Consider the following 54,357-nt stretch of genomic DNA (forward strand, 5'->3'; position numbering starts at 1 on the left):
AACTCGTGCAGGACACCGTCGATCCGGATGCTGGTGACAGCGGCACCGGGGATCGAGGAGAGGAGCGTACGGCGGAGAGAGTTGCCGAGGGTGTAACCGAAGCCCGGCTCCAGCGGCTCGATGACGAACCGGGAGCGGAACTCGTCAACGACCTCTTCGGTCAGCGACGGACGCTGAGCGATAAGCATGTTGCGTTCCTTCAGTCGTGGGCGCCCACTATTTGACGCCCCCAGATACTGACAAGGGTACGGGCGGCACGACCCCGAAGGGGCCGTACCGCCCGGACCCACGAGCTACTGCCTGGAGCAGAGCCCGAGAAAATCAGACGCGGCGACGCTTGGGCGGGCGGCATCCGTTGTGCGGGGTGGGGGTGACGTCCTGGATCGAGCCGACCTCCAGGCCGGTGGCCTGGAGCGAACGGATCGCGGTCTCGCGGCCGGAGCCCGGACCCTTGACGAAGACGTCAACCTTGCGCATGCCGTGCTCCTGCGCGCGGCGGGCGGCCGACTCGGCGGCCATCTGCGCGGCGAAGGGGGTGGACTTGCGCGAGCCCTTGAAGCCGACGTGGCCGGCGGAGGCCCAGGAGATCACGTTGCCCGAGGGGTCCGTGATCGAGACGATCGTGTTGTTGAACGTGCTCTTGATGTGCGCGTGGCCGTGAGCGACGTTCTTCTTTTCCTTGCGACGCACCTTCTTGGCTGCGCCCTGACGACCCTTGGGGGGCATGTCTTGACTCCAGATGGAGAGGGGAGGTGATCGGTCCTACAGCGAAGACCGCTGGTTGCTGCGGATGACCGGTGGCCCGGACGTCCGCAGTGCGTCCGCTGAGGACTACTTCTTGCCCGGCTTCTTCTTGCCGGCGATCGCGCGACGCGGGCCCTTGCGGGTACGAGCGTTCGTGCTGGTGCGCTGGCCGTGGACCGGCAGGCCGCGGCGGTGACGCAGACCCTGGTAGCAGCCGATCTCGACCTTGCGGCGGATGTCGGCCTGGATCTCGCGACGGAGGTCACCCTCGGTGCGGAGGTTGGCGTCCACGTACTCGCGGATCTTGACCAGGTCCTCTTCGGCCAGGTCACGAACGCGGGTGTTGGGGTTCACGCCAGTGGTGGCGAGAATCTCCTTGGACCGGGTGCGCCCGATGCCGAAGACGTAGGTGAGGGCAACCTCCACGCGCTTTTCGCGCGGGATGTCAACACCTGAAACGCGTGCCATTCAATGGCTCCAGTTGTTAATTCGGGGGTCTTCCGCAGTGCCGCTCCCGATCGCCGACCTCTCGTGACGAGAGGTGGTACGCCCGGGTCCCCGGCCCCCACCGGAGGTGTCGTCAGCCGAAGCTTGGACGGACTCTGCGTATGTACGTTTTACGTGCGTCGCGCGAAGTGCTGCGAGATGCAGGGGGTCGTGCGTCAGCCCTGGCGCTGCTTGTGGCGCAGGTTGTCGCAGATGACCATGACCCGACCGTGACGGCGGATCACCTTGCACTTGTCGCAGATCTTCTTGACGCTCGGCTTGACCTTCATGGGATGTCAGGTTCTCCGGGTCAGTGCCGTCACCACGCGGAAGCGAGGTGGAGGCAAGATCTACTTGTAGCGGTAGACGATCCGGCCACGCGTCAGGTCGTACGGGGAGAGCTCCACGACGACCCGGTCATCCGGAAGGATTCGGATGTAGTGCATCCGCATCTTGCCGCTGATGTGCGCGAGGACCTTGTGACCGTTCTGGAGCTCCACCTTGAACATGGCGTTCGGGAGGGACTCGATCACGGTGCCCTCAATTTCGATGGCACCTTGCTTCTTGGCCACGCTTCGCCTTTCGAATCGGCTACCTTGATCGACTTTCGGCACAGCATGCGGACACACTGATGCACGAGAGCCGACGAGTCAGTCTACGTCAGCGGACCCCAAAAGACGAATCCGTCAAGTTTGCCCACCGAAGGAGATCCTTAGACCTCGACAAGCGGGTCAAATCCCCCGGGGGTCGTCAGCCGAGCGGGTCCGGCGCTACCTCGATCCCGTACTGCGCCAGCTTCGCCCGGCCGCAGTCGGGGGCGGTCAGGACCAGGGGGCCCTGCTCGGTGAGGGCGATCGAGTGCTCCCAGTGGGAGGACCAGGTGCCGTCCGTCGTGATGACCGTCCAGTCGTCCTGGAGCACCTCGGTCTGCGCGGTACCGAGCGAGACCATCGGCTCGATGGCCAGGCAGACGCCGGGGACGAGCTTGATGCCCTTGCCGCGCTTGCGGGCGACGTAGTTCAGCAGGTGCGGGTCCATGTGCATCTCGGTGCCGATGCCGTGGCCGCCGTAGTCCTCGATGATCCCGTACTTGCCGGTGGCGGGGCGGGGCTGGCGGCGGATGTAGGACTCGATCGCCTTCGAGATGTCGACGAGGCGGTTGTTCACCTTCATCGCGGCGATACCGGCCCACATGGACTCCTCCGTCACCCGGGAGAGCTCGACCAGCTCCGGAGCGTGACCGGTGCCCACGAAGGCCGTGTACGCGGCGTCGCCGTGCCAGCCGTCGACGATCGCGCCGGCGTCGATGGAGATGATGTCGCCGTCCTTGAGGACCGTCTTCTCGTCCGGGATGCCGTGGACGACGACCTCGTTGACCGAGGTGCAGATGGTCGCGGGGAAACCGCCGTAACCGAGGAAGTTCGACTTCGCACCGTGATCGGCGATCACCTTGCGGGCGACCTGGTCCAGGTCCAGCGTGGTGGCGCCGGGCACCGCCGCCTCGCGGGTGGCCGCGTGAATGGCAGCGACCACCAGTCCCGCCTCGCGCATCTTCGCGATCTGCTCGGGGGTCTTGATCTGCACCATTGCGCGGCGCCTCTCTGCATCGGACTGCATCGAACGGTGATGTCTGCGGCGTACGCACACAACGATACGGCGCAAACAGTCGGGCGCGGCGCCCATGGACGCCGCGGCCGACTGCACGAGTACTGCGGGTTCTGCGCTCAGCCCTTGTCGGACTTGAGAGCCTCCATCGCGCGCTCGGTCACATCGGTGACCTTGCCGAGCGCGGAGATGGTGACCACCAGGTTCTGGGCCCGGTAGTAGTCGATGATCGGCTCGGTCTGCGTGTGGTAGACCTCCAGCCGGGTGCGCACCGTCTCCTCGGTGTCGTCGTCGCGCTGGTACAGCTCGCCGCCGCAGACGTCGCAGACGCCCTCGGCCTTCGGCGGGTTGTACGTCACGTGGAAGACGTGCGAGCCGTCGTTCCGGCAGATACGGCGGCCGGCGATGCGCTTGACCACCTCGTCCTCGGGGACTTCGAGGTCCAGGACCGCGTCGAGCTTGGTGCCCTCGTCCTTGAGCATGGCGTCAAGTGCCTCGGCCTGACCCACGTTGCGCGGGAAGCCGTCCAGCAGGAAGCCGTTCTCGGCGTCCGGCTGGGACATGCGGTCCTTGGCCATCCCGATGGTGACCTCGTCCGGCACCAACTTGCCTGCGTCCATGAAGGAGCGGGCCTGCTTGCCAAGGTCGGTGCCCTGGCTGATGTTGGCACGGAAGAGATCGCCCGTGGAGATCTGCGGAATCGACAGGTTCTTGGCAAGGTACGCAGCCTGCGTTCCCTTGCCGGCACCGGGCGGCCCGACGAGGACGATTCGCATCAGCGGAGGAACCCTTCGTAATTGCGCTGCTGGAGCTGGCTCTCGATCTGCTTCACGGTCTCCAGCCCCACACCCACGATGATCAGGATGCTTGTCCCGCCGAACGGGAAGTTGGCGTTCGCACCACCGAAGCCTGCCAACGCCATCGTCGGCACAAGAGCGATCAGACCCAAGTACAGCGAGCCCGGCCAAGTGATCCTGTTGAGCACGTAGCTCAGGTACTCGGCAGTAGGTCGACCAGCCCGGATACCCGGGATGAACCCACCATACTTCTTCATGTTGTCGGCGACTTCCTCGGGGTTGAACGAAATCGCCACATAGAAGAAGGCGAAGAAAACGATCAACAGGAAGTACGCCGTGATGTAGTACGGGTGGTCGCCCTTGACGAAGTTGTCCTTGATCCATGTCGCCCAGCCCGCAGTGGAGTTGGAGAACTGGACGATCAGGGCAGGGATGTAGAGCAGCGAAGAAGCGAAGATGACGGGAATCACACCCGCCTGATTGACCTTCAGCGGAATGTACGTCGAGGTACCGCCGTACGACCTGCGGCCGATCATGCGCTTCGCGTACTGCACCGGGATGCGGCGCTGGGCCTGCTCGACGAAGACGACGAGGCCCACCATCACGAAGCCGATCAGGATGACGGTGCCGAACTCGATCCAGCCGTCGGCCAGCTTGCCGCTGGTCTTGATGGCCCACAGGGCACCGGGGAAGCTGGCGGCGATCGAGATGAACATCAGGATCGACATGCCATTGCCGATGCCGCGGTCGGTGATGAGCTCACCGAGCCACATGACGGCCGCGGTGCCCGCGGTCATCGTGATGACCATCACGATGGTCGTGAAGACCGACTGGTTCGGGACGATCTGGTCGGCGACCGGGCAGCCGCTGAAGAGGGCGCCGCTGGTGGCGGTGGCCACCAGGCCGGTGCCCTGGAGGATGGCGAGCGCGACGGTCAGATAACGCGTGTACTGCGTGATCTTCGCCTGGCCGGACTGCCCCTCCTTCTTGAGCGCCTCGAGTCGGGGAATGACCACGGTCAGCAGCTGAAGAATGATGCTGGCCGTGATGTACGGCATGATGCCGAGCGCGAAGATCGTGATCTGCAGCAGTGCACCACCGCTGAACATGTTCACCAGGCCGAAGAGGCTGTTGTTGCCCTTGCTGGCCTGATCAACACAGGTCTGGACGTTCTCGTAGCTCACTCCCGGTACCGGGATGTGCGCCCCGAGCCGGTAGAGCACGATGATGCCGAGCGTGAAGAGCAGCTTCTTGCGCAGGTCGGGCGTCTTGAACGCCCGGGCGAACGCGGTGAGCACGGTGCCTCCTGCGACCCCCGCGCAAAGCGTAGAGGTGACGGTCTTGAGGATCGACGAATACGTAAAAGTCAAAGTCCCCGGGGCGGGTGCCCAGAGGGATACCACACAACAACGCACGCCACCTTACCGGCGACCATGCCCCCCTAGGAACGACCAACCGGGGATGCCCCAAATGAGAGGCATCCCCGGTCGGATGTTCAGGCCATCGAGTTGTCTCAGACGAGCTCGGTGACGGTGCCGCCGGCGGCGGCAATCTTCTCCTTGGCGGAGCCGGAGACGGCGTCAACCGAAACCTGCAGCGCCACGGAGATCTCGCCCTGTCCGAGGACCTTGACGAGGTGGTTGTTGCGCACCGCACCCTTGGCGACCAGGTCGGCCACGGTGACCTCTCCACCCTCGGGGTAGAGCGTCGCGAGCTTGTCCAGGTTCACGACCTGGTACTCGGTGCGGAACGGGTTCTTGAAGCCCTTGAGCTTCGGGAGACGCATGTGGAGGGGCATCTGCCCACCCTCGAAGCGCTCCGGAACCTGGTAACGGGCCTTGGTGCCCTTGGTGCCACGACCGGCGGTCTTACCCTTGGACGCCTCACCACGACCCACACGGGTCTTGGCGGTCTTGGCGCCCGGGGCGGGCCGGAGGTCATGGGCCTTCAGCGGCTTGTTCTCCGCCATGTCAGTCGACCTCCTCAACCGTCACGAGGTGGCGCACGGTGTGAGCCATGCCGCGGAACTCGGGACGGTCCTCCTTGACGACCACGTCGTTCAGGCGCTTGAGCCCGAGCGAACGAAGGGTGTCGCGGTGGTTCTGCTTGCTGCCGATGTACGACTTCGTCTGCGTGATCTTGAGGCGAGCCATTACGCACCCGCTCCCGCACGTGCACGAAGCAGAGCCGCGGGGGCGACGTCCTCGAGGGGCAGACCGCGGCGGGCCGCGATCTCCTCGGGACGCTGCAGGCCCTTGAGGGCCGCCACGGTCGCGTGCACGATGTTGATCGCGTTGTCGGAGCCGAGCGACTTCGACAGGATGTCGTGAACGCCGGCGCACTCCAGAACGGCGCGCACCGGGCCACCGGCGATAACACCGGTACCGGGGGAAGCAGGCTTCAGCAGGACGACGCCCGCAGCCTTCTCGCCCTGGATCGGGTGAGGAATGGTGCCCTGGATGCGCGGAACCTTGAAGAAGTTCTTCTTGGCTTCCTCGACACCCTTGGCGATGGCCGCGGGAACTTCCTTGGCCTTGCCGTAACCGACACCGACGGTGCCGTCACCATCGCCCACCACGACCAGCGCGGTGAAGCTGAAGCGACGACCACCCTTCACAACCTTGGCGACGCGGTTGATCGCGACAACGCGCTCAACGTACGCGGTCTTTTCGGCGGCAGCTGCGCCGCCGTCACGGCCCTTCCGGTCCCGCCGCTCGCCGCCACCGGCACCGCTTCCGCGGCGCTGGGGTCCAGCCATTGGATTTACCTCTCTCTGTTACGTCCGCTGTGCGTAGGAACCGGGCTCAGAACTTCAGACCGGCTTCACGGGCGGCGTCAGCCAGAGCGGCAATCCGCCCGGCGTACTGGTTACCACCGCGGTCAAACACGACGGCCTCGACGCCTGCGGCCTTGGCGCGCTCAGCGACCAGGGCGCCGACCTGCTTGGCCTGGGTGCTCTTGTCGCCCTCGCCACCACGGATGGAGACGTCCAGGGTCGACGCCGACGCGAGCGTGTGGCCCGCGATGTCGTCGATGACCTGAGCCACCATGTGGCGGTTGGACCGCGTCACGACCAAGCGCGGACGCTCCGGCGAACCGGAGATGTGCTTGCGGACGCGGATGTGGCGACGCTTGAGGGCGGCACGCTTGTAGGCGTCGCCCTTGGCGATCTTCACGCCGTATGCCATGGCTACTTACCAGCCTTTCCGACCTTGCGGCGGATGACCTCGCCGGCGTACTTGACGCCCTTGGCCTTGTACGGGTCAGGCTTCCGCAGCTTGCGGATCTTGGCCGCGGTCTCGCCGACCTTCTGCTTGTCGATGCCCTCGACGGAGAACTTCGTGGGGGACTCCACCTTGAAGGTGATGCCCTCCGGGGCCTCGATCAGGATCGGGTGGCTGTAGCCCAGGGCGAACTCCAGGTTGGAGCCCTTCGCCTGGACGCGGTAACCGACACCACTGATCTCGAGCGCCTTGGTGTATCCCTGGGTCACACCGGTGATCATGTTCGCCACCAGCGTGCGGGACAGGCCGTGAAGGGCCTTGTTCTGACGCTCGTCGTTCGGGCGGGTGACGCTGAGGAAGCCGTCCTCACCCTTGGTGACCTCGATCGGCGACGCGACGGTGTGCGTGAGGGTGCCCTTGGGCCCCTTCACCGCGACCGTGCGGCCATCGATGGTGACGTCCACACCGGCGGGAACCTGGATGGGGAGCTTGCCGATTCGCGACATGAGCTATTCCTCCGTTCCCGACTACCAGACGTAGGCGAGGACTTCCCCACCTACGCCCTTCTTGCTGGCCTGCTGGCCGGTCAGGAGACCGTGGGACGTGGAGATGATCGCCACGCCCAGGCCGCCGAGGACCTTCGGCAGGTTGGTGGACTTTGCGTATACACGCAGACCCGGCTTCGAGATTCGCTTGATGCCGGCGATCGAGCGCTCGCGGTTCGGGCCGAACTTCAGCTCGAGGACGAGGTTCTTGCCGACCTCGGCGTCCTCGACCTTCCAGCCGGTGATGAAGCCCTCCTGCTGGAGGATCTCCGCGATGTGCGACTTGATCTTGCTGTGCGGCATCACGACGGAGTCGTGGTACGCCGAGTTCGCGTTGCGCAGACGCGTGAGCATGTCTGCGATGGGATCAGTCATGGTCATGAATTGGCCTTCGGCCTCTCTCGCCGGGGTTTCCTGTATGCGCCATCCCTCTCCCCACTCAGAGGCAGGACGGGTGCGGTGCGGGGACCTACGGCGTAGTAAGTCGGTCTTGGGCGGCAGGCGCCCAACCCCACAAGCCTACGGCATGTGAGGGCGGGCTCCTGCCGACCAGATGCTTACCGAGAGCTTCCGTCAATTCCCAACGCCCGGAGGGCGAAGGAGAATTACCAGGAGCTCTTGGTCACGCCCGGCAGCTCGCCACGGTGAGCCATCTCACGAAGGCACACGCGGCACAGGCCGAACTTGCGGTAGACGGAGTGGGGCCGGCCGCAGCGCTGGCAGCGGGTGTACCCGCGAACGCCGAACTTCGGCTTACGGGCGGCCTTAGCGATCAGAGCCTTCTTCGCCACGGTCAGTTCTCCTTGAACGGGAAGCCGAGGTGACGAAGGAGGGCACGACCCTCGTCGTCGTTGGTCGCCGTGGTGACCACGGTGATGTCCATGCCCCGGACCCGGTCGATCTTGTCCTGGTCGATCTCGTGGAACATGACCTGCTCCGTGAGACCGAAGGTGTAGTTGCCACGGCCGTCGAACTGCTTCGGCGACAGACCACGGAAGTCACGGATACGCGGCAGCGCGAGCGACAGCGTACGGTCCAGGAACTCCCACATGCGGTCACCACGGAGGGTGACGTGGCAGCCGATCGGCTGACCCTCGCGCAGCTTGAACTGCGCGATGGACTTGCGGGCCTTGGTCACGGCCGGCTTCTGACCGGTGATCGTGGTGAGGTCGCGCACGGCGCCGTCGATCAGCTTGGAGTCGCGGGCGGCGTCGCCCACACCCATGTTGACCACGATCTTGACCAGACCGGGGATCTGCATGACGTTCTCGTACGAGAACTCCTCACGCAGCTTGCCGGAGATTTCCTCGCGGTACTTCGTCTTCAGACGCGGAGTGGTGGTGGTAGCCATCAGATGTCCTCACCCGTCCGCTTGGCAACGCGGATCTTGTTGCCTTCGTCGTCGAAGCGGTAACCGACGCGCGTGACGACCTTGTTGCCGTCCTTCTCCACGACGAGCTGAACGTTGCTCACGTGGATGGGGGCCTCGGTCGTGACGATGCCACCGGTCTGCGAACCGCGAGCGGTCTGACCGGCCTTGGTGTGCTTCTTGACCCGGTTGACACCCTCGACGAGGACGCGGTCCTGAGCGGGGTAGGCCACGATGACCTTGCCCTGCTTGCCCTTGTCCTTACCGGTGATGACCTGAACCAGGTCGCCCTTCTTGATCTTCATGCTTACAGCACCTCCGGCGCGAGCGAGATGATCTTCATGAACTTCTTCTCGCGCAGTTCCCGGCCCACCGGGCCGAAGATGCGGGTGCCGCGGGGGTCACCGTCGTTCTTCAGAATGACGGCGGCGTTCTCGTCGAAGCGGATGTACGAGCCATCCTGACGGCGACGCTCCTTGACGGTGCGAACGATGACGGCCTTGACGACGTCACCCTTCTTCACGTTGCCACCGGGGATCGCGTCCTTGACGGTGGCGACGATGACGTCACCGATGCCCGCGTAGCGGCGACCCGAACCACCGAGAACACGGATGGTGAGGATTTCCTTCGCACCCGTGTTGTCGGCGACGCGAAGTCGCGACTCCTGCTGGATCACGTCTATCTCCTGATCGTCTGCCGGTTCCCGGCGGGGGCCGCTCCGTCACCGGAACGAGCCCCCGCCGAGCCTGGCGGAACTTGCCTGAGGGGAATGCCCCTCAGGAATTACTTGGCCTTCTCGAGGATCTCGACGACGCGCCACCGCTTCGTGGCGGACAGCGGCCGGGTCTCCATCAGGAGGACGCGGTCGCCGACGCCGGCGGCGTTCTGCTCGTCGTGCGCCTTGAGCTTGTTCGTACGGCGGATGACCTTGCCGTACAGCGCGTGCTTGACACGGTCCTCGACAGCGACGACGACGGTCTTGTCCATCTTGTCGCTGACGACCAGACCCTCACGGGTCTTGCGGAAACCGCGGTCGGTGTTCGTCTCAGTCACAGTCTTCTCGCTCATCAGACGCTCTCCACCGTCTCGATGCCCAGCTCGCGCTCGCGCATCAGGGTGTAGATCCGGGCGATGTCCTTACGGACGGACTTGAGCCGGCCGTGGTTCTCGAGCTGCCCGGTCGCCGCCTGGAAGCGGAGGTTGAACAGCTCTTCCTTGGCCTCGCGGAGCTTGTTGAGCAGCTCCTCGTTGCCCAGCTCGCGCAGCTCGGACGCCTTGGTTCCGGCCGACATCACGCCTCACCTGCCTCGCGCCGAACGATGCGGCACTTCATCGGAAGCTTGTGAGCAGCGCGGGTGAGCGCCTCACGAGCAATCTTCTCGTTCGGGTAGGACAGCTCGAACATCACGCGACCCGGCTTGACGTTCGCGATCCACCACTCGGGAGAACCCTTACCGGAACCCATGCGGGTCTCGGCCGGCTTCTTCGTCAGGGGACGGTCCGGGTAGATGTTGATCCAGACCTTGCCGCCACGCTTGATGTGGCGGGTCATCGCGATACGAGCTGCCTCGATCTGGCGGTTCGTCACGTACGCCGGGGTCAGCGCCTGGATGCCGTACTCGCCGAACGCAACCTGCGTGCCACCCTTGGACATACCGCTGCGCTTCGGGTGGTGCTGCTTGCGGTGCTTGACCCTACGGGGGATCAGCATTTCGGTCAGGCCTCCGTTCCGGTGCTCTCGGCAGCCGGAGCGGCAGCGGCGGGAGCCTCGGCCTTGGGGGCCTCGGTCTGAGCCGACTGCTGCTGCGGCTTGCGACCGCGACCGCCACGCTCGCCACCGCGGCCACCACGGCCGGCCGGGCGGTCAGCGCCGCCACGGGCCGGGCGGTTGCCTGCGCGGGCAGCGGCGTTCTCGGCGCGGACCTCGGCGATGTTCTTGACGTCGCCCTTGTAGATCCAGACCTTCACGCCGATGCGGCCGAAGGTCGTCTTGGCCTCGAAGAAGCCGTAGTCGACGTTCGCGCGGAGCGTGTGCAGGGGCACACGGCCCTCGCGGTAGAACTCCGAGCGGGACATCTCGGCGCCGCCGAGGCGGCCACCGCACTGGATCTTGATGCCCTTGGCGCCGGCCTTCATCGAGCTCTGCATGCTCTTGCGCATGGCCCGACGGAAGGAGACGCGGGAGGAGAGCTGCTCGGCGACGGCCTGGGCCACCAGCTGAGCGTCCACCTCGGGGTTCTTGACCTCGAGGATGTTCAGCTGGACCTGCTTGCCGGTCAGCTTCTCCAGCTCGCCACGGATGCGGTCGGCCTCGGCGCCGCGGCGGCCGATGACGATGCCCGGGCGGGCGGTGTGGATGTCAACGCGGACGCGGTCGCGGGTGCGCTCGATCTCGACCTTCGAGATGCCGGCCCGCTCCATGCCCTTCGTCATCATGCGACGAATGGCGACGTCTTCCTTGACGTAGTCCTTGTACAGCTTGTCGGCGTACCAACGGGACTTGAAGTCCGTGGTGATGCCGAGCCGGAACCCGTGCGGGTTTACCTTCTGGCCCATTACCGGGTTCCTTCCTTGCTGCTGACGACCACGGTGATGTGGCTGGTCCGCTTACGGATCCGGTAGGCACGGCCCTGGGCACGCGGACGGAACCGCTTCAGGGTCGGGCCCTCGTCCACGTACGCCTCGCTGATGACCAGCGAAGAGGCGTCGGTGTGGTCGTAGTTGTGTGCAGCGTTGGCAATGGCGCTGTCAAGCACCTTGCCAACCGGCACGCTCGCGGCCTGCGGGGCGAAACGCAGGACCGCCTGAGCCTCCGTGGCATCCATGCCACGGATGAGGTCCACCACGCGGCGGGCCTTCATGGGCGTGACGCGGATGTACCGCGCCTGGGCCCTGGCTTCCATGGTTGTCCCTTCGGTGTAAGTCATAGTCAGTCACCCCGCGTTAGCGGCGCTTCGACTTCCGGTCGTCCTTGACGTGGCCGCGGAAGGTGCGAGTCGGCGAGAACTCGCCGAGCTTGTGGCCGACCATCGACTCGGTGACGAACACCGGGACGTGGATCTTGCCGTTGTGCACCGCGATGGTGTGACCCAGCATGGCCGGGACGATCATCGAGCGACGGGACCAGGTCTTGATGACGTTCTTGGTGCCTGCCTCGTTCTGTACGTCCACCTTCTTGATGAGGTGGCCGTCGACGAAGGGCCCCTTCTTGAGACTGCGCGGCATCTAAACCCGCTCCTAGCGCTTCTTGTTCGTCTTGCGGCGGCGGACGATGTACTTGCTCGATGCCTTCTTCGGCGAGCGAGTACGACCCTCCTTCTGACCCCACGGCGAGACCGGGTGGCGACCACCGGAGGTCTTGCCCTCACCACCACCGTGCGGGTGGTCAACCGGGTTCATCGCGACACCGCGGACGGTCGGGCGAACGCCCTTCCAGCGCATGCGGCCGGCCTTGCCCCAGTTGATGTTCGACTGCTCGGCGTTGCCGACCTCGCCGATCGTGGCGCGGCAGCGGGCGTCGACCAGGCGGATCTCACCCGACGGCATACGAAGGTGGGCCATGGTGCCCTCCTTCGCCAGCAGCTGCACGGAGGCACCCGCGGAACGGGCGAACTTCGCGCCGCCGCCGGGCCGCAGCTCGATGGCGTGGATGGTCGTACCGACCGGGATGTTGCGCAGCGCCAGGTTGTTGCCGGGCTTGATGTCGGCGGCCGGGCCGTTCTCGACACGGTCGCCCTGCGCCAGGCCACGCGGCGCGATGATGTAGCGCTTCTCGCCGTCCGCGTAGTGCAGGAGCGCGATGCGCGCGGTGCGGTTGGGGTCGTACTCGATGTGCGCGACCTTGGCCGGCACGCCGTCCTTGTCGTGACGACGGAAGTCGATCACTCGGTAGGCGCGCTTGTGGCCACCGCCCTGGTGGCGAACGGTCACACGACCGGCGTTGTTACGGCCGCCCTTGCTGTGCAGGGGGCGGACCAGCGACTTCTCCGGCGTGGACCGCGTGATCTCGACAAAGTCGGCGACGCTGGAGCCACGACGGCCCGGGGTCGTCGGCTTGTACTTGCGGATACCCATTTCTCAGTCCTCGTCCGATTCCGGACGACTCGACCTCCGTCAGGAGGTCGGGCCGCCGAAGATGTCGATACGGTCGCCCTCGGCGAGGGTCACGATGGCGCGCTTGGTGTCAGCGCGCTTGCCGAAACCGGTCTTGGTGCGCTTGCGCTTACCCTGCCGGTTGATCGTGTTGACCCCGGTGACCTTGACCGAGAAGACCGCTTCCACGGCCTGCTTGATCTGGGTCTTGTTGGAGCCGGGCGCGACGATGAACGTGTACTTGTTCTCGTCGAGCAGCGCGTAGCTCTTCTCGGAAACGACCGGCTTGACGAGAACGTCGCGCGGGTCCGAGTAGGTCTTGCTGGTAACGGTCGCCTCGCTCATCAGGCGTCGCTCCCTTCGGTCTCAGCGGTCTGGGGGCCAGACACGAAGGACTCGAGGGCGGCCTGGGTGAAGACCACGTCGTCAGAGACGATCACGTCGTACGTGTTCAGCTGGCCCGGCTCCAGGATGTGCACCTGGGGCAGGTTGCGGGCGGACAGCCACGCGGCCTCGTCGGCACGCTCGACGACCAGGAGCAGGTTCTTGCGCTCCGAGATCTTGCCGAACAGCGTCTTGGCGGCCTTCGTGGAGACTGCACCGTCGACCACGCCGGTGACGACGTGGATGCGGGAGTGACGGGCCCGGTCGGAGAGGGCACCACGCAGGGCGGCGGCCTTCATCTTCTTCGGGGTCCGCTGCGAGTAGTCACGCGGCTGCGGGCCGTGGACGACGCCACCGCCGGCGAACTGCGGCGCACGGGTCGAACCCTGGCGCGCGCGGCCGGTGCCCTTCTGGCGGTACGGCTTGCGGCCACCACCACGGACTTCGCCGCGGGTCTTGGTCTTGTGCGTGCCCTGACGGGCAGCTGCCAGCTGTGCGACGACGACCTGGTGGATCAGCGGAACGCTGGTCTTCGCGTCGAAGATCTCCGCGGGGAGCTCGACGGTACCGGCCTTGTCGCCTGCCGGCGAAAGGATGTCAATGGTGCTCATTACCTCAAGCCCCCTTGGCCGCGGTACGGACCAGGACGAGGCCGCCGTTCGGACCGGGGACTGCGCCCTTGATGAGGAGCAGACCCTTCTCCGCGTCAACCGCGTGGATGGTCAGGTTCTGGGTGGTGACACGCTCGTTGCCCATGCGACCCGCCATGCGCATGCCCTTGAAGACACGGCCGGGGGTGGCACAGCCACCGATGGAGCCGGGCATGCGGTGCACACGGTGGGCACCGTGGGACGCCTTGCCACCCTTGAAGTTGTGACGCTTCATCACACCGGCGAAGCCCTTGCCCTTGCTCTTGCCCGTGACGTCGACCTTGACGCCGGACTCGAACACCTCGGCAGTGACCTCCTGGCCCAGCGTGTACTCGCTGGCGTCAGGGGTGCGGAGCTCCACCAGGTGGCGGCGCGGGGTGACGTCGGCCTTGGCGAAGTGGCCCTTGAGGGGCTTGTTCACCTTGCGGGGGTCGATCTCGCCGAAGGCGATCTGGACTGCCTCGTAGCCGTCGTTGTCGTTGGTGCGGACCTGGGTGACGACGCAGGGCCCGGCCTTGACGACGGTCACCGGGACGACCCGGTTGTTCTCGTCCCAGACCTGGGTCATGCCGAGCTTCTCGCCCAGGACGCCCTTAATGTTCTTAGCCATCTCGCGCGTCACCTCAGAGCTTGATCTCGATGTCGACGCCCGCCGGCAGGTCGAGACGCATCAGCGAGTCAACCGTCTTCGGCGTGGGGTCGAGGATGTCGATGAGGCGCTTGTGCGTGCGCATCTCGAAGTGCTCGCGCGAGTCCTTGTACTTGTGCGGCGACTTGATGACGCAGTACACGTTCTTCTCAGTGGGCAGCGGCACCGGGCCCGCGACCGACGCACCAGTGCGGGTCACCGTCTCGACGATCTTCTTCGCCGAGGAGTCGATGACCTCGTGGTCGTAGGCCTTGAGCCGGATGCGGATCTTCTGTCCCGCCATGGCTACTAGTAGTCCTGTCTCTCATAACGCTCTGGAACCCGGGAGTTCTAACGACTCCACCTCCGACCCACGCGGTCGGGCGTGTCGCATCCCCTCTACGCAGATCTCCCGAAGGATTTCCCAACCAAGGGGGTGCGGGCCCGAGGACCGCAGGACCGGGGGCGAAACACCCACCGGGCGCCTGGCCGGTGCCCCACTGACGCTTCCCGGAAGATTCCCGTACGTCCGACCCACGAGGGGTCGACGAGTACTGTGGGACTCGCTTCCGGTCCTCCCGGCGGGAGGCGCGCAGCATTGACACTCAACCGAGCAACCTGGTCAGTGTGCCATACGGGGTGTGAGCCTGGCCAATCGGGCCGAGGATCTTACCCCTCGTGGTCGCTCGGTCAAACGCGGGCGCGCAGCGGGGGCCGTGCCGGGCGTCCCCGGCGTAATTCGGTCGAGCGGACCGCACCGCCGTGCCTACAGTGACCGGCCGGGCAAACCGTCGTCACCAGGGGCATCGATCATGCGTACGCACTATCCGCGCACGGCCCATCTGCCCTGGTCCCCCGGGGCCGCCTCGGACGACGTGCGGATCGCCGGGCTCGCCGCGCTGACCGGCCGCGAGGTCGTCGTCACCGAGAAGCTGGACGGCGAGAACACCACGCTCTACGCCGACGGGCTCCACGCCCGCTCCCTGGACTCCGCCCACCACCCCTCGCGGGGCTGGGTGAAGGCGCTCCAGGGCCGGGTCGGGGCGCGGATCCCCGAGGGGTGGCGGGTCTGCGGCGAGAACATGTTCGCGCGCCACTCGATCCCCTACGAGGAGCTGGAGAGCTTCTTCTACGGCTTCTCCGTCTGGGACGGGGAGCACTGCCTGGACTGGGACCGGACCGCGGCGTTCCTGCGGGACCTGGGTATACCGGTGCCGCCGGTGCTGTGGCGCGGCGTGTTCGACGCCCGCGCCGAGAAGGCGCTGCGGGCGCTGAAGCTCGACACCGGCCGGCAGGAGGGTTACGTCGTGCGGCCCGCGGACGAGTTCGGCGCGGCGGACTTCCGCCGTCTGGTGGCCAAGTGGGTGCGGCCCGGACACGTACAGACCGATACGCACTGGATGCACGCCGCCGTCGTGGAGAACGGGCTCGGCCCGGCCGCCGCCCTGTGGGCCGTACGGTCCGGGGCCCCGGCCGACGCGGCGGCGCTGGCCGCCGCCACCGGCACGGACGCGGGGGACGCCGGGGCCGCCGCCGCGATGGGCGACGCCCTGGACGCGGCGGGCCGGACGGGCGAGGACCGGCTGACCGGGGTGCTCGCCGCGCTGCTGCACCGCTCCCGCCGCGCGGCGCTCGCGCCCGCGCTGGCCCCCGCGCTCGGGATGCCGCTCGCCCGGCGCGTCGCGGACCTCGTCGGACTGCACCCCGGGCTGCACCGCCCGTACCCGGACGAGGAACGGCGCACCGGGCTGGTCCGGATGTCGTTCGCCGCCGATCTGCCGCTGCTGCACGCGCTGGCCGCCACGGTCGCGGACACCGCCGGGGCGCGCGAGCAGGTGGAGTGGTCGGCGCTGCACGCGGAGGACGTGAGCGAACCGGCCGGGCTGCGGGAGGCGTTCGCGGATCTGGAACCGGACGCCGCCGACCGCTGCCTGGCGCAGGCCCGTGAGGCGTACGCCCTGGGCCGGGTCACCACCGCCGATGAGGCCGTCGCCGCGACCTGGCGCTGGCGGACCGGGGACTTCCCGCGCCTGGTCCAGCTGGTCGGCCCGTCCGGCAGCGGCAAGAGCACCTTCGCCCGCGCCCTGCCCGGCACCGACACCTACCTCTCGCTCGACGACCTGCGCCAGGCCCGGGGCTCGCGCGCCGACCAGAAGGCCAACGGGGACGTGCTGCGCGAGGGGCTCGACCGGCTGGACACCGCGCTCGCGGCCGGCTCCGCGGTCGTCTGGGACGCCACCTCGCTCAACGCCCACCAGCGTTCCCTGGTGCACGCGGTGGCCCGGCGCAGGGACGCGCTGCTGACCCATGCCGTGGCGCTGGTCGACGAGGCGGAGCTGATCCGCCGCAACGGGTGCCGCAGCCACCCCGTACCACCCGAGGTGCTGACCGCGCAGCTGCACAGATTCGTGCCCCCGTACCCCGGCCAGGCCCACCGCACCTGGTACATCGGCGCGAGCGGAACGGTGGAGGACAGGGCGTAGATGCGTACCAGCGAGGAGATCTACCACCGGGTCCGCTGGGATTCCCGGTTCGACCCGGCGCGCTTCGTGATGGGCGTGGCGCAGCGCGGGACCGTGCCCAAGCGGGTGCCGCTGCCCCGCTTCACGCCCGGCGGGGACATCCCCTGGCACCGAGTGCTGTTCTTCGAGGCGGACGGCGAGGTGGTGTGGGACCGGTCCTCGGGCGTGGACCGGATCGACGCGACGGAGGCCGGGCGGGTGCGCGCCCCGCGCCGGCTGCCGTCCCCGTACTTCGTCTCCCGCACCCCGCACGCGTTCTCCGCGCCCGAGGCGGCCTGGACGCCCGTGCCCGAGGACGCACCGCCGCCCGGGCCGGCCTCCGGTCCCCTGACGCTGCTGACCTGGAACACCCTCTGGGACCGCTACGACAGCGACCGCATCGACACCGCCCGGCGCCGCCCGCTCCTGCTCGACGCCCTGCGCGTGGCGGACGCCGATGTCATCGCCCTCCAGGAGGCCGAACCGGCCCTGCTCGCCCTGCTGCTGGCGGCGCCCTGGGTCCGCGACGGCTACACGTTCTGGGCCGATCCGGCGGGCCGGGACGTCGCCGACTGCGGTCTGCTGCTGCTCAGCAGGGTGCCGGTGCGCGAGGCGGGCCTGCATGCACTCGGCCCGCACAAGGCGGTCGCGGCGGTCGTGGTGGACGGGCCGTACGGGCCGGTCACGGTCGCGGTGACCCATCTCAGCAGCGACCACTCGGCCGACGGCGCCGGCCGGCGCGATGCCGAACTGGCCGATCTGGCAACGGGGTTGGCGGCGGTCGAGGGCGATGTGGCGCTGCTCGGCGACTTCAACGACGGCGGGGACACCCCGCAGGACCGGCTGGGGATGGCGGACGCCTGGAGCCGGGTGCACGGCGCGGACGACCGGACGCCCACGTTCGACCCGTCGGTCAACCCGCTGGCGGCGGTCTCCTCCCTGTCCGGGCGGGCGTCCCGGCTGGACCGGGTCCTGGCCCGCTCGGAGCGGCTGCGCCCCGCATCTGCGGTGCTGCTGGGCGATGTCCCCGCACCGGACGGGCTGTACGTCTCGGACCACTTCGGGGTACGCGTGGAGCTGGCCGCCGAGGCGGCGGAAGAGATCCGCGCGGACGCGGCGGAGGAGGCGTGGGAGGACGCCGCCGAGGAGGCGTGCGCGGCCGATGTCGTGCGCCGGGTGGCCGCCGCCCTGCCCGAAGGCGCTGTCCACCTGGCCGGCTCCCGGCGGATGGGCTGCGCGCTGCCCGGTGCGGACGTGGACCTGGTCGCGGCGCTGCCGGGCGCGGTGGATCTGCCGGGGGTACGGGAACGGCTGGCCGTTGCCCTGCCGGACGCAGTCGGCCTGCGCGAGGTGACCGGCGCCCGCGTACCGGGTCTGCGCTTCGCCCTCGGCGGCCTGAACATGGACCTGGTGACCGTGGCGACGGGTGCGCTCGACCCGGCCGAGGCGGTGGCCGGGCGCGCCGGGCTGGGCGAGGCGGCGGCCACGGCGCTCAGCGCGGTGAGCGACGCGGACGCGGTGCTCGCGGCGGCGGACCCGCACCGGGCGGCGTTCACCCGGCTCGCCCGCGGGGTGAAGGGCTGGGCGCGGGCGCGCGGCCTGGACTCCGCGCCGTGCGGCGGACTGCCCGGCCTCGCCTGGTCCGTACTCGCGGCCCGCACCGCCCACGAGTCGGGCGACCTGGCGCCGCTCCCCCTGCTCAGGCACTTCTTCGCGACCTGGGCCGCGTGGGACTGGAGCCGGCCGGTCGGCTCCGGGGAGGCGGGCGAACTCCCCCTCACCGTGCTGACCCCGACCGCCCCCGTCCGCTCCTGCACCGCGCAGGTCTCCCCGGCCGGCCGCGACCTCCTCACCGAGGAGCTCTTCCGCGCCTGGGAGATCCTGGAGTCCGCCGACGACACCGGCCCCGTACCGCACGCCCTGCTCCGCACCCCGCCACCGCTGCACCTGCGCCACGCCGCCTGGGCGATCGTCTCCGTGCGCCACGGCGCGGACGAGGGCCGCTTCCGCGGCCGCCTCCTGGCCCTGCTCGCCGCCCTCGCGGAAGCGGGTTCCCCGGACGCCCACGCCTGGCCCCGCCCGTGCGGCGCCGACGCCTCCCACGTCCAGTACGCCATCGGCCTGGGCCGCACCCCGCCCGACGGGGCCCGGCTCGCGGAGATCGGCGCCGAGCTGCTGCGCGGCATCCCGGAGGCGGGGCTGCGGCGGGCGGACCGCGGACAGGCGCCCGAGCTGCGGTGACGGCGGTCGGCGAGAATCCGTCCATGACGACGAGCACCACCGCGCCCTGGACCCTGCGTCCCGCCCTGCCCGAGGACATCGAGGCCCTGGCCGAACTCAGGGCCGTGGTGATGCGCCCCGACCTGGAGCGGCTCGGGCGTTACGACGAGCACCGCGTACGGCAGCGGCTGCGGGACGGGTACGTGCCGCAGCACACCTCGGTCGTGGTCGTGGACGGCGAGCTCGCCGGCTCCGTCACCCTGCGCCCGGTCGACGGCGGGCTGCGGCTGGAGAACTTCTACCTCTCCCCCGCGCTCCACGGGCGCGGCACGGGCACCGCGGTGCTCCGCTCGCTGCTCGCGCGGGCCGACGAGGCGGGCGCGACCGTGCGGCTGGACGTGCTCCAGGGCAGTGCCGCCCGCGCGCTCTACGAACGGCACGGGTTCACCGAGGAGCGCCAGGACCCGATCGATGTGTTCATGGTGCGTACACCCGTGCGTTGAACTGTCTGGGTCACATCATCGGATATCCAGGCAACCCGCCTCCGTGAATCTCCGTCTATCCCCCCGCAGCAGCGGCTCGCCACCCGCCGCGACCTGCATTGATTCGGTACGCAGCACAGGGCCGCCCGCCCGCTGCGGGGGAAGTGGACGGAGCACGGTGTGACGGATCGACCCGCCTCGCGCGCATCCCGCCCGGGAGTGCCGCGGCGCACCCTGCTGGCGGCGGCCGGTGCGACCGGTCTGGCGGGCCTCACCGCCTGCACGGCCCCCTCGCCGCCCCGCCGCCGCGATCCGGCCGCGGACCCGATGCCCGGACTGCCGATAAGCACCTCGCACCCGGCGCTGATGATGCAGGTCCTCGCCCACCCGGACGACGACCTGTACTTCATGAACCCGGACACCCAGCAGGCGCTGGACGCCGGCACCCCGCTGGTCTGCGTCTATCTGACCGGCGGTGAGGCCACCGGCATAAACCGTGTGCCTGGCCGCCCGCTGCCGCCGCCCGACAAGGCCGCGTACTCCTCCGCACGTCACCAGGGGCTGCGCCAGGCATACGCGACCCTGCTCGGCCTCGGCCGGTTCACCCCGTGGCAGAAGTCCGTCATCGAGCTGCACGGTGGCCACCGCGCCGAGCTCAACACCCTCGCCCACCGCGGCCGCAGGGTCGAGCTGATCTTCATCAGCACCGCCATGCACACCACGTACGGGCGTCTCGGACTGCCCAGCCTCTGGCAGGACCGGCGGCTGGTCCTGCCGACCGTCGTCGCCGACGGCTCGCCGCTCAGGAAGGCGGGTTCGTACACCTACGACGGGCTGATCGACGTCCTGGCCGGGCTGTTCGAGCGGTACCGGCCGAGCGTGCTGCACACCATGGACCCGGACCCCGACATCCAGCACAGCAGCGAGGCCGTCCGGCGCCGGGACAGCGAGCAGCAGGGCTACTCCGACCATCCCGACCACACCGCCGCCGCGCTGTTCACCTGGGCGTCGCTGATCCGCTGGGTGGCGCGGACCACCAGGAGCGGCGGCGAGATACCGAGCTTCGCCACCACGTCGTTCCGGGCCTACTACAACCGGCACTGGCCGAAGAACCTGCCGCCCGCCGTGCTGGCCGAGAAGGCCTCGCACCTGGTGCCGTACGGCGGCTCGGCCGACTGGCGGTGCGGCAATCCGGCGGGCTGCGGGGACTACAACGTGGGCGGCAACCGGCCGCTGACCAACCGGAAGGGCTGGGTGCGCTCCACCCACTACCGCTACCCCGGCCCCCGGCCCGCCGTGGCCGCCGAACCGGACGGCCGGCTCGTCACGTACGGGGTGCTGGGCCTGCGGGCGGTACGGCGGCGCGAGAGCGCACCGGGCAGCGGGGTGTGGGACGCGCCGGACGACCTCGGCGGCGGCCCGCTCGCACCGGTGCTGGGCAGCGCGACGCTGCCGGACGGGCGCCATCTGCTCTTCGGGCTGCGGTTCTCGGCGCTCGGCGGGCACGGCGCGGACAACGAGCGCGAGATCGTTGCGCTGGAGCAGCGCTCCCCCGGCGGCGCCTTCCGCGCCTGGCAGGGGCTGGGGAACCCGGAGCGCGGCCACGACGACGGGCGCCGGATCGGTGTTCCGGTCGCGGTCGCCGCCCCCGACGGGCAGGTGCACCTCTTCGTCCGGAACGCGGAGAAGGGCCTCAGCACCCGGGTACGGGACACGGCCGGCCGGTGGAGCGGGTGGGCGGACATGGGCGGCGGCGAGATCCAGGACGGGCTGAGTGCCGTGGTGGACGCCGAGGGGTGCGTCCATGTCTTCGCGGCGGGCCGGTTCGCGGTGCACCACTGGGCGCAGGACGCGCCCGGCGAGGCGGTGACCGCGCGCACCCAGATCACCGGGGTGCCGGTGCCCGGGGACGGACCGGCCGCGCTGCCGGGGGCCGACGGCAGCATCGAGCTGTTCTACCGCGCGGCGGCGAAGGCCGCCCTGACGACCGTACGGACCGGCGAGACGGTCGACGAGACCGGCATCGACGGCTACGCCCGCCGGATCCCGGACCCGGCGGGCTTCGACGGGTACGGGCCGGTGGCCGCCGCCGGGTCGTCGGCCGCCCCGGTGCTGCTCGGCCGCACCGCCGAGGGCCTCGTCCAGCTCCGTACCCCCGAAGGGCTCTCCGTACGGCGGCGCGGGCCGGTGGCACTGGACGGCCCGGCCCTGCACGTCGGCCGGGACGGCCGGCCGGCGGTGGTGGCCGTGGGGCCCGACGCCCTGCCCTGGATCTGGCGCCCCTGAGCGATGTCCCCCTGCACATGAAGCATGAAGAAGGGCCCCGGTCCACCGCTTGCGCGGCGGGCCGGGGCCCTTCTCGGTGCTCTGTGCGGAGCAACCAGGTCAGACAGTCAGGTAATTACTTGACGATCTTGGTGACCTGGCCGGCGCCCACGGTCCGGCCACCCTCACGGATGGCGAACTTCAGGCCCTCCTCCATGGCGACGGGCTGGATCAGCGCGACGCTCATGACGGTGTTGTCGCCCGGCATGACCATCTCGGTGCCCTCGGGGAGGGTCACGACGCCGGTCACGTCCGTGGTACGGAAGTAGAACTGCGGGCGGTAGTTGTTGAAGAACGGGGTGTGACGGCCACCCTCGTCCTTCGACAGGATGTAGGCCTGGGCCTCGAACTCGGTGTGCGGCGTGACCGAACCGGGCTTGATGATGACCTGGCCGCGCTCGACGTCCTCGCGCTTGATGCCACGGAGGAGCAGACCGACGTTCTCACCGGCCTGGCCCTCGTCGAGCAGCTTGCGGAACATCTCGATGCCGGTGACCGTGGTGGTGGTCTTCTCGGTCTTGATACCGACGATGTCGACGGTCTCGTTGACCTTGAGGACACCACGCTCAATACGACCGGTGACGACGGTGCCACGACCGGTGATCGTGAAGACGTCCTCGATCGGCATCAGGAACGGCTTGTCGACGTCACGCTCGGGCTGCGGGATGTTCTCGTCGACGGCCTTCATCAGGTCGAGGACGGTCTGGCCCCACTCCTTGTCGCCCTCGAGCGCCTTGAGCGCCGAGACCTTGACGACCGGCAGGTCGTCGCCCGGGAACTCGTACTCGGAGAGGAGCTCACGGACCTCGAGCTCGACGAGCTCCAGGATCTCCTCGTCGTCCACCATGTCGGCCTTGTTCAGGGCGACGACGATGTACGGAACGCCGACCTGGCGGGCCAGGAGCACGTGCTCCTTGGTCTGCGGCATCGGGCCGTCGGTGGCGGCGACCACGAGGATGGCGCCGTCCATCTGCGCGGCACCCGTGATCATGTTCTTGATGTAGTCCGCGTGACCCGGGCAGTCGACGTGCGCGTAGTGACGCGACTCCGTCTGGTACTCGACGTGCGCGATCGAGATCGTGATACCGCGCTGGCGCTCCTCGGGAGCCTTGTCGATCTGGTCGAAGGCCGAGGCCTCGTTCAGGTCCGGGTACGCGTCGTGCAGCACCTTGGTAATGGCGGCCGTGAGGGTCGTCTTACCGTGGTCAATGTGACCGATGGTGCCGATGTTGACGTGCGGCTTAGTCCGCTCGAACTTCGCCTTCGCCACTGGGTCCTCCTGTGGAGTGGTTCTGTACGCCTTGCTTCATCGGCGCCAGGTGATCTTTGCTGGGATGCCGGGGCCGGGGGCATTCAACACATTGCTTTCGCTCTGCGAGGAATGCCCCACCAGGCTCCGGTGACAAGCCTAAAGCGTGAGCTCGGGAGAGTTACTCGCCCTTGGCCTTCGCGATGATCTCCTCGGCGACGTTCCGCGGAACCTCGGCGTAGGAGTCGAACTGCATCGAGTAGCTTGCGCGACCCGAGGTCTTGCTGCGGAGGTCTCCGACGTAGCCGAACATCTCCGAGAGGGGCACGAGGCCCTTCACGACGCGAGCGCCGCTGCGCTCCTCCATGGCCTGGATCTGGCCACGGCGGGAGTTGATGTCACCGATGACATCGCCCATGTAGTCCTCGGGCGTGGTCACCTCGATGGCCATCATCGGCTCGAGGAGCACGGGGGACGCCTTGCGGGCACCCTCCTTGAACGCCTGCGAACCGGCGATCTTGAACGCCAGCTCGGAGGAGTCGACCTCGTGGTAGCCACCGTCGAGAAGGATGACGCGGACGCCGACCATCTCGTAACCGGCCAGGATGCCGAACTGCATGGCTTCCTGAGCACCCGCGTCCACCGAGGGGATGTACTCACGGGGGATGCGGCCACCGGTGACCTTGTTGACGAACTCGTACGAGGCCTCGCCGCCCTCGATGGGCTCGATCGCGATCTGCACCTTGGCGAACTGACCGGTACCACCGGTCTGCTTCTTGTGGGTGTAGTCGATGCGCTCGACGGCCTTGCGGATCGTCTCGCGGTACGCGACCTGGGGCTTGCCGACGTTCGCCTCGACGCGGAATTCGCGCTTCATGCGGTCGACGAGCACCTCGAGGTGAAGCTCGCCCATACCACCGATGATGGTCTGGCCGGTCTCCTCGTCGGAGTGCACCTGGAAGGACGGGTCCTCCTCGGAGAGGCGCTGGATGGCTACACCCAGCTTCTCCTGGTCACCCTTGGACTTGGGCTCGATGGCGACCTGAATGACCGGCGCCGGGAAGTCCATGGACTCCAGGATGACCGGGTTCTTGTCGTCACACAGCGTCTCACCGGTGGTGGTCTGCTTCAGGCCCATGACGGCGATGATGTCGCCGGCGCCCACCGACTCGATCTCCTCACGCTTGTTCGCGTGCATGCGGTAGATCTTGCCGATGCGCTCCTTCTTGCCCTTGACGGAGTTCAGCACCGAGGTGCCGGACTCCAGGCGGCCCGAGTAGACCCGGACGAAGGTGAGCTTGCCGAGGTGCGGGTCGCTCATGATCTTGAACGCGAGGGCCGCGAGCGGCTCGTCGTCGGACGGCTTGCGCTTGACGACCTCCTCCGGGTCCTTGACGCCGTGGCCCTCGATGGCCTCGACGTCCAGGGGGGAGGGGAGGTAGCGCACGACGGCGTCGAGCAGGGGCTGGACGCCCTTGTTCTTGAACGCGGTGCCGCAGAACACGGGGGTGACGGTCGTCTCGCCGCCCTTGCCCGAGTTGATGGTGATGCGACGGATGCCCTCGTAGAGCTGCTCCACGGAAGGCTCTTCGCCCTCCAGGTAGAGCTCCATGAGCGCCTCGTCGTTCTCCGCGGAGGCCTCGAGGAGCTTGCCGCGGTACTCCTCGGCCTTCTCCACGAGGTTCGCGGGGATGTCGACGATGTCGTACGCCTCGCCCTTGGTCGCCTCGACGGGGTAGACGAACGCCTTCATCGTCACGAGGTCGACGACACCCGTGAAGTCGGCCTCGGCACCGATCGGGAGCTGCATGACGATCGGGGTCGCGCCGAGGCGGTCCGTGATCATCTGGACGCAGCGGAAGAAGTCGGCACCGGTGCGGTCGAGCTTGTTGACGAAGCAGATACGCGGCACGCCGTAGCGGTCCGCCTGACGCCAGACGGTCTCGGACTGCGGCTCGACACCGGCGACACCGTCGAACACGGTGACGGCGCCGTCGAGGACGCGGAGCGAACGCTCCACCTCGACGGTGAAGTCGACGTGACCCGGGGTGTCGATGATGTTGATGGTGTGGTCAACATCATTGAGCGGCCAGTGGCAGGTCGTCGCGGCGGACGTGATCGTGATGCCGCGCTCCTGCTCCTGCTCCATCCAGTCCATCGTGGCAGCGCCGTCGTGGACTTCACCGATCTTGTACGAAACGCCGGTGTAGAAGAGGATCCGCTCAGTGGTGGTCGTCTTGCCCGCGTCGATGTGGGCCATGATCCCGATGTTGCGGACCTTGGCCAGGTCAAGCGAAGTGGTGGCCATAAGGCTCAATCTTCTCTCGGTCTCGATGTGGGTAGCGACTACCAGCGGTAGTGCGCGAAGGCCTTGTTGGACTCGGCCATCTTGTGGGTGTCCTCACGCTTCTTGACGGCAGCGCCAAGACCGTTGGAGGCGTCGAGCAGCTCGTTCATGAGGCGCTCGGTCATGGTCTTCTCGCGGCGGGCGCGGGAGTAGCCCACGAGCCAGCGCAGCGCGAGGGTGGAGGCGCGACCGGGCTTGACCTCGATCGGCACCTGGTAGGTGGCGCCACCGACACGGCGGGACTTGACCTCGAGCGAGGGCTTGACGTTCTCAAGCGCGCGCTTCAGCGTGATGACCGGGTCGTTGCCGGTCTTCTCGCGGAGGCCCTCCATGGCGCCGTACACGATCCGCTCGGCGGTGGAACGCTTGCCGTCCAGCAGGATCTTGTTGATCAGCGAGGTGACAAGAGGAGAGTTGTAGACCGGGTCGATGATGACCGGGCGCTTCGGGGCGGGGCCCTTACGAGGCATTCTTACTTCTCCTTCTTGGCGCCGTAGCGGCTGCGGGCCTGCTTGCGGTTCTTGACACCCTGGGTGTCGAGCGAACCGCGGATGATCTTGTAACGAACACCCGGCAGGTCCTTCACACGGCCACCACGCACGAGCACGATGGAGTGCTCCTGCAGGTTGTGCCCCTCACCCGGGATGTAGGCCGTGACCTCGATACCGGAGGTCAGACGCACACGCGCGACCTTACGGAGGGCCGAGTTCGGCTTCTTCGGGGTGGTCGTGAACACACGCGTGCAGACGCCGCGGCGCTGGGGCGAACCCTCGAGCGCGGGCGTCTTGTTCTTCTCGACCTTGTCCTGCCGGCCCTTCCGGACCAGCTGCTGGATCGTAGGCACTACTTCTCCGGTTTCTGTGTGCCGTTCGTGAAACTAACCTGGAACGTCACCGACCCACGCGGTCGGGTGTGTCGAATACTGCAAGCTCCTGCCGCAAGGCAGAAGGAGCGCAGATTGCGGTGGCCACTGACGGACTCGCCATGCGGTTGAGGACACGCACACGAGCCCAGGCACACCCCAGGCACAAGGTCTGAGCGTACCTACCTCACCGACTCCGGTCAAAACAAATGCTGTCCGCCGCGACGCGCCGGACTTCCGCAGCTCACGGCCGACGGAATTGAGACAGCCGTCCACGGACGCGCGGCAGGAAAACGACCTTGTCGGTCCGGTAATACGCGTTCTCAGTACATTGAACCGCGCGGTGGACGATCGGGGGGGCGGGATGGCGGCGTACGTACCCGATGGCGACGGGCTCGACGACCGGGTGCCCTTCCTGGCCCGCCTGGAGCGCGAGGACCGGGTGTCCCTGCTCGGACTGGGCCGCGAGCTGAGTTTCGCCTCCCGGGCCCCTCTGCTCAGGCAGGACGAGCCGTCCGCGTACGTCCTGCTGATCGTCAACGGCTGGACGAAGGTCACCACATCCGCGCCGAACGGTTACGAGGCGTTGCATGCGCTGCGCGGCCCCGGCGACATCGTGGGCGAATCGGCCGCGTTGACCGGCCGGCCACGCTCGGCGACGGTGACCGCGCTCTCCCCCGTGCGGGCCGTGGTCGTGGCGCACGAGAAGTTCCGCGCGTTCGTGGCAGGCTCCGCCAGGGTCTCGCTCACGCTCCTGGCGTTGACCGCCGACCGTACGCGCGCTGCGGACCGGCGCAGCCTGGAGTTCGCGGCGATGACGGTACGGGAGCGCTTCGCCGTTCTGCTGCTGGATCTGGCACACACCCACGGCTGCCGTACCGACGAAGGCATCGAACTCGACATACCGCTCAGCAAACAGGAACTGGCCGGGGCGGTCGGTGCCTCCAGGGAAATGGTCCAGCGGCTGCTGAAGGACCTGCGTGAACGGGGCATCGTGCTGACGGGGCGGCGGGCGATGGTGATCGTGCGGCCGGACGCGCTCCGCCGGATCGCACGGGCGCAGGACTCCGCCCGACCTGTCGTCCGCCACGAAGCCCCGTTCTCTCCGTAGAGAGGCTCCGTGCGCTCCGCGGAGGGAACGCGGCCGCAGATGACTCTGTGCACACGGTCACACTCGAAGTGAGTCATCCGCCCTCACCACCACAGTCCCATCAGCCTCACGCTCGTGCCTTCGGCCCACGGAGACCCGAGCGAGAGGCACCCCATGAACGATCCCGTGAACAGCACGATCCTGCTGCTCGACATCGAGAAGTACAGCGAGCGGGACGATGTCGAGCAGGCGTATCTGCGCCGCATGCTCTACGACCTCACCGACCGGGCACTGCTCGCCGCCGGGATCGACGAGACCCGGCGCAGGCGGGCGGACCGCGGCGACTCCGTGATGGAGTTGATCGACGCCAACTGCTCGGTGATCGCCCTGCTGCGGGCGCTGCTGACCGAGGTGCCGGCCCAGTTGCGCAGCCAGAACCGGCGTGCCTCCGCCTCGGCTCAGATGCGGCTTCGTGGAGTGGTCGCTTCGGGGTACGTCGCCGTGGACGGGCTCGACGGATGGGTCGGCAGCGATCTGAACCACGCGTGCAGGCTGCTGGACGCGGAGTTGCTGAGGACGGCGCTGCGGGAACGCCCGGACGACTTCGCGCTGTGCGTGTCCGATCCGGTCTACCGGGGCGTCGTGCGGCACAGCCACACCGGCGTACCGGCCGAGGAGTTCCGCTCCCTCACGGTGGACAGCAAGAACGGTCCGCTCGCCGCATGGCTGCACGGCCCGCTTCCGAGTGAGCGTCCGCACCCCGCGAGCGGGAAGGCTGACGCCCCCTCGGCCTCCGGCATCGCCCCGGCCACGCCGCAGCAACCGGCCCGGGCCTTCGACTTCGGCGGTGCCACGGTCAACGGAGGTGTCTTCGGCGGGACCAACCACGGCATCGGCGGCGGCACCTTCTCCGGGGACATCCACCTCGGCGGCGGAGGCCGGGGGGAGAGCCGTTGAGCGCCGAGGAACAGCCGCACGGCTCCCAGCCCCCGGCGGGCGGGGACCAGTCCTCCGAGGCGCCGGACGGCCGCCAGGCCGACGGGGAGGCGACCGAGGAGACCGACCAGCCGCAGCCCGCCTGGGCGGCCCGGCGGGACCTGGAGAACCACACCCCGCGGACCATGGGATTCGGGGACGGCGCCCAGGTCGGCGGGGGCGTCTTCGGCGGGACCAACCACGGCATCGGCGGCGGCACCTTCTACGGGGACATCCTGCTCGACAGGACCGAGATCATCTACCAGTTCGGCGCGTCCTCCTCACTCCACGCCTCGGGCGAGATCTCGCAGTCCACCCTGGAGGAGCTGTCGGCCTGTTTCGTGCCCGCGTGCGCGGACTTCGAGGCGTTGGTCGACCGGCTGCGCGAGCAGCATGTCCTGGTGGTCTCGGGCCCGTACTTCGCGGGTCGGCGGACCGCCGCACTCATGCTGCTGCACCGGCTCCGCGCAGATCCGGTCCAGGCGATCGGCCGGGACACCACCCCCGGGCAGCTCACGGCCGGTCTCGGTGGCTGCGAGACGCGCGACGGCCGGACCACCGGCCATGTCCTGTGCGATCTGATCACCGAGCCGGGCCGGCCACTGCGGGAGGCGGACCTGCTGGCCGCCCGCAAGGAGCTCGGCGAGGACGCCTATCTGGTGATCACCGTGGGGCCGACGGCCCTGCTGGAGGACGTACCGGTGGTGAGCTGGCAGGCTCCCCCGCCGGGTGATGTCCTCGCCGCGCACCTGGGGGTGCTGGTGGGCGAGGACCGTGTGTCGGAGCTGCTGGCCCTGCCCGCCGTGACCGCGTTCCTCGAACGCAGCCATCAGCCGCGCGAGGCCGCCGAGTTCGCCCGGCTCCTGGCGAGGTACGAGACCGGGGAGACCGATGCCGCCAAGCTCGGGGCCTTCTCCCTGGTCGCGTTGGAGAACCAGGTCCAGGAGTGGTTCGAGGACGACGGGACGGTACTGCACCTGCGGGACAAGGCGTTCCTCGTCGCCCTGGCCGCCTTCGACGAGGGCCCGTACGCCCTGACGGCGGAGCTGAGCGATCTGCTCTACGTCTTCCTCCACGAAATCGAGAGCGGGATGCGGTCCGCCACCGTCCCGGTCTTCGGCACACACATCGGCAAGCGGCTCCAGCTCGCCCGTGCCCGGCGGTTCGAGGCCGAGGAGCCCACCGAGTGGGGTCCGGTCCGACAGGTGAAGGCCGCCTACCTGGACGAGCGGGCCCCACTCGTGCTGCTGCGCGAGATTTGGACCGGGCACCCCTCGGCACGGCCCGCACTCGTGCACTGGCTGCAACGGCTGGCCGGGGACGGACGGCCGTTCGTACGGACCCGCGCCGCCTCCACCGTCGCCGTGCTCGCCCATACCGATCTGCCGTCCGCCATGGCGCTGGTCATCGAGCCGTGGGCCTCCTCGCACCTCTACCGGCACCGCCTCGTCGCCGTCAACGCGCTCACGCTCACCCACGTGCTGGGCACTCCCAACGTGCCGCGCATCCTCGACGCCTGGTGCGAGAGCGACAAGCCGCCGCTGCGCTGGGTGGCCATCCGCGCCCATGGACTGATCGGGCCGGAACGCCCCTTCGAGACCCTGGCGGCGCTTCGCGCGGCAGCCCGGCACCAGGCAGGACAGCCGGAGCCCGACGCGGATCTCTCGGGGCAACTGGCCGAGTCCGTGGAGCTGTTGCTGCTGTCATCAGCGGGCGACGACGTACTCGCGGGGCTGCTCAAGACGCTGCACGACGACCGCCCGGCGACCGAACTCGCACTCGGTGGCTTCATCAGCGCCTGCCGTCGGAGCGAGCAGGACGAACGCCACGGACAGCCGCGGGTTCTGTCCTGGTACGCACGGGCGTCGGAGGCGCGGACACCGGCCGCCACCGCCATCGTCGAACTGTGGCGCACCGCTCTGGGAAGCCGCGGCCACACCCGGGACGCCCTGGACGTACTGCGCCGCTGGGTGCTGTCGGCGGACTACGACCCCGGCACGGAATGGGCGCTCGCCGCCCTGCTGCCCCCGCTCGCCACCACGTCGTCGGAGCACCAGCGGCTGAGCCATCTCCTGCGGACGATGCCCGGCGAGGACGGCACCGATCCCCCGCCCGTGGCAGGCCGGCTACTGGCCGTCCTGCCTCATCCCTGACCTGCGATCCCACACACGGCAACAGGAGAGTGCCCATGCCCGAATTCCGCCGAGCACCCGACTGGGACCAACGGGCCGACCGTGCAACGCGGTTGACCGACCCGGTGGTCACGGTCCGGCAGCTGTCCCGGTTCGGATTCGCCCGCCGCCCGCTCACCCGCATCGACCACGCCCTGGTCTTCTCGGCCCCGGACGGCTCGTACGACACCTACCTCCCGCCGCTCCGCCCCACCCGGGCCGGAGCCGCCGCGAAGCGATACACCTCGGTGTACGAGGTCGACATGGGTGTCCATCCCGTGCGCGAGGTGATCGGCCTGCCGAGCGACGACGACGCCTTCGAGTTCGCAGTGGTCGTCGAGCTGTCGTGGCAGGTCGTCGATCCCGCGCTGTTCGTGGCGAGCCGGCACCGTGACGTACCACGGCTGCTGATCGGCGAACTGGAGCAGTCGGCCCGGTCCGTCACCCGCCGCTACCCCGCCTCCCGGAGCGCGGAGGCCGAGGAGGCGCTGCTGAGGGAAGTGCGCGCACAGGGCGCACTCGGCACCCGGGCGGGACTCGCGGCGACCTGGACCGTACGGCTGCGCGGGGATCAGGGGGTCGTCGACCATGTGCGGCGCATGAGGGCCATCGACCATGCGGCCACCGAGCAGGTCCACACCGAGCGGCGCGGCCGGGAGCACGATGCCGCGATCGACCGGCGCGTCAGGGAGCAGGACGCGCTGCAGTGGGGCCGCGCGACCGAATTCGAGGAGCTCCAGCACGAGTTGAGGCTGCAACAGCAGAAGCGGCAGCACACGGAGGCGGTCGACCGGGCCCGCCGCCAGATGGAGCTGCAGCAGGTGAACGCGGAGAAGATCTCCTTCTACGAGAAGCACTTGGAGCAGGGCGGGGTCCGGGCCTGGGCGCTGCACCTGGCCGACCATCCCGAAGACACCAAGACCGTGGTGGCCAGCCTGCGCCAGGACCAACTGCACATGATCAAGGCGCAGATGGAGCTGGCGGGCGAGCTGCTGAAGGGCGACAGCGCGGAGAGCCACGAGCTGGAGGCGCCGAAGAAGAGGGCCCTCCAGGCATTGATCGACGTACTGAACCAGCACCTTCCCGGGGTCACCGCGCAGAGCACGGCTGAAGGCCGGCTGACCGTGTCGATGCCGCAGGACACACCGAGAGCGGTGCCGGAAGCGGTCGTCCGGGGCACGTCCCGGCCGGGCTTCGATCCGGCCGACGGCGTGCGGGAGCACCGGCTCGGCGGGACGCCCGTCCGCGGGGCGGATCCGGAGGCGGCCGCTCCGTCGATTCCCTTCCAGGGCTGGCAGCCGCCGCCCGGCTATGGCAGCTCGCCTCTGAGGCCGGCGGCCGCCACGCCGTCGGCCGGCGCGAAGGACGTGTACGCGGACACGACGGCGGAGGCCATCGGAACGGCTGACCGGGACGGGACGACCGACGCGGCCGAGGCTGCGAATCCGCCGGGCACATCGGACACGCCCCGGGCCACGGACGTGGCAGGAGCGCCGGGCCAGGAGGACCACGTCACATGACCGACGGATCACCGGTCCGGAACACCGATGCCGGGACGCGGCTCCTCCTCGATCTGCGGTCCGAGATCGCACGGGCCGACAGCAAGGCGTCCGTACTGGTCGCCGCGCTCGGCATGACCGCAGGCGTGATCAGCGGCTGGCTGGCGGGCAGCGAGTGGCGACCGAGCGCGCTCTCCGCCCCCGGCACGGCCCTGTGGTGGACAGGCACCGGCGGGCTGGCGGCCGCGCTGCTCTCCATGCTGATGGCCGTACTCCCGCGCTACCGCAGCAGTACCTGGGTTCCCGGGGCCCCGCTCACCTACTTCGGGGACATCCGGCGCGCCGCCCGGCAGAACCAAATACCGGAAGCGCTCGACGCCACCGAGAGTGCCCGGACCACGGCACTCGTCACGGCCCTGACCGAAACCAGCCGGATCGCCGTCTGCAAACACCAGTGGATACGTGCGGGGCTGCTCGCCTACTCCATCGGCACCTTCCTGCTCCCCGCCTCGCTGCTCCTCGGCTGACACTCCTCCTGCCAAAGGATGATCATGAATCCACCGCCGGCTCAGCCCCAGGACCCGGGCGACGGGCCCGTGCCGCCCTCGGGCCCACACCTGAACGCCGCAGCACCGCACCCACCTGATGACTTGGTCTACGAGCACGGACCGGGCCGACGTGTGTACTACACGGCGCACCAGCGGAGTGTCGACATCACCGCACTCGGGCAGCTGGCGCTGGCCCTGCCCGCCTTCCTGACGAGCGCGCTCGTGGTGCTGCTCGTGAGCACGATCCTGGACGGCTGCCTCGGCTTGCCGTTCTGGATACCGGCCGTGCTCTGGCTTGCGTCCGGCGCCCTGGTCTTCCACCGGCCCACGGAGGATCTCCTCGCCCGATACCTGCTCGGGCTCCGCCGCCCGATGCCCCAGGAGGCCGCCCGGCTGGAGCCGGTCTGGCGGGAGGTGACGGCCATCGCCGGGATCGACGGAGCGCCGTATCAGCTCTGGGTCGAGGAGAGCGACGACCTCAACGCGTACGCCGCCGCGGGCCACATCGTGGGGGTCACCCGGTTCGCACTGGAGCAGCTGCCGAGCGGCCAACTGGCCGCCGTACTCGCCCATGAACTGGGTCACCACACCGGCGGTCATGCGTGGTCGTCGCTGCTGAGCCAGTGGTACGGGCTGCCGGGCCGGGCTCTCTGGCGCGCCCTGCGCGCGATGGCCCGCTCCGTCGTCACGCCTGCCCGGTGTGCCGTCTACCTGGCCGTCGGCGTCCTGCTCCTTGCGATCGGCGGGCTCGCCTCCACCGCAGCCGCCGTCCTGTACGGGTTTCCGTTGCTTCTGGTGCTCCCGTATCTGTCGGCAGCGGTGGGACGCCGTGCCGAACTGCGGGCCGACCGCCACGCCGCCGCGCTCGGATTCGCGCCGGAACTGGCCGAGGTGCTGGAGATGATGCACACGGGCGAGACCCGGGCGCGGCAGATGACGCTCGCCGCCGCGGAAGAGCGGGCGGAGCGCGATTCGACACCTGCCCGGCTCCTCTCCGCCCACCCCGATTACCCGACCCGGCTGCACCACCTGCGGCACTACCTGTAGCCGCGCCCCGCCCCCGCACACCGGAAAACGCCGGAGGGCGGCCACCCCGTACGAAACGGGGTGACCGCCCTCCGGTCGGTCAAGCGACTCGCTTACTGGTTGTACGGACCGTAGTCGTAGTCCTCCAGCGGAACGGCCTGGCCGGAGCCCGTGCCGAACGGCGAGTAGTCGATGTCGTCGTAGCCGACGGCCGAGTACATCGCGGCCTTGGCCTCCTCGGTCGGCTCGACCCGGATGTTGCGGTAGCGGGACAGACCCGTACCGGCCGGGATGAGCTTACCGATGATGACGTTCTCCTTGAGGCCGATGAGGCTGTCGGACTTGGCGTTGATCGCCGCATCCGTCAGGACTCGGGTCGTCTCCTGGAAGGAGGCGGCCGACAGCCAGGATTCCGTCGCCAGCGAGGCCTTGGTGATACCCATCAGCTGCGGACGGCCGGAGGCGGGGTGACCGCCCTCGGTGACCACACGACGGTTCTCGGTCTCGAACTTCGAGCGCTCGACGAGCTCGCCCGGCAGCAGCTCCGCGTCGCCGGACTCGATGATCGTCACGCGGCGCAGCATCTGCCGGATGATGATCTCGATGTGCTTGTCGTGGATCGACACGCCCTGCGAGTTGTAGACCTTCTGGACCTCGCCGACCAGGTGGACCTGGACCGCACGCTGGCCGAGGATGCGCAGCACGTCGTGCGGGTTGGTGGCACCCACGGTGAGCTTCTGGCCCACCTCGACGTGGTCGCCCTCGCCGACGAGCAGACGGGCGCGCTTCGAGATCGGGAAGGGGATCTCGTCGCTGCCGTCGTCCGGCGTGACCACGATCTTCTTGGTCTTCTCGGTCTCCTCGATCCGGACCCGGCCCGCGGACTCCGAGATCGGGGCGACACCCTTGGGCGTACGGGCTTCGAAGAGCTCGACGACACGGGGCAGACCCTGGGTGATGTCGTCACCGGCCACACCACCGGTGTGGAAGGTACGCATCGTCAGCTGGGTACCGGGCTCACCGATGGACTGGGCGGCGATGATGCCGACCGCCTCACCGATGTCGACCAGCTTGCCGGTGGCGAGCGAGCGTCCGTAGCAGAAGGCACAGGTGCCGACCGCGGACTCACAGGTCAGGACCGAACGGGTCTTGACCTCCTCGACGCCGGCGCCCACCAGGGCGTCGATCAGGACGTCACCGAGGTCGACGTTGGCAGGCGCGATGACCTTGCCGTCGACGACGACGTCCTCGGCGAGCATGCGGGCGTAGACCGAGGTCTCGACGTCCTCCGTCTTGCGGAGCACACCGTCCGCACCCTTGACGGCGATCTTCAGCTTGAGGCCGCGGTCGGTGCCACAGTCCTCCTCGCGGATGATCACGTCCTGCGAGACGTCCACCAGACGACGGGTCAGGTAACCCGAGTCGGCGGTACGCAGGGCGGTGTCCGCCAGACCCTTACGGGCACCGTGCGTGGAGATGAAGTACTCCAGAACGGTGAGGCCCTCACGGAAGGACGCCTTGATGGGACGCGGGATCGTCTCGTTCTTGGCGTTGGACACCAGACCACGCATACCGGCGATCTGACGCATCTGCATCATGTTTCCTCGGGCACCCGAGTCAACCATCATGAAGATGGGGTTCGTCTTGGGGAAGTTCGCGTTCATCGCCTCGGCAACCTCGTTGGTCGCCTTGGTCCAGATCGCGATGAGTTCCTGCGTGCGCTCGTCCTTGGTGATCAGACCGCGCTCGTACTGCTTCTGGACCTTCTCGTCCTGCGCCTCGTAGCCGGCGACGATCTCCTTCTTGGCCTCGGGGACCACGACGTCGGAGATGGCCACGGTGACACCGGAACGGGTCGCCCAGTGGAAGCCCGCCGCCTTCAGGTTGTCGAGCGTCGCCGCCACGATGACCTTGGGGTAGCGCTCGGCGAGGTCGTTGACGATCTCGGAGAGCTGCTTCTTGCCGACCGAGTAGTCGACGAACGGGTAGTCCTCGGGCAGCAGCTCGTTGAAGAGCGCGCGGCCCAGGGACGTACGCAGCCGGAACGTGTCGCCCTGCTGGTACTCCTGCTCGCCTTCCTCGGCGACCGGCGGCACCCAGCCGCGCGGCGGGATGGTGCCCACCGGGAAGCGGATGTCGACCTTCGCCTGGAGCGACAGCTCGCGGGCGTCGAAGGCCATGATCGCCTCGGCCGTGGAGCCGAAGGAACGGCCCTGGCCGATGACCTTGCGCTCCTCCTCGTCCGTGGTGAGGAAGAACAGGCCCAGCACCATGTCCTGGGTCGGCATGGTGACGGGACGGCCGTCGGCCGGCTTCAGGATGTTGTTCGAGGACAGCATCAGGATGCGGGCCTCGGCCTGCGCCTCCGCGGAGAGCGGCAGGTGGACGGCCATCTGGTCACCGTCGAAGTCCGCGTTGAACGCGGTGCAGACGAGCGGGTGGATCTGGATGGCCTTGCCCTCGACCAGCTGCGGCTCGAAGGCCTGGATGCCGAGGCGGTGCAGCGTCGGCGCACGGTTCAGGAGAACCGGGTGCTCGGCGATGACCTCTTCCAGGACGTCGTACACGACCGTGCGGCCGCGCTCGACCATGCGCTTGGCCGACTTGATGTTCTGCGCGTGGTTCAGGTCGACCAGGCGCTTCATCACGAACGGCTTGAAGAGCTCCAGCGCCATGGCCTTCGGCAGACCGCACTGGTGCAGCTTGAGCTGCGGGCCGACGACGATCACGGAACGCGCGGAGTAGTCCACACGCTTACCGAGAAGGTTCTGACGGAATCGACCCTGCTTGCCCTTCAGCATGTCGCTGAGGGACTTGAGCGGGCGGTTGCCGGGACCGGTGACCGGGCGACCACGACGACCGTTGTCGAAGAGGGCGTCCACGGCCTCCTGGAGCATGCGCTTCTCGTTGTTCACGATGATCTCGGGGGCACCGAGGTCGAGAAGGCGCTTCAGGCGGTTGTTGCGGTTGATCACGCGGCGGTACAGGTCGTTCAGGTCGGAGGTCGCGAAGCGGCCACCGTCCAGCTGCACCATCGGACGCAGGTCCGGCGGGATGACCGGCACGCAGTCGAGCACCATGCCCTTGGGCTTGTTGCTGGTCTGCAGGAACGCGGAGACGACCTTGAGGCGCTTGAGCGCACGGGTCTTCTTCTGGCCCTTGCCGGTACGGATGATCTCGCGGAGGCGCTCGGCCTCCTCGTCGAGGTCGAACGACTCGAGGCGCTTCTGCAGGGCGGCGGCGCCCATGCAGCCGTCGAAGTACGTGCCGAAGCGGTCACGCAGCTCGCGGTAAAGCAGCTCGTCGCCCTCCAGGTCCTGGACCTTGAGGTTCTTGAAGCGGCTCCACACCTCGTCGAGACGGTCGATCTCGCGCTGCGCACGGTCGCGCAGCTGCTTCATCTCGCGCTCGGCACCTTCGCGCACCTTGCGGCGCACGTCGGCCTTGGCGCCCTCGGCCTCCAGCTCGGCCAGGTCGGTCTCGAGCTTCTTGGCGCGGGCTTCGAGGTCGGCGTCGCGGCGGTTCTCGATCTGCTGACGCTCGACGGAGACGTGCGCCTCCAGCGAGGGCAGGTCGCGCGTACGGCGCTCCTCGTCCACGAACGTGATCATGTACGCGGCGAAGTAGATGACCTTTTCGAGGTCCTTCGGCGCGAGGTCGAGGAGGTAGCCCAGGCGCGACGGGACGCCCTTGAAGTACCAGATGTGGGTGACGGGAGCGGCAAGCTCGATGTGGCCCATGCGCTCACGGCGCACCTTGGCGCGCGTGACCTCGACGCCACAGCGCTCACAGATGATGCCCTTGAAGCGGACACGCTTGTACTTGCCGCAGTAGCACTCCCAGTCCCGGGTCGGACCGAAGATCTTCTCGCAGAAGAGTCCGTCCTTTTCGGGCTTGAGCGTGCGGTAGTTGATGGTCTCCGGCTTCTTCACTTCGCCGTGGGACCAGGTCCGGATGTCGTCCGCGGTGGCAAGGCCGATCCGCAGCTCGTCGAAGAAGTTGACGTCGAGCACTTGTCGTCAATCCCTCTTTCGGGGGTTCGAGCCCCCTCGCGTCAGGCGAGAAATCGGGGCACTTCAGCAATGGTCTGAACGGGTCCGGGGAGAGCCGGCCGGATCACTGGGATCCGGCCGGCCAACCCGTCAGACCTCTTCGACGCTGCTCGGCTCGCGCCGGGACAGGTCGATACCGAGCTCCTCCGCCGCGCGGAAGACGTCCTCGTCCGTGTCGCGCATCTCGATGGACATGCCGTCCGAGGACAGCACCTCCACGTTGAGGCAGAGCGACTGCATTTCCTTGATGAGCACCTTGAAGGACTCGGGGATGCCGGGCTCGGGGATGTTCTCGCCCTTGACGATGGCCTCGTAGACCTTCACGCGGCCGGTCACGTCGTCGGACTTGATCGTCAGGAGCTCCTGGAGGGCGTATGCGGCACCGTATGCCTCAAGGGCCCACACCTCCATCTCACCGAATCGCTGACCACCGAACTGAGCCTTACCACCCAGCGGCTGCTGGGTGATCATGGAGTACGGACCCGTCGAACGAGCGTGCAGCTTGTCGTCGACGAGGTGGTGCAGCTTGAGGATGTACATGTAGCCGACCGAGACCGGGTCCGGGAACGGCTCGCCGGAGCGGCCGTCGAACAGCTTGGCCTTGCCGGAGGGCTGCACCAGGCGGTCACCGTCGCGGTTCGGGATCGTGGCCTCGAAGAGACCGGAGATCTCGTCCTCGCGCGCACCGTCGAAGACGGGGGTGGCGACGTTGGTGCCGGGGGCGACCTGGTCGGCGCCGATGGCCTGCAGGCGCTTGGCCCACTCGTCACCGAGGCCGGAGACGTCCCAGCCGCGGCTGGCGAGCCAGCCGAGGTGGATCTCCAGGACCTGTCCCGGGTTCATTCGGGACGGGACACCCAGCGGGTTGAGGATGATGTCGACCGGGGTGCCGTCCTCCAGGAACGGCATGTCCTCGATCGGCAGGATCTTCGAGATGACGCCCTTGTTGCCGTGACGGCCGGCGAGCTTGTCACCGTCGGTGATCTTGCGCTTCTGCGCGACGTAGACGCGGACCAGCTGGTTCACGCCCGGCGGCAGCTCGTCGCCCTCTTCGCGGTCGAAGACGCGGACGCCGATGACCTTGCCGATCTCACCGTGCGGCACCTTCAGCGAGGTGTCGCGCACCTCGCGCGCCTTCTCACCGAAGATCGCGCGGAGCAGACGCTCCTCGGGGGTCAGCTCGGTCTCACCCTTGGGCGTGACCTTGCCGACGAGGATGTCACCGGCGACGACCTCGGCACCGATACGGATGATGCCGCGCTCGTCGAGGTCGGCGAGGACCTCCTCGGAGACGTTCGGGATGTCCCGGGTGATCTCCTCCGGGCCGAGCTTGGTGTCACGGGCGTCGACCTCGTGCTCCTCGATGTGGATCGAGGAGAGGACGTCGTCCTGCACGAGGCGCTGCGACAGGATGATCGCGTCCTCGTAGTTGTGACCCTCCCACGGCATGAACGCCACGAGCAGGTTCTTGCCGAGGGCCATCTCACCGTTCTCGGTGGCCGGACCGTCGGCGAGGACCTGGTCGGCGACGACCCGGTCGCCCTCGGAGACGACAACCTTCTGGTTGACCGAGGTGCCCTGGTTGGAGCGCATGAACTTGGCGATGCGGTACGTGGTGTACGTGCCGTCGTCGTTGGTCACGGTGATGTAGTCCGCGGAGACCTCCTGGACCACACCGTCCTTCTCGGCCTTGAGCACGTCGCCGGCGTCGGTGGCGCAGCGGTACTCCATGCCGGTGCCGACGAGCGGGGCCTCCGACTTAATCAGCGGCACCGCCTGACGCATCATGTTCGCGCCCATGAGGGCACGGTTGGCGTCGTCGTGCTCCAGGAAGGGGATCATCGCGGTCGCGACGGACACCATCTGGCGCGGCGAGACGTCCATGTAGTCGACGTCCGTGCCGGGCACGTAGTCGACCTCGCCGCCGCGGCGGCGGACCAGCACGCGGTTCTCGACGAAGCGGAGCTCGTCGCTCAGCGGCGCGTTGGCCTGCGCGATGACGAAGCGGTCCTCCTCGTCGGCGGTCAGGTAGTCGACCTCGTCGGTGACCTGGCCCTCGACGACCTTGCGGTACGGCGTCTCGATGAAACCGAACGCGTTGATCCGGCCGTAGGAGGCCAGCGAGCCGATCAGACCGATGTTCGGGCCTTCGGGCGTCTCGATCGGGCACATGCGGCCGTAGTGCGAGGGGTGCACGTCACGGACTTCGAAGCCGGCCCGCTCACGGGAGAGACCACCCGGGCCCAGCGCGTTGAGACGACGCTTGTGCGTCAGGCCCGACAGCGGGTTGTTCTGGTCCATGAACTGGGACAGCTGGCTGGTGCCGAAGAACTCCTTGATGGAGGCGACGACCGGCCGGATGTTGATCAGGGTCTGCGGCGTGATCGCCTCGACGTCCTGGGTGGTCATGCGCTCGCGCACGACGCGCTCCATACGGGCGAGACCCGTACGGACCTGGTTCTGGATGAGCTCACCGACGTTACGGATACGACGGTTGCCGAAGTGGTCGATGTCGTCGGTCTCGACCATGATCGAGCGGCCGGACTCGCCGACCGTCTCGGTCTCACCGGCGTGCAGCTTGACCAGGTACTTGATCGTCGCGATGACGTCGTCGCTGGTGAGCACACCGGCGTCGAGCGGCTCGTCGGCGCCGAGCTTCTTGTTCACCTTGTAGCGGCCGACCTTCGCGAGGTCGTAGCGCTTCGGGTTGAAGTAGAGGTTCTCGAGCAGCGTCTGAGCGGCCTCACGGGTGGGCGGCTCACCCGGACGCAGCTTGCGGTAGATGTCGAGCAGCGCGTCGTCCTGGCCCTGGGTGTGGTCCTTCTCCAGGGTGGCGCGCATGGACTCGTACTCGCCGAACTCCTCCAGGATCTGCTCGGTCGTCCAGCCGAGAGCCTTCAGGAGAACGGTGACGGACTGCTTGCGCTTGCGGTCGATGCGGACACCGACCATGTCGCGCTTGTCGATCTCCATCTCCAGCCAGGCACCCCGGGACGGGATGATCTTGGCGGAGAAGATGTCCTTGTCGGACGTCTTGTCGATGGAGGAGTCGAAGTAGACACCCGGCGAGCGGACCAGCTGCGACACGACGACACGCTCGGTGCCGTTGATGACGAAGGTGCCCTTGTTGGTCATGAGCGGGAAGTCGCCCATGAAGACCGTCTGGGACTTGATCTCGCCGGTCTCGTTGTTGGTGAACTCGGCGGTGACGAAGAGCGGGGCGGCGAACGTGAAGTCGCGCTCCTTGCACTCGTCGATCGAGTTCTTCGGGGGCTCGAAGCGGTGGTCGCGGAAAGTCAGCGACATCGACCCGGAGAAGTCCTCGATCGGCGAGATCTCCTCGAAGATCTCTTCCAGGCCGGACTTGGTCGGGACGTTCTGTCCACTGTCCAGAGCAGCCTCGACGCGAGCCTTCCATGCGGCATTGCCGAGGAGCCAGTCAAAACTCTCGGTCTGCAGCGCGAGGAGGTTCGGAACCTCGAGGGGCTCCTTGATCTTTGCAAAGGAGATGCGCAGCGGGGCGGTGCTGGCACCGTTGTTCGTATTCGCGGTCGAGGCGTTGCGCGAGGCGGCCAAGAGGGGGTCCTTCCGAGGGCTCGGACTCACTACGCGCGTACCGGTCCCAAGCCGGACACGATGGCAGTCGGTTCCTGATTCGACCGAATAAGGCCAGGTCAGAGACGATCAGTCATCGGTGCTCAAGCGAGGGCATGCCCCTGGTGACGGGCAGGAGGCAGCTAACAGGCAGCGCAAAGGGTCAGTGTAGCCAAACGGCACACTGATGTCCAGTCGGGGTTCTCAGAGACCCACGTTGCTCTCAACAGCTGTTCTCAACACCTATGGCTAGCCCTTGCGCGTGCTGCGCTCTTCTTTACTGCCCGCTTCGCCCACGATCCATGCCTCGGATTCGGATCGATGTGACGACGCGTCCTGAGAATTGCGCGCCGCGTGCGGTTCGTCAAGGCCCCCCTGCGGGGACAACGCCCCGAGGTCCGCACCCGACCGCCTCCCGGCGCCGGTCGGCCGCTCCGGAGAGGCAACGGCGAAGATCACCATACTCGTCGCCGCCGGAAGAGCAAGGCAGCCGCCTCGGGTACGCCGAAGGGCGACCACCCGGATGGGTGATCGCCCTTCGTGTGATGACGTCCGTGCCGTACGGCAGGAGGCGTCAGAAGGAGTCAGCAGACTCCCTGAGTCACTTGACCTCGACGGAAGCGCCGGCGGCCTTGAGGGACTCGGCAGCCTTCTCGGCGGCCTCCTTGGCGACCTTCTCGAGGACCGGCTTCGGGGTGCCGTCGACGAGGTCCTTGGCCTCCTTCAGACCCAGCGAGGTCAGCTCACGCACGACCTTGATGACCTGGATCTTCTTCTCGCCGGCGCCGGTGAGGATGACGTCGAACTCGTCCTTCTCCTCGACGGCCTCGGCAACGGCGCCCGGGCCGGCCGGACCGGCGACGGCGACGGCCGCAGCGGCGGTGACGTCGAACTTCTCCTCGAAGGCCTTCACGAACTCGGAGAGCTCGATGAGGGTCATCTCTTCGAACTGCGCGAGCAGGTCGTCCTGGGACAGCTTCGCCATGATGGCGTCCTTCCACTAATTCGGCAGGTGCCGGATGTACATGTAGGCGGGCGTACGTTCGGCCCGCTGCGACCGTCTCCCTAGTGGGCGACGATCATTGCGCGAGCCGAGTTACTCGGCACCGCCCTGCTCTTCGAGCTTGACGCGAAGCGCCTCCGCGGTGCGGACGAACTTCGACGGCAGCGCCTGGAAGAGCGAAGCAGCCTGAGACTGCTTGCCCTTGAAGGCACCGGCCAGCTTGCTGAGCAGAACCTCGCGGGACTCGAGGTCCGCAAGCTTCTTGATCTCATCGGCGGACAGCGCCTTGCCATCAAGGACACCGCCCTTGATGATCAGGTTCGGGTTCTCCTTGGCGAAGTCACGAAGACCCTTCGCCGACTCCACCGGGTCACCGGTGATGAAGGCAACCGCCGTCGGACCAGTGAACTGGTCGTCCAGCGACGTGATCCCGGCCTCGTTGGCCGCAATCTTGGTCAGCGTGTTCTTCACCACGGCGTACTGGGCGTTCTCACCGAGCGAACGACGCAGCGTCTTGAGCTGCGCCACGGTGAGACCCCGGTACTCGGTCAGCACAGCGGCGTTCGAGCTGCGGAACTGGTCCGCGAGCTCGGCTACCGCGGCAGCCTTGTCGGGCCTTGCCATGAGCGTCGGCCTCCTTCCGGGTGATGAGGACCGCTCAGAAGGGGCCGGGAAAGACGAAACGCCCCGGCGCAGGCGCCAGGGCGTAGCTCGACCGAAAAAATCCGGGAGCTTTCCACAGTCACCTGCGCAGGTCGCCCGTACTCAACGGATCCTTCGGTCGCTGTCCCCTCTTGCGAGAGCACAGCAACGACCAGCGGTCTTTGGCTTCTGTAGGAGAGTACGCGACCGGAGTCGCGCCGAGCAAATCCGTCCCGCCCGGGGCGGCACGGGAGGTTCAGGACGCGCCCGAACCCGCCCCCTGCTGCTGCTTGAGAAGCTCGGCGAAGTCCACCGTGTCGGCGGCCGGCGGCTGCTCGACGGAGACCTTCGTCCCGTAATCGCTGTAGTACACCGTGGAGTTGAGCTCGCCGGTCTTCATCTGGCCGCGCTCGCTCTTCTTGACCAGCAGGTCGTTGTCGTCGACCCAGATGTCGATCGTCTCCGTGGTGATGCCGGCGTCGCTCAGCTGCTTCTTCAGCTGCTCCAGCTGGGCGGCGTCGAGCTCGGAGTTCTTCGCGGTCAGAGCGGCGACGTCGATGGTCCCGGAGTAGTGCGTGGCGGATACGCCGCGGACGTCCTCCTTGCCGACCTTCTTCACGTCCCCGGAGGCCAGCAGCGACTTCACGCCCTGGTCAGGGGTGGTGTTCTGCATCTGCTGCTTCATCGCCTCGCCGGAGGCGCCCGCCATCTTGGCGAGGTCGGCGTAGCCGTAGTAGATCCAGTGCTTGCCGCCGGTCTGCTTCGCGAAGCCGTCGCCCATGTTGACGACGTAGCCGTCCTTGAAGTAGCGGGCCTGCATCGTGCCGGTGCCACCGGACTGCTTCATGGCGTCCGCCATGCTGCCGCCGGTGTACGTGATCTCCATGGCGCCGGTGAGACCGTCGGTCCAGTCGATGGTGCCGCTCTGTTCCATGGACATCGTGGTGCCCATCTGCGTGGTGCCCTCGACCTTCGCCGAGCTCTCCCCACCGGTCTTCTTCTCCACGGCGCGCAGCGCGGCTATCGGGTCGGCCTTGACGACGCCACTGCCCTGCTTGTCGCTCTTGTCGCTCTTGCCGCTGTCCGATCCGCTGCAGGCCGCGACCGACGTCAGCGCCGCTGCCGCTGCCACCGACAGACACACGCGTCGCACGGTACTGGTCCTCATGTCAGCTTCCACCCCTCGTTCGGCTCTGTCGGGGCCTCACGCTAACGCACAGGTCCGACACAGCCTCCGGCAATACGGATACAAGGACGGGCCCCGCACCTCGAAAGGTTGCGGGGCCCGTCAATGTCACACGTGACGCGGCTTGCTGCCGAGCGCTGGGGCTCAGACGGCGGCCGGGTCCTCCTCGACGAGGAGGTTACGGGTGCGGTTGGCGTCCAGCGGGATGCCGGGGCCCATCGTGGTGGCCAGGGTGGCCTTCTTGATGTAGCGGCCCTTGGCGGCGGACGGCTTCAGACGGAGGATCTCCTCCAGCGCCGCCGCGTAGTTCTCCACCAGCTTGGTGTCGTCGAACGAGACCTTGCCGATGATGAAGTGCAGGTTCGAGTGCTTGTCGACGCGGAACTCGATCTTGCCGCCCTTGATGTCGTTGACAGCCTTCGCGACATCGGGGGTGACGGTGCCGGTCTTCGGGTTCGGCATCAGACCACGCGGACCGAGCACCCGGCCGAGGCGGCCGACCTTGCCCATGAGGTCCGGGGTGGCGACGACGGCGTCGAAGTCCAGACGGCCCTTCGCCACCTCGTCGATGAGCTCGTCGGCGCCGACGATGTCGGCGCCCGCGGCTTCCGCGGCCGCAGCGCGGTCACCGGTCGCGAAGACCAGGACCCGGGCGGTCTTGCCGGTGCCGTGCGGGAGGTTCACGGTGCCACGGACCATCTGGTCGGCCTTGCGCGGGTCGACACCCAGGCAGAACGCGACCTCGACGGTGCCGTCGAACTTGGTGGAGGCGGTGTCCTTGGCGAGACGGACGGCCTCGAGCGGCGCGTAGTTGCGCGACCGGTCGACCTTGGCGTCCGCAGCGCGGAGGTTCTTGCTGCGCTTCACTTCTACTCCTGTTGGTTTCAGGGTGTGGAGTCGTGGTGCGGGCCAGCGCTTGGCCCTACCACTGGGGATGTGAGGGGCTGAATCAGCCTTCGACCGTGATGCCCATGGAACGGGCGGTGCCAGCGATGATCTTCGACGCGGCGTCGAGGTCGTTGGCGTTCAGGTCGGGGAGCTTCGTCGTGGCGATCTCACGGACCTGGGCAGCCGTCAGCTTGGCGACCTTGGTCTTGTGCGGCTCGCCGGAGCCCTTCTCCACGCCCGCAGCCTTGAGGATCAGCTTCGCGGCCGGCGGAGTCTTGGTCACGAAGGTGAAGGAACGGTCCTCGTAGACCGTGATCTCCACCGGCACGACCATGCCACGCTGCGACTCGGTCGCGGCGTTGTAGGCCTTGCAGAATTCCATGATGTTGACGCCGTGCTGGCCGAGCGCGGGGCCGACCGGCGGGGCCGGGTTGGCCGCACCAGCGTTGATCTGGAGCTTGATAAGCCCCGTGACCTTCTTCTTCTTGGGAGGCATTGCTCTCTCCGGGTCCTAGTGAGAGTGTTTCGCCGCCTTCCGGATCATCCGGATGGAGGCATACCGCACAACGATAACGGGTATAGCTGCGCGACCAAAAACCGAGCAGGTCAGACGGGCTTCTCAGCCGGTCTGACCTGCTCGGTAGGCATGTGTCCAGAAACTGGCGGGAAGCCGCTAGTTCTTCTGGATCTGGTCGAAGCTGAGCTCGACCGGGGTCTCGCGGCCGAAGATCTCGACGAGGCCCTTGACCTTCTTCGAGTCGGCGTTGATCTCGTTGATCGTCGCCTGCAGCGTCGCGAACGGTCCGTCGGTGACGGTGACCGAGTCGCCGACCTCGAAGTCGAGCACCTGGACCTCGACCTTGCGGGCCGGAGCCGGCTTGCCCTCGGCCTCGGCGGCCTCGCGGGCGGCCTTCTCCTCGGCCTCCGGGGCGAGCATCTTGACGATCTCGTCCAGGGTCAGCGGGTACGGGTCGTAGGCGTTGCCCACGAAGCCGGTGACGCCGGGGGTGTTGCGGACGACGCCCCAGGACTCGTTCGTCAGGTCCATGCGCACCAGGACGTAGCCCGGGAGCTTGTTCTGGCGGACGTTCTTGCGCTCGCCGTTCTTGATCTGGACGATCTCTTCCTCGGGCACTTCGGCCTGGTAGATGAAGTCCTCGACGTTGAGCGAGACGGCGCGCTGCTCCAGGTTGGCCTTCACACGCTTCTCGTAACCGGCGTACGTGTGGATGACGTACCACTCGCCGGGAAGGCCGCGCAGCTCGTCGCGCAGGGCGGTGACGGCGTCGACGGGCTCGGCCGGCTCGGCCTCTTCCTCGTCGTCCTCGTCGCTCTCGGATTCGGCGTCGGCCTCCGCGGCCTCGTCCTCGTCCTCGTCGTCCTCGTCGTCCTCGTCGTCGTCCTCGTCGTGGACGGCGGCCTGCTCGGCGGGCTCACCTGCGGCGTCGTCGGCAGCTTCGGCCTGGTCCGGCTCCTCGGCGTCCGCCGCCTCGACGATGTCGAGCTCGTCCTCGGCGGACTCGAAGGCGCCCGCCGTCGGCTCGACGGCGTCGTTCAGGTTCGGGTCAGACACGGTGGCTGCTTCTTCCTGGATACAAATGGGTGGAACATGCGAAAGGGGCGCCCATGAGGCGCCCTCCGCGGGATCAGCCGAAGACGTACTTGATGACCCGCTGGAATCCGAAGTCAATCACGGTAACCAGACCGATCATGACGACGACGAAGACAATCACCACACTGGTGTATGTCGTCAGCTGGCTGCGAGTCGGCCAGACGACCTTGCGCAGCTCGGCGACGATCTGGCGGTAGAACAGCGCGAGGCGGCCCAGAGGGCCCTTCTTTCCGCGCTTGCCGCCCTTCCGGGTCTTCTTCTTCGACTCGGGTACTTCATCCTCGGCATCAGGCATGTCGATGGAGCCCACGGCGTCCGTCACGCTTCTCACCTGATTCCGGGTCATGGCCGTGCCGCGCCCGGTGGAGCCGCACGGCGGTGCATTGAAGTACGTACATGCGCACACATCCTGGCGAAGGAGTGTGTAGCAGGGCCGGAGGGACTTGAACCCCCAACCGCTGGTTTTGGAGACCAGTGCTCTACCAATTGAGCTACGACCCTTTGTGGTTTCCACCAACCTACCGCATCTCCCCGGATGGTCCGGGTGCAGGAACGGTGCGGCTGGTGAAGGCCAACGACAGGTGAGTGTACGTGTTCAGCGGCCCGGCGTCGAACAGATAGCTCCCGACCGCTCCTGATCGCATGTTGTCCGCATGCTGTCCGAGTCGTGTCCGGTCCCTGAAACCGCTGTGCCGACTGGGATCACGGTCTGGAACCATGGGGAACATGAGCGCTGCAACTTCCCCCTCCGAGCGCCGGGTCTCCGCCCGCATCGGTGCCATCTCCGAATCCGCCACCCTCGCCGTCGACGCCAAGGCCAAGGCCCTCAAGGCGGCCGGCCGTCCGGTGATCGGCTTCGGTGCCGGTGAGCCCGACTTCCCGACCCCCGGCTACATCGTCGAGGCCGCGATCGAGGCCTGCCGCAACCCGAAGTACCACCGCTACACCCCGGCAGGAGGGCTCCCGGAGCTCAAGGCCGCCATCGCGGAGAAGACGCTGCGCGACTCCGGCTACGAGGTCGACGCCTCGCAGATCCTGGTGACCAACGGCGGCAAGCAGGCCATCTACGAGGCGTTCGCCGCGATCCTCGACCCGGGCGACGAGGTCATCGTCCCCGCCCCGTACTGGACCACCTACCCCGAGTCGATCCGGCTGGCCGGCGGTGTCCCGGTGGAGGTCGTGGCCGACGAGACCACCGGCTACCGGGTCTCCGTCGAGCAGCTGGAGGCGGCGCGCACCGAGCGCACGAAGGTCGTCCTGTTCGTCTCGCCCTCGAACCCGACCGGTGCCGTGTACAGCGAGGCCGACGCCGAGGCGATCGGCCGCTGGGCCGTCGAGCACGGCCTGTGGGTGCTGACCGACGAGATCTACGAGCACCTGGTCTACGGCGACGCGAAGTTCACCTCGCTGCCCGCGATCGTGCCCGAGCTGCGTGACAAGTGCATCGTGGTCAACGGCGTCGCCAAGACGTACGCGATGACCGGCTGGCGGGTGGGCTGGATCGTCGGCCCGAAGGACGTGGTCAAGGCCGCGACCAACCTCCAGTCGCACGCCACGTCCAACGTCTCCAACGTGGCCCAGGTCGCCGCGCTGGCCGCCGTCTCCGGGAACCTGGACGCGGTCGCCGAGATGCGTACCGCCTTCGACCGGCGCCGGCAGACCATCGTCCGGATGCTCAACGAGATCGACGGGGTGCTGTGCCCGGAGCCCGAGGGCGCGTTCTACGCCTACCCCTCGGTGAAGGAGCTGCTCGGCAAGGAGATCCGCGGCAAGCGCCCGGCCACCTCGGTCGAGCTGGCGGCGCTGATCCTGGACGAGTCCGAGGTCGCGGTCGTACCGGGCGAGGCCTTCGGTACGCCGGGCTACCTGCGTCTGTCGTACGCGCTGGGCGACGAGGACCTCGTCGAGGGCGTGTCGCGGCTCCAGAAGCTGCTGGGCGAGGCCAAGGCGTAGCAGCTGCTGAACTCAGTGACCGACCCCCGGCTCCCGCCGGGGGTCGTTTGCTTGTTCGAGGGGCAATCCGATGGGGAAAGCGGCTACCGCTGAACCCCGGGTGTGCGGCAGGATCTTGGGATGGAGCGTGATGTACGGCTGTTGCCCAAGGCCCACCTGCACCTGCATTTCACCGGGTCGATGCGGCCGACGACCCTGCTCGAACTCGCCGACAAGTACGGCGTGCGTCTGCCGGACGCCCTCACCAGTGGCGAACCGCCCAGTCTGCGGGCCACGGACGAGCGCGGATGGTTCCGCTTCCAGCGGCTCTACGACATCGCCCGGTCCTGTCTCAGGGCCCCCGAGGACATTCAGCGGCTGGTCCGCGAGACGGCCCAGGAGGACGTCGCGGACGGCTCCGGCTGGCTGGAGATCCAGGTCGACCCCACCTCGTACGCGCCGCTGCTCGGCGGGCTCATCCCGGCGATCGAGATCATCCTGGACGCGGTGGACAGCGCGTCGCGCGATACGGGGCTGCCGATCCGGGTGGTGATCGCGGCGAACCGGATGAAGCATCCGCTGGACGCCCGGACGCTCGCCCGGCTCGCGGTGCGGTACGTGGACCGGGGCGTGGTCGGATTCGGGCTCTCCAACGACGAGCGCCGCGGGATGGCCCGGGACTTCGACCGGGCCTTCGCCATCGCCCGCGAGGGCGGCCTGCTGGCGGCGCCGCACGGCGGTGAGCTGTCCGGCCCCGCCAGCGTGCGGGACTGTCTGGACGATCTCGACGCGGCCCGGATCGGGCACGGCGTACGGGCCGCCGAGGACCCCCGGCTGCTGCGCACGCTGGCCGAGCGCCAGGTGACCTGCGAGGTCTGCCCGGCGTCCAACGTGGCGCTGGGCGTCTACGAGAAGCCCGCCGACGTACCCCTGCGCAAACTGTTCGAGGCCGGGGTGCCGATGGCGCTGGGCGCGGACGATCCGCTGCTCTTCGGTTCGCGGCTGGCCGCGCAGTACGACCTGGTGCGGCGCCATCACGCGTTCACGGACGAGGAGCTGGCCGAACTGGCGCGGCAGTCGGTACGGGGCTCCGCCGCGCCGGCCCCGGTGCGGGACCAGCTCCTGGCGGGCGTCGACGACTGGCTGGCGAAGCCCGCGGGGTAGCGCGGGGCGGGTCCGGGTTACGCCCCGATGCCCCGCATCAGCGTCCGCGCCATGGAGGCGGCGAACTCGTCGAGGGTCTGCGGCGGCTCTCCGTCCGCCGTGGCCTCGTAGGCGAAGGCCCGCTGGGCGCAGGCTCCCAGCAGCAGCGACGCGGCCGCGTAGGTGTCCGCGTCGGCCCGGACCCGGCCGGCGTCCTGTTCGGAGCGCAGATAGGCGTCCAGGCCCCTGATGGGCATGTGCGGGCCGGTGCCGAGCTCCCGCATCGCGTCGTCGTGGCGCGCCTTGAGCCTGGGCTCGGCGTACAGCGAGGCGGCGATCGGGAAGACCTGCTCGTAGAAGAGCGCGGCCCGGCGGGCGATCTCGGTGAGGTTCTGCTCGACGGTCCGCTCCTCCGGGCCCGAGGTCGCGACGAGCTGCTTCAGCAGCGGGTCGATCCTGGGCAGCCGTTCCTTGAGCACGGTGACGAACAGCTCTTCCTTGCTCGCGAAGTGCTTGTAGAGCGCGGCCTCGGAGCAGCCCGCGGCTCTGGCGATCTCCTTGGTGGTGGCGCGGGCCAGGCCGATGGTGAGCATCAGCTGATGGGCGGCGTCGATGATGCGGACGCGGGCCGGCTTCTGCTCCATGCACACTCCAACGAAGCTTGACGAGGTGGTGAGTATCCACTCACTCTATGGGTGAGTGAATACTTACCCACCCTGGGAGGGTGTGCAATGAGGATCACGGTGTTCGGCGCCACGGGCGGCGTCGGTCAGGAGATCGTCCGCCAGGCACTGGCGGCGGGCCACGAGGTGACAGTGGTGGTCCGTGACCCGGCGCGGCTGCCCGTCCCGCTCTCCGAAGTGCAGGTGCACACGGTCGCGCACATGGACGAGCCGGAGGCGCTGCGCGAGGCTGTCGCGGGCCGGGACGCGGTGCTCTCCGCGCTCGGCTCGCGCGGCCGGAAGGCGGACGGGGTCGCCGAGCGGCTCACCGGATCGGTGCTGGCGGCGATGGAGGCGGAGGGGGTGCGGCGGCTGCTGGTGGTCAGCGCGGCCCCGGTCGGCCCGCGACCGGCCGACGACCCGCTCCTGGACCGGCTGGTCCGCAAGGTGGTCGGGGCGGTCCTCAAGGAGGTCTACGCGGACCTGACGCTGATGGAGGCCGCGCTGGCCCGCAGCGCGACGGACTGGACGTCCGTACGGCCGCCGAAGCTCACCAACGGGCCGCTGACGGGGAAGTACCGGACCGCCGTCGGCAGCACTCCGCGCAGCGGCCGGACCATCGCGCGGGCCGATGTGGCCCACGCGATGCTGGCGCTGATCGACGACCCGGCGTCGGTGAAGCAGGGCGTGGGCGTGGCGTACTGAGCGGGGCGGGACCTGCCCGTCCTACAGGCTCACGCCGACCGTCACCGGTTCGTTGACGAGCGTGACGCCGAACGCCTCGCGGACCCCGGCGACGACCTCGCGGGCGAGTGCGACGAGGTCCTCGGTGGTCGCCTCGCCGCGGTTGGTGAGGGCGAGGGTGTGCTTGGTGGAGATACGGGCCGGTCCCGTGCCGTACCCCTTGGTGAATCCGGCCTTGTCGATGAGCCAGGCCGCGGAGGTCTTGACGCGTCCCCCGTCCGCGGGGAAGGCGGGGGGCGTCGTCTCCGGGCCGAGCCGGTCCCTGGCGCGGGCGAGGAACGCCTCGTACTCCGCCTCCTCCAGGATCGGGTTGGTGAAGAACGAGCCGGCCGACCAGGTGTCGTGGTCCTCCGGGTCCAGCACCATGCCCTTGCCGGCGCGGAGCCCCAGCACGGTCTCGCGGGCGGCCGCCGCGGGCACCCGCTCGCCCTGCTCGACGCCCATGGCGCGGGCCGTCTCGGCGTACCTCAGCGGCGCGGACAGACCGCCCGCGTCCTCCAGCTCGAAGCGGACACGCAGCACCACGAAACGGTCGGGTTCGGCCTTGAAGCGACTGTGCCGGTACGAGAACGCGCACTCGGCGTTCGGGATGGTGACCGTTTCCTCGGTGCGCCGGTCGTAGGCGACGACCTCCGTGATGGTCGAGGAGACCTCCTGGCCGTACGCACCGACGTTCTGGATCGGCGTCGCACCGGCGGACCCCGGGATTCCGGCCAGGCACTCGATGCCCGCGAGGCCGGCCTCGACGGTACGGGCCACGGCGTCCGTCCAGAGCTCGCCGGCGGCGAGCTCCAGCGTCGTGCCGTCCAGTGCGAAGCCCTTGGTCGCGATGCGCAGGGCGGTGCCGTCGAAACCCTTGTCGCCGATGACCAGGTTGCTGCCGCCGCCGATGACGAGGAGCGGGGTGCCGCTCCCGTCGGCCTCGCGCACGGCTTCGATCACCTCGGCGTCGGTGGTCGCCGTGAGGAGGCGGGCGGCGGGGCCGCCCAGCCGGAAGGTGGTCAGGGGGGCGAGGGGGGCGTCATGGAGTTCCTGCACGGGGACAAGGGTACGGTCCGTGCCCCCACCGCTCGGGCGGGGCACGGACCGGCCTCGCCGCAGAGCCCCGACCGGACCCGGCGCCCGGCCGGGAAGCCGGGCACAACCTGCCCACGGGCAAGGATGAGGGGCCCGGCCCCGTGGACCGTGCCCCTCATACCGGCATACCTGCCGCGCGGTACGGCCTCAGCCGAGCTGCACCACGGCGCGGGACATGCCCAGCACCTTCTTGCCCTCGTTCATGGCCGTCAGGTCCACCCGCACCTGCTTGTCGTCCAGCAGGGCTGCCACCTTGGCGCTGACCTCGATCAGGGCGCCGTCCTCGTCGTTCGGCACGACGACCGGCTTGGTGAACCGCACCCCGTACTCGACGACCGCTCCCGGGTCGCCGACCCAGTCCGTGACCACCCGGATCGCCTCGGCCATGGTGAACATGCCGTGCGCGATCACATCCGGCAGTCCGACCTCGCGGGCGAACTTCTCGTTCCAGTGGATCGGGTTGAAGTCGCCGGAAGCACCCGCGTACTGCACCAACGTCGCCCGGGTCACCGGGAAGGACTGCGCCGGCAGCTCCGTACCGACCTCGACCGACTCGTATGCGATCTTCGCCGTCATCACGCCTCCTCGGCGGCGCGCGCCACCAGCTTCGTCCACGCGGTCACGACGTGCTCACCGGACTCGTCGTGGACCTCGCCACGGACGTCCAGGATGTCGTTGCCCGCCAGGGACTTGATGGCCTCGATCGTCGAGGTGACCGTCAGCCGGTCCCCCGCCCGTACGGGACGCACATAGGCGAACTTCTGGTCGCCGTGCACCACCCGGCTGTAGTCCAGGCCCAGCTGCGGGTCGTGGATCACCTGCCCGGCCGCCTTGAACGTGATGGAGAAGACGAACGTCGGCGGCGCGATCACATCGCTGTGGCCGAGCGCCTTGGCGGCCTCGGGGTCGACGTACGCCGGATTCGCGTCGCCCACCGCCTCGGCGAACTCGCGGATCTTCTCCCGGCCGACCTCGTACGGCGGGGTGGGCGGATAGGTCCGCCCCACGAAGGACTGGTCGAGCGCCATGAGCTCGCTACCTCCTGATGAAAGATGAACAGGCCGAAGAAATGATGAACAGGCCGAAGGACAGCCTTCATACAACGACACGAGGCCGCCCCCAATGGGGACGGCCTCGTGTACGAGCCTGTTTCAGCGCGTTTCGCGGTGCGCAGTGTGCGAGTTGCAGCGCGGGCAGTGCTTCTTCATCTCAAGACGGTCCGGGTTGTTACGCCGGTTCTTCTTGGTGATGTAGTTCCGCTCCTTGCACTCCACGCAGGCCAGCGTGATCTTCGGGCGGACGTCGGTGGCAGCCACGTGAGTGCTCCTTGGACGGACGGATGGACGGATGAACGCAAAAAAGAGTAGCCGATCGAAGGACCGACCCCACAATCGGCTACCGTAAGTAGCGGTGACCGGACTTGAACCGGTGACACAGCGATTATGAGCCGCTTGCTCTACCGACTGAGCTACACCGCTTTGATGAATGAGTCCCCCCGCCGAAGCGGGGTTTCCCGATCACCAGAGCCCCAATGCGGAATCGAACCGCAGACCTTCTCCTTACCATGGAGACGCTCTACCGACTGAGCTATTGGGGCGAGCGATGAAGACATTACACGGTCTCTCGCCGATCGCCCAAATCCGATTCGGAGCCCCCTCCGGAACCCTTGATCGACGTCCCGCCGATCCCTCGGCCGACAGCCTCCGGAACCGCCCGTCGGCCGCCTGAGCAGCGCCTCGGTCTCCCCGCGGGGCACCGCCGTCACAGTCGTACGCGCACGCCCCACACGCACCCAGGGCCACACCGGTACGACTATTTCGCTCCTCCTCGAACCGGGCCGAACACGCCCCTAGGCTCGACTCACTCTGCGTGATCTTGTCCCCATTCCCAGGAGCGCGATGCCCGACAGCCAGCCGTGGCAGCCGGACGACCGGGCCGCCGACGCGGCCGATGCGACCGGCAGCCACGACACCGCCGCCCCGGCCGGGGCCGGCCTGGTGCTC

The 54,357-nt window shown here is 68.3% G+C and carries 60 protein-coding genes, 3 tRNA genes and 1 pseudogene (1 of these 64 only partly in view); 14 read left to right on the plus strand and 50 right to left on the minus strand.

Going from position 1 to position 54,357, the window contains the following annotated elements:
• The 29 genes and pseudogenes from ACFYY7_RS13655 to rpsJ all read right to left on the minus strand — a co-directional run.
• A pseudogene (locus ACFYY7_RS13655) lies at window positions 1-188 on the minus strand (DNA-directed RNA polymerase subunit alpha); the annotation flags it as partial.
• A gap of 133 nt (window positions 189-321) precedes the next feature.
• Window positions 322-726 carry a 30S ribosomal protein S11 gene (rpsK, locus tag ACFYY7_RS13660; RefSeq protein ID WP_003956432.1) on the minus strand — a complete coding sequence of 135 codons (405 nt, stop codon included), beginning with the start codon at window positions 724-726 and terminating at the stop codon, window positions 322-324.
• Between the two features lie 105 nt (window positions 727-831).
• Complete coding sequence (rpsM, locus tag ACFYY7_RS13665) at window positions 832-1,212, minus strand: 30S ribosomal protein S13 (protein WP_018519286.1); 381 nt, start codon at window positions 1,210-1,212, stop codon at window positions 832-834.
• Window positions 1,213-1,406: 194 nt separating this feature from the next.
• Window positions 1,407-1,520 (minus strand): 50S ribosomal protein L36, encoded by a 114-nt coding sequence (gene rpmJ, locus ACFYY7_RS13670; protein ID WP_003956441.1) that lies wholly within the window; start codon window positions 1,518-1,520, stop codon window positions 1,407-1,409.
• A gap of 60 nt (window positions 1,521-1,580) precedes the next feature.
• Window positions 1,581-1,802, minus strand: a complete 222-nt coding sequence (infA, locus tag ACFYY7_RS13675; protein WP_003956442.1) for a translation initiation factor IF-1 — start codon at window positions 1,800-1,802, stop codon at window positions 1,581-1,583.
• A gap of 178 nt (window positions 1,803-1,980) precedes the next feature.
• The gene (map, locus tag ACFYY7_RS13680; RefSeq protein WP_266730361.1) at window positions 1,981-2,817 is read right to left on the minus strand and encodes a type I methionyl aminopeptidase; all 837 of its coding nucleotides are present in this window, start codon (window positions 2,815-2,817) and stop codon (window positions 1,981-1,983) included.
• Between the two features lie 137 nt (window positions 2,818-2,954).
• Window positions 2,955-3,611: an adenylate kinase gene (locus tag ACFYY7_RS13685; RefSeq protein ID WP_356087907.1), complete on the minus strand. Its 657-nt coding sequence runs from the start codon at window positions 3,609-3,611 to the stop codon at window positions 2,955-2,957.
• Window positions 3,611-4,930 (minus strand): preprotein translocase subunit SecY, encoded by a 1,320-nt coding sequence (gene secY / locus ACFYY7_RS13690; protein WP_376306617.1) that lies wholly within the window; start codon window positions 4,928-4,930, stop codon window positions 3,611-3,613. Before secY ends, ACFYY7_RS13685 begins: the two co-directional genes overlap by 1 nt.
• Window positions 4,931-5,145: 215 nt before the next feature.
• Entirely contained in the window at window positions 5,146-5,601 is a 456-nt protein-coding gene (rplO, locus tag ACFYY7_RS13695) for a 50S ribosomal protein L15 (RefSeq protein WP_018550610.1), read from the minus strand.
• 1 nt (window position 5,602) lies between these two features.
• Entirely contained in the window at window positions 5,603-5,785 is a 183-nt protein-coding gene (rpmD, locus tag ACFYY7_RS13700; protein ID WP_030914154.1) for a 50S ribosomal protein L30, read from the minus strand.
• Complete coding sequence (gene rpsE, locus ACFYY7_RS13705; RefSeq protein ID WP_030914151.1) at window positions 5,785-6,390, minus strand: 30S ribosomal protein S5; 606 nt, start codon at window positions 6,388-6,390, stop codon at window positions 5,785-5,787. The genes rpmD and rpsE overlap by 1 nt, the downstream gene beginning before the upstream one ends.
• A gap of 46 nt (window positions 6,391-6,436) precedes the next feature.
• Window positions 6,437-6,820 (minus strand): 50S ribosomal protein L18, encoded by a 384-nt coding sequence (gene rplR / locus ACFYY7_RS13710; RefSeq protein ID WP_093540756.1) that lies wholly within the window; start codon window positions 6,818-6,820, stop codon window positions 6,437-6,439.
• A gap of 2 nt (window positions 6,821-6,822) precedes the next feature.
• Complete coding sequence (gene rplF, locus ACFYY7_RS13715) at window positions 6,823-7,362, minus strand: 50S ribosomal protein L6 (RefSeq protein WP_266747962.1); 540 nt, start codon at window positions 7,360-7,362, stop codon at window positions 6,823-6,825.
• Between the two features lie 21 nt (window positions 7,363-7,383).
• Window positions 7,384-7,782, minus strand: coding sequence for a 30S ribosomal protein S8 (rpsH, locus tag ACFYY7_RS13720; protein ID WP_037688013.1), 399 nt, complete (start codon window positions 7,780-7,782; stop codon window positions 7,384-7,386).
• A 224-nt stretch (window positions 7,783-8,006) separates the two neighbouring features.
• Window positions 8,007-8,192 (minus strand): type Z 30S ribosomal protein S14, encoded by a 186-nt coding sequence (locus tag ACFYY7_RS13725; RefSeq protein ID WP_003948630.1) that lies wholly within the window; start codon window positions 8,190-8,192, stop codon window positions 8,007-8,009.
• Window positions 8,193-8,194: 2 nt separating this feature from the next.
• Window positions 8,195-8,752: a 50S ribosomal protein L5 gene (gene rplE / locus ACFYY7_RS13730; RefSeq protein WP_072485537.1), complete on the minus strand. Its 558-nt coding sequence runs from the start codon at window positions 8,750-8,752 to the stop codon at window positions 8,195-8,197.
• On the minus strand, window positions 8,752-9,075 hold the full coding sequence (gene rplX, locus ACFYY7_RS13735) for a 50S ribosomal protein L24 (protein WP_003966949.1): 324 nt from the start codon (window positions 9,073-9,075) through the stop codon (window positions 8,752-8,754). The genes rplE and rplX overlap by 1 nt, the downstream gene beginning before the upstream one ends.
• A gap of 2 nt (window positions 9,076-9,077) precedes the next feature.
• Entirely contained in the window at window positions 9,078-9,446 is a 369-nt protein-coding gene (rplN, locus tag ACFYY7_RS13740) for a 50S ribosomal protein L14 (RefSeq protein WP_003966950.1), read from the minus strand.
• A 107-nt stretch (window positions 9,447-9,553) separates the two neighbouring features.
• On the minus strand, window positions 9,554-9,838 hold the full coding sequence (gene rpsQ / locus ACFYY7_RS13745) for a 30S ribosomal protein S17 (RefSeq protein ID WP_030977953.1): 285 nt from the start codon (window positions 9,836-9,838) through the stop codon (window positions 9,554-9,556).
• Window positions 9,838-10,062 (minus strand): 50S ribosomal protein L29, encoded by a 225-nt coding sequence (rpmC, locus tag ACFYY7_RS13750; protein WP_014047786.1) that lies wholly within the window; start codon window positions 10,060-10,062, stop codon window positions 9,838-9,840. The genes rpsQ and rpmC overlap by 1 nt, the downstream gene beginning before the upstream one ends.
• A complete protein-coding gene (rplP, locus tag ACFYY7_RS13755) occupies window positions 10,062-10,481 on the minus strand; it encodes a 50S ribosomal protein L16 (RefSeq protein WP_072485538.1) in 420 nt (139 codons plus the stop codon). The genes rpmC and rplP overlap by 1 nt, the downstream gene beginning before the upstream one ends.
• Window positions 10,482-10,486: 5 nt before the next feature.
• The gene (gene rpsC / locus ACFYY7_RS13760; protein WP_072485539.1) at window positions 10,487-11,326 is read right to left on the minus strand and encodes a 30S ribosomal protein S3; all 840 of its coding nucleotides are present in this window, start codon (window positions 11,324-11,326) and stop codon (window positions 10,487-10,489) included.
• The gene (rplV, locus tag ACFYY7_RS13765) at window positions 11,326-11,673 is read right to left on the minus strand and encodes a 50S ribosomal protein L22 (protein ID WP_004571827.1); all 348 of its coding nucleotides are present in this window, start codon (window positions 11,671-11,673) and stop codon (window positions 11,326-11,328) included. Before rplV ends, rpsC begins: the two co-directional genes overlap by 1 nt.
• A 40-nt stretch (window positions 11,674-11,713) precedes the next feature.
• Window positions 11,714-11,995 (minus strand): 30S ribosomal protein S19, encoded by a 282-nt coding sequence (gene rpsS / locus ACFYY7_RS13770; RefSeq protein ID WP_003966956.1) that lies wholly within the window; start codon window positions 11,993-11,995, stop codon window positions 11,714-11,716.
• Between the two features lie 12 nt (window positions 11,996-12,007).
• On the minus strand, window positions 12,008-12,844 hold the full coding sequence (gene rplB, locus ACFYY7_RS13775) for a 50S ribosomal protein L2 (protein ID WP_388661147.1): 837 nt from the start codon (window positions 12,842-12,844) through the stop codon (window positions 12,008-12,010).
• Between the two features lie 39 nt (window positions 12,845-12,883).
• The gene (rplW, locus tag ACFYY7_RS13780) at window positions 12,884-13,207 is read right to left on the minus strand and encodes a 50S ribosomal protein L23 (RefSeq protein ID WP_014154589.1); all 324 of its coding nucleotides are present in this window, start codon (window positions 13,205-13,207) and stop codon (window positions 12,884-12,886) included.
• Window positions 13,207-13,857: a 50S ribosomal protein L4 gene (rplD, locus tag ACFYY7_RS13785; protein WP_266730369.1), complete on the minus strand. Its 651-nt coding sequence runs from the start codon at window positions 13,855-13,857 to the stop codon at window positions 13,207-13,209. Before rplD ends, rplW begins: the two co-directional genes overlap by 1 nt.
• 4 nt (window positions 13,858-13,861) lie before the next feature.
• Window positions 13,862-14,506, minus strand: coding sequence for a 50S ribosomal protein L3 (gene rplC, locus ACFYY7_RS13790; RefSeq protein ID WP_072485542.1), 645 nt, complete (start codon window positions 14,504-14,506; stop codon window positions 13,862-13,864).
• Window positions 14,507-14,519: 13 nt separating this feature from the next.
• Window positions 14,520-14,828: a 30S ribosomal protein S10 gene (rpsJ, locus tag ACFYY7_RS13795; protein ID WP_003948644.1), complete on the minus strand. Its 309-nt coding sequence runs from the start codon at window positions 14,826-14,828 to the stop codon at window positions 14,520-14,522.
• A gap of 508 nt (window positions 14,829-15,336) precedes the next feature.
• Between rpsJ and ACFYY7_RS13800 the strand changes: the two genes are divergently transcribed.
• From ACFYY7_RS13800 to ACFYY7_RS13815, 4 genes are all read left to right on the plus strand, one after another.
• Window positions 15,337-17,007 (plus strand): RNA ligase family protein, encoded by a 1,671-nt coding sequence (locus ACFYY7_RS13800; RefSeq protein WP_388661149.1) that lies wholly within the window; start codon window positions 15,337-15,339, stop codon window positions 17,005-17,007.
• Window positions 17,008-19,266, plus strand: coding sequence for a poly(A) polymerase (locus ACFYY7_RS13805; RefSeq protein ID WP_388661152.1), 2,259 nt, complete (start codon window positions 17,008-17,010; stop codon window positions 19,264-19,266). It begins immediately after the preceding gene.
• 23 nt (window positions 19,267-19,289) lie between these two features.
• Window positions 19,290-19,748: a GNAT family N-acetyltransferase gene (locus tag ACFYY7_RS13810; protein WP_388661155.1), complete on the plus strand. Its 459-nt coding sequence runs from the start codon at window positions 19,290-19,292 to the stop codon at window positions 19,746-19,748.
• Window positions 19,749-19,907: 159 nt separating this feature from the next.
• The gene (locus ACFYY7_RS13815) at window positions 19,908-22,013 is read left to right on the plus strand and encodes a PIG-L family deacetylase (RefSeq protein ID WP_388661158.1); all 2,106 of its coding nucleotides are present in this window, start codon (window positions 19,908-19,910) and stop codon (window positions 22,011-22,013) included.
• A 115-nt stretch (window positions 22,014-22,128) separates the two neighbouring features.
• Here the strand turns inward: ACFYY7_RS13815 and tuf are convergent, their stop codons facing one another.
• From tuf to rpsL, 4 genes are all read right to left on the minus strand, one after another.
• Entirely contained in the window at window positions 22,129-23,322 is a 1,194-nt protein-coding gene (gene tuf / locus ACFYY7_RS13820; RefSeq protein ID WP_093540766.1) for an elongation factor Tu, read from the minus strand.
• A gap of 160 nt (window positions 23,323-23,482) precedes the next feature.
• Entirely contained in the window at window positions 23,483-25,609 is a 2,127-nt protein-coding gene (gene fusA, locus ACFYY7_RS13825; RefSeq protein WP_114246098.1) for an elongation factor G, read from the minus strand.
• 38 nt (window positions 25,610-25,647) lie between these two features.
• Window positions 25,648-26,118: a 30S ribosomal protein S7 gene (gene rpsG, locus ACFYY7_RS13830; protein ID WP_072485550.1), complete on the minus strand. Its 471-nt coding sequence runs from the start codon at window positions 26,116-26,118 to the stop codon at window positions 25,648-25,650.
• A gap of 2 nt (window positions 26,119-26,120) precedes the next feature.
• A complete protein-coding gene (gene rpsL / locus ACFYY7_RS13835) occupies window positions 26,121-26,492 on the minus strand; it encodes a 30S ribosomal protein S12 (protein ID WP_003948652.1) in 372 nt (123 codons plus the stop codon).
• Window positions 26,493-26,874: 382 nt separating this feature from the next.
• On the opposite strand from rpsL, the gene ACFYY7_RS13840 reads away from it, so the two are divergent.
• The 6 genes from ACFYY7_RS13840 to ACFYY7_RS13865 all read left to right on the plus strand — a co-directional run bounded on the left by ACFYY7_RS13840 (window position 26,875) and on the right by ACFYY7_RS13865 (window position 33,840).
• Entirely contained in the window at window positions 26,875-27,621 is a 747-nt protein-coding gene (locus ACFYY7_RS13840) for a Crp/Fnr family transcriptional regulator (RefSeq protein ID WP_388661997.1), read from the plus strand.
• Window positions 27,622-27,774: 153 nt separating this feature from the next.
• Window positions 27,775-28,557, plus strand: coding sequence for a hypothetical protein (locus ACFYY7_RS13845; RefSeq protein ID WP_385822524.1), 783 nt, complete (start codon window positions 27,775-27,777; stop codon window positions 28,555-28,557).
• Complete coding sequence (locus tag ACFYY7_RS13850; RefSeq protein ID WP_388661161.1) at window positions 28,554-30,728, plus strand: hypothetical protein; 2,175 nt, start codon at window positions 28,554-28,556, stop codon at window positions 30,726-30,728. The genes ACFYY7_RS13845 and ACFYY7_RS13850 overlap by 4 nt, the downstream gene beginning before the upstream one ends.
• A 35-nt stretch (window positions 30,729-30,763) precedes the next feature.
• Window positions 30,764-32,266 (plus strand): hypothetical protein, encoded by a 1,503-nt coding sequence (locus ACFYY7_RS13855; protein WP_388661164.1) that lies wholly within the window; start codon window positions 30,764-30,766, stop codon window positions 32,264-32,266.
• Window positions 32,263-32,772: a Pycsar system effector family protein gene (locus tag ACFYY7_RS13860; protein WP_388661167.1), complete on the plus strand. Its 510-nt coding sequence runs from the start codon at window positions 32,263-32,265 to the stop codon at window positions 32,770-32,772. Before ACFYY7_RS13855 ends, ACFYY7_RS13860 begins: the two co-directional genes overlap by 4 nt.
• Window positions 32,773-32,796: 24 nt before the next feature.
• Window positions 32,797-33,840 carry a M48 family metalloprotease gene (locus ACFYY7_RS13865; protein ID WP_388661170.1) on the plus strand — a complete coding sequence of 348 codons (1,044 nt, stop codon included), beginning with the start codon at window positions 32,797-32,799 and terminating at the stop codon, window positions 33,838-33,840.
• Window positions 33,841-33,932: 92 nt separating this feature from the next.
• Here ACFYY7_RS13865 and ACFYY7_RS13870 read toward each other — a convergent pair whose 3' ends face one another.
• The 10 genes from ACFYY7_RS13870 to ACFYY7_RS13915 form a co-directional block, all read right to left on the minus strand.
• A complete protein-coding gene (locus ACFYY7_RS13870; protein WP_266730404.1) occupies window positions 33,933-37,832 on the minus strand; it encodes a DNA-directed RNA polymerase subunit beta' in 3,900 nt (1,299 codons plus the stop codon).
• 129 nt (window positions 37,833-37,961) lie between these two features.
• Window positions 37,962-41,447 carry a DNA-directed RNA polymerase subunit beta gene (gene rpoB, locus ACFYY7_RS13875; protein WP_266730405.1) on the minus strand — a complete coding sequence of 1,162 codons (3,486 nt, stop codon included), beginning with the start codon at window positions 41,445-41,447 and terminating at the stop codon, window positions 37,962-37,964.
• Window positions 41,448-42,066: 619 nt separating this feature from the next.
• A complete protein-coding gene (gene rplL / locus ACFYY7_RS13880) occupies window positions 42,067-42,450 on the minus strand; it encodes a 50S ribosomal protein L7/L12 (RefSeq protein WP_114246089.1) in 384 nt (127 codons plus the stop codon).
• Between the two features lie 111 nt (window positions 42,451-42,561).
• Window positions 42,562-43,092, minus strand: coding sequence for a 50S ribosomal protein L10 (rplJ, locus tag ACFYY7_RS13885; protein ID WP_093540771.1), 531 nt, complete (start codon window positions 43,090-43,092; stop codon window positions 42,562-42,564).
• Window positions 43,093-43,366: 274 nt separating this feature from the next.
• Window positions 43,367-44,278, minus strand: coding sequence for a hypothetical protein (locus ACFYY7_RS13890; protein ID WP_388661173.1), 912 nt, complete (start codon window positions 44,276-44,278; stop codon window positions 43,367-43,369).
• A gap of 162 nt (window positions 44,279-44,440) precedes the next feature.
• Complete coding sequence (rplA, locus tag ACFYY7_RS13895) at window positions 44,441-45,163, minus strand: 50S ribosomal protein L1 (RefSeq protein WP_072485562.1); 723 nt, start codon at window positions 45,161-45,163, stop codon at window positions 44,441-44,443.
• An 82-nt stretch (window positions 45,164-45,245) separates the two neighbouring features.
• The gene (gene rplK, locus ACFYY7_RS13900) at window positions 45,246-45,680 is read right to left on the minus strand and encodes a 50S ribosomal protein L11 (RefSeq protein WP_006126872.1); all 435 of its coding nucleotides are present in this window, start codon (window positions 45,678-45,680) and stop codon (window positions 45,246-45,248) included.
• 177 nt (window positions 45,681-45,857) lie between these two features.
• Complete coding sequence (nusG, locus tag ACFYY7_RS13905; RefSeq protein WP_388661176.1) at window positions 45,858-46,757, minus strand: transcription termination/antitermination protein NusG; 900 nt, start codon at window positions 46,755-46,757, stop codon at window positions 45,858-45,860.
• Window positions 46,758-46,830: 73 nt separating this feature from the next.
• Window positions 46,831-47,118 (minus strand): preprotein translocase subunit SecE, encoded by a 288-nt coding sequence (gene secE, locus ACFYY7_RS13910; protein WP_072485564.1) that lies wholly within the window; start codon window positions 47,116-47,118, stop codon window positions 46,831-46,833.
• Between the two features lie 106 nt (window positions 47,119-47,224).
• Window positions 47,225-47,297, minus strand: a tRNA-Trp gene (locus ACFYY7_RS13915).
• Between the two features lie 225 nt (window positions 47,298-47,522).
• On the opposite strand from ACFYY7_RS13915, the gene ACFYY7_RS13920 reads away from it, so the two are divergent.
• A complete protein-coding gene (locus ACFYY7_RS13920; protein ID WP_388661179.1) occupies window positions 47,523-48,749 on the plus strand; it encodes a pyridoxal phosphate-dependent aminotransferase in 1,227 nt (408 codons plus the stop codon).
• A gap of 120 nt (window positions 48,750-48,869) precedes the next feature.
• On the plus strand, window positions 48,870-49,892 hold the full coding sequence (locus ACFYY7_RS13925; protein WP_388661182.1) for an adenosine deaminase: 1,023 nt from the start codon (window positions 48,870-48,872) through the stop codon (window positions 49,890-49,892).
• Between the two features lie 17 nt (window positions 49,893-49,909).
• On the opposite strand, the gene ACFYY7_RS13930 is transcribed toward ACFYY7_RS13925, so the two are convergent.
• Window positions 49,910-50,515: a TetR/AcrR family transcriptional regulator gene (locus tag ACFYY7_RS13930; protein ID WP_388661185.1), complete on the minus strand. Its 606-nt coding sequence runs from the start codon at window positions 50,513-50,515 to the stop codon at window positions 49,910-49,912.
• 87 nt (window positions 50,516-50,602) lie between these two features.
• Between ACFYY7_RS13930 and ACFYY7_RS13935 the strand changes: the two genes are divergently transcribed.
• Window positions 50,603-51,238, plus strand: a complete 636-nt coding sequence (locus tag ACFYY7_RS13935) for an NAD(P)-dependent oxidoreductase (protein WP_388661188.1) — start codon at window positions 50,603-50,605, stop codon at window positions 51,236-51,238.
• 21 nt (window positions 51,239-51,259) lie between these two features.
• Here the strand turns inward: ACFYY7_RS13935 and ACFYY7_RS13940 are convergent, their stop codons facing one another.
• The 6 genes from ACFYY7_RS13940 to ACFYY7_RS13965 form a co-directional block, all read right to left on the minus strand.
• Window positions 51,260-52,315, minus strand: coding sequence for a UDP-N-acetylmuramate dehydrogenase (locus ACFYY7_RS13940; RefSeq protein WP_388661191.1), 1,056 nt, complete (start codon window positions 52,313-52,315; stop codon window positions 51,260-51,262).
• Between the two features lie 186 nt (window positions 52,316-52,501).
• Window positions 52,502-52,930, minus strand: a complete 429-nt coding sequence (locus ACFYY7_RS13945; protein ID WP_388661194.1) for a MaoC family dehydratase — start codon at window positions 52,928-52,930, stop codon at window positions 52,502-52,504.
• Window positions 52,930-53,382, minus strand: coding sequence for a MaoC family dehydratase N-terminal domain-containing protein (locus ACFYY7_RS13950; RefSeq protein WP_326767196.1), 453 nt, complete (start codon window positions 53,380-53,382; stop codon window positions 52,930-52,932). The genes ACFYY7_RS13945 and ACFYY7_RS13950 overlap by 1 nt, the downstream gene beginning before the upstream one ends.
• 123 nt (window positions 53,383-53,505) lie before the next feature.
• Window positions 53,506-53,670: a 50S ribosomal protein L33 gene (gene rpmG / locus ACFYY7_RS13955; protein ID WP_003956487.1), complete on the minus strand. Its 165-nt coding sequence runs from the start codon at window positions 53,668-53,670 to the stop codon at window positions 53,506-53,508.
• An 89-nt stretch (window positions 53,671-53,759) separates the two neighbouring features.
• A tRNA-Met gene (locus ACFYY7_RS13960) sits at window positions 53,760-53,832 on the minus strand.
• A 46-nt stretch (window positions 53,833-53,878) separates the two neighbouring features.
• A tRNA-Thr gene (locus tag ACFYY7_RS13965) sits at window positions 53,879-53,951 on the minus strand.
• Window positions 53,952-54,252: 301 nt separating this feature from the next.
• Between ACFYY7_RS13965 and ACFYY7_RS13970 the strand changes: the two genes are divergently transcribed.
• A protein-coding gene (locus ACFYY7_RS13970) for an amidohydrolase family protein (protein ID WP_388661197.1) crosses the window boundary here: on the plus strand, window positions 54,253-54,357 show its beginning. 1,197 nt of this gene lie beyond the right edge of the window; only the first 105 of its 1,302 coding nucleotides appear in the window; it begins with the start codon at window positions 54,253-54,255; its stop codon lies off the right edge, out of view.

It is taken from the genome of Streptomyces sp. NPDC001933, assembly GCF_042890955.1.
Lineage (GTDB): Bacteria > Actinomycetota > Actinomycetes > Streptomycetales > Streptomycetaceae > Streptomyces.

Excerpts from the sequence above, each read along its gene's own strand:
- rpsG (WP_072485550.1), bottom strand. The coding sequence starts at position 26,118 with ATGCCTCGTAAGGGCCCCGCCCCGAAGCGCCCGGTCATCATCGACCCG.
- map (WP_266730361.1), bottom strand. The coding sequence starts at position 2,817 with ATGGTGCAGATCAAGACCCCCGAGCAGATCGCGAAGATGCGCGAGGCG.
- rpsH (WP_037688013.1), bottom strand. The coding sequence starts at position 7,782 with ATGACCATGACTGATCCCATCGCAGACATGCTCACGCGTCTGCGCAAC.
- ACFYY7_RS13930 (WP_388661185.1), bottom strand. The coding sequence starts at position 50,515 with ATGGAGCAGAAGCCGGCCCGCGTCCGCATCATCGACGCCGCCCATCAG.
- ACFYY7_RS13685 (WP_356087907.1), bottom strand. The coding sequence starts at position 3,611 with ATGCGAATCGTCCTCGTCGGGCCGCCCGGTGCCGGCAAGGGAACGCAG.
- rplR (WP_093540756.1), bottom strand. The coding sequence starts at position 6,820 with ATGGCATACGGCGTGAAGATCGCCAAGGGCGACGCCTACAAGCGTGCC.
- rpmC (WP_014047786.1), bottom strand. The coding sequence starts at position 10,062 with ATGTCGGCCGGAACCAAGGCGTCCGAGCTGCGCGAGCTGGGCAACGAG.
- fusA (WP_114246098.1), bottom strand. The coding sequence starts at position 25,609 with ATGGCCACCACTTCGCTTGACCTGGCCAAGGTCCGCAACATCGGGATC.
- ACFYY7_RS13810 (WP_388661155.1), top strand. The coding sequence starts at position 19,290 with ATGACGACGAGCACCACCGCGCCCTGGACCCTGCGTCCCGCCCTGCCC.
- rpsM (WP_018519286.1), bottom strand. The coding sequence starts at position 1,212 with ATGGCACGCGTTTCAGGTGTTGACATCCCGCGCGAAAAGCGCGTGGAG.
- ACFYY7_RS13805 (WP_388661152.1), top strand. The coding sequence starts at position 17,008 with ATGCGTACCAGCGAGGAGATCTACCACCGGGTCCGCTGGGATTCCCGG.
- rplD (WP_266730369.1), bottom strand. The coding sequence starts at position 13,857 with ATGAGCACCATTGACATCCTTTCGCCGGCAGGCGACAAGGCCGGTACC.
- ACFYY7_RS13925 (WP_388661182.1), top strand. The coding sequence starts at position 48,870 with ATGGAGCGTGATGTACGGCTGTTGCCCAAGGCCCACCTGCACCTGCAT.
- rplE (WP_072485537.1), bottom strand. The coding sequence starts at position 8,752 with ATGGCTACCACCACCACTCCGCGTCTGAAGACGAAGTACCGCGAGGAA.
- ACFYY7_RS13935 (WP_388661188.1), top strand. The coding sequence starts at position 50,603 with ATGAGGATCACGGTGTTCGGCGCCACGGGCGGCGTCGGTCAGGAGATC.
- rplF (WP_266747962.1), bottom strand. The coding sequence starts at position 7,362 with ATGTCGCGAATCGGCAAGCTCCCCATCCAGGTTCCCGCCGGTGTGGAC.
- ACFYY7_RS13890 (WP_388661173.1), bottom strand. The coding sequence starts at position 44,278 with ATGAGGACCAGTACCGTGCGACGCGTGTGTCTGTCGGTGGCAGCGGCA.
- rpsE (WP_030914151.1), bottom strand. The coding sequence starts at position 6,390 with ATGGCTGGACCCCAGCGCCGCGGAAGCGGTGCCGGTGGCGGCGAGCGG.
- ACFYY7_RS13950 (WP_326767196.1), bottom strand. The coding sequence starts at position 53,382 with ATGGCGCTCGACCAGTCCTTCGTGGGGCGGACCTATCCGCCCACCCCG.
- ACFYY7_RS13920 (WP_388661179.1), top strand. The coding sequence starts at position 47,523 with ATGAGCGCTGCAACTTCCCCCTCCGAGCGCCGGGTCTCCGCCCGCATC.
- rpsJ (WP_003948644.1), bottom strand. The coding sequence starts at position 14,828 with ATGGCGGGACAGAAGATCCGCATCCGGCTCAAGGCCTACGACCACGAG.
- rplX (WP_003966949.1), bottom strand. The coding sequence starts at position 9,075 with ATGAAGATCAAGAAGGGCGACCTGGTTCAGGTCATCACCGGTAAGGAC.
- rpsC (WP_072485539.1), bottom strand. The coding sequence starts at position 11,326 with ATGGGCCAGAAGGTAAACCCGCACGGGTTCCGGCTCGGCATCACCACG.
- rplV (WP_004571827.1), bottom strand. The coding sequence starts at position 11,673 with ATGGAAGCCAGGGCCCAGGCGCGGTACATCCGCGTCACGCCCATGAAG.
- rpsQ (WP_030977953.1), bottom strand. The coding sequence starts at position 9,838 with ATGAGCGAGAAGACTGTGACTGAGACGAACACCGACCGCGGTTTCCGC.
- rpmJ (WP_003956441.1), bottom strand. The coding sequence starts at position 1,520 with ATGAAGGTCAAGCCGAGCGTCAAGAAGATCTGCGACAAGTGCAAGGTG.
- ACFYY7_RS13840 (WP_388661997.1), top strand. The coding sequence starts at position 26,875 with ATGGCGGCGTACGTACCCGATGGCGACGGGCTCGACGACCGGGTGCCC.
- rplW (WP_014154589.1), bottom strand. The coding sequence starts at position 13,207 with ATGAGCGAGGCGACCGTTACCAGCAAGACCTACTCGGACCCGCGCGAC.
- rplL (WP_114246089.1), bottom strand. The coding sequence starts at position 42,450 with ATGGCGAAGCTGTCCCAGGACGACCTGCTCGCGCAGTTCGAAGAGATG.
- rpsS (WP_003966956.1), bottom strand. The coding sequence starts at position 11,995 with ATGCCGCGCAGTCTCAAGAAGGGGCCCTTCGTCGACGGCCACCTCATC.
- ACFYY7_RS13800 (WP_388661149.1), top strand. The coding sequence starts at position 15,337 with ATGCGTACGCACTATCCGCGCACGGCCCATCTGCCCTGGTCCCCCGGG.
- rplO (WP_018550610.1), bottom strand. The coding sequence starts at position 5,601 with ATGGCGGAGAACAAGCCGCTGAAGGCCCATGACCTCCGGCCCGCCCCG.
- ACFYY7_RS13945 (WP_388661194.1), bottom strand. The coding sequence starts at position 52,930 with ATGACGGCGAAGATCGCATACGAGTCGGTCGAGGTCGGTACGGAGCTG.
- rplB (WP_388661147.1), bottom strand. The coding sequence starts at position 12,844 with ATGGGTATCCGCAAGTACAAGCCGACGACCCCGGGCCGTCGTGGCTCC.
- ACFYY7_RS13855 (WP_388661164.1), top strand. The coding sequence starts at position 30,764 with ATGCCCGAATTCCGCCGAGCACCCGACTGGGACCAACGGGCCGACCGT.
- rpsK (WP_003956432.1), bottom strand. The coding sequence starts at position 726 with ATGCCCCCCAAGGGTCGTCAGGGCGCAGCCAAGAAGGTGCGTCGCAAG.
- rplC (WP_072485542.1), bottom strand. The coding sequence starts at position 14,506 with ATGGCTAAGAACATTAAGGGCGTCCTGGGCGAGAAGCTCGGCATGACC.
- rplJ (WP_093540771.1), bottom strand. The coding sequence starts at position 43,092 with ATGGCAAGGCCCGACAAGGCTGCCGCGGTAGCCGAGCTCGCGGACCAG.
- rplP (WP_072485538.1), bottom strand. The coding sequence starts at position 10,481 with ATGCTGATCCCCCGTAGGGTCAAGCACCGCAAGCAGCACCACCCGAAG.
- ACFYY7_RS13845 (WP_385822524.1), top strand. The coding sequence starts at position 27,775 with ATGAACGATCCCGTGAACAGCACGATCCTGCTGCTCGACATCGAGAAG.
- rplK (WP_006126872.1), bottom strand. The coding sequence starts at position 45,680 with ATGCCTCCCAAGAAGAAGAAGGTCACGGGGCTTATCAAGCTCCAGATC.
- rpmD (WP_030914154.1), bottom strand. The coding sequence starts at position 5,785 with ATGGCTCGCCTCAAGATCACGCAGACGAAGTCGTACATCGGCAGCAAG.
- ACFYY7_RS13860 (WP_388661167.1), top strand. The coding sequence starts at position 32,263 with ATGACCGACGGATCACCGGTCCGGAACACCGATGCCGGGACGCGGCTC.
- ACFYY7_RS13865 (WP_388661170.1), top strand. The coding sequence starts at position 32,797 with ATGAATCCACCGCCGGCTCAGCCCCAGGACCCGGGCGACGGGCCCGTG.